Source organism: Ideonella sp. (genome assembly GCF_041287625.1).
GTDB lineage: Bacteria > Pseudomonadota > Gammaproteobacteria > Burkholderiales > Burkholderiaceae_C > Ideonella.
Genome location: NZ_JBGGNH010000058.1, coordinates 112,600 through 158,897, shown reverse-complemented (window position 1 = coordinate 158,897; position 46,298 = coordinate 112,600). Strand labels below are relative to the sequence as shown.

Annotated in this window: 47 protein-coding genes; 22 read left to right on the top strand and 25 right to left on the bottom strand. The window is 67.2% G+C overall.

Translation table 11 applies throughout. From position 1 onward, the window contains the following. Positions 1–963 (bottom strand): IS110 family transposase (locus tag ACAH41_RS21900; RefSeq protein WP_370538463.1); only part of this gene is annotated, 963 nt, incomplete at its 3' end. Between the two features lie 177 nt (positions 964–1,140). Between ACAH41_RS21900 and ACAH41_RS21895 the strand changes: the two genes are divergently transcribed. Both ACAH41_RS21895 and ACAH41_RS21890 read left to right on the top strand, forming a co-directional pair. Then, positions 1,141–1,431, top strand: a complete 291-nt coding sequence (locus ACAH41_RS21895; protein WP_325655801.1) for a DUF1778 domain-containing protein — start codon at positions 1,141–1,143, stop codon at positions 1,429–1,431. Next, the gene (locus ACAH41_RS21890; protein ID WP_325655800.1) at positions 1,428–1,931 is read left to right on the top strand and encodes a GNAT family N-acetyltransferase; all 504 of its coding nucleotides are present in this window, start codon (positions 1,428–1,430) and stop codon (positions 1,929–1,931) included. The genes ACAH41_RS21895 and ACAH41_RS21890 overlap by 4 nt, the downstream gene beginning before the upstream one ends. 319 nt (positions 1,932–2,250) lie before the next feature. Here the strand turns inward: ACAH41_RS21890 and ACAH41_RS21885 are convergent, their stop codons facing one another. Continuing rightward, positions 2,251–2,655 carry a type II toxin-antitoxin system VapC family toxin gene (locus tag ACAH41_RS21885; protein WP_325655799.1) on the bottom strand — a complete coding sequence of 135 codons (405 nt, stop codon included), beginning with the start codon at positions 2,653–2,655 and terminating at the stop codon, positions 2,251–2,253. Beyond that, positions 2,652–2,924, bottom strand: a complete 273-nt coding sequence (locus ACAH41_RS21880; protein WP_325655798.1) for an antitoxin — start codon at positions 2,922–2,924, stop codon at positions 2,652–2,654. The genes ACAH41_RS21885 and ACAH41_RS21880 overlap by 4 nt, the downstream gene beginning before the upstream one ends. A gap of 227 nt (positions 2,925–3,151) precedes the next feature. Here ACAH41_RS21880 and ACAH41_RS21875 point away from each other — a divergent pair, with 227 nt between their 5' ends. Further along, positions 3,152–5,011 (top strand): Wzy polymerase domain-containing protein, encoded by a 1,860-nt coding sequence (locus ACAH41_RS21875; protein ID WP_325655797.1) that lies wholly within the window; start codon positions 3,152–3,154, stop codon positions 5,009–5,011. A 3-nt stretch (positions 5,012–5,014) separates the two neighbouring features. On the opposite strand, the gene moaC is transcribed toward ACAH41_RS21875, so the two are convergent. Then, entirely contained in the window at positions 5,015–5,503 is a 489-nt protein-coding gene (gene moaC / locus ACAH41_RS21870) for a cyclic pyranopterin monophosphate synthase MoaC (protein ID WP_325655796.1), read from the bottom strand. A 170-nt stretch (positions 5,504–5,673) separates the two neighbouring features. Between moaC and ACAH41_RS21865 the strand changes: the two genes are divergently transcribed. Further along, positions 5,674–7,320 (top strand): M48 family metalloprotease, encoded by a 1,647-nt coding sequence (locus ACAH41_RS21865; protein ID WP_370538462.1) that lies wholly within the window; start codon positions 5,674–5,676, stop codon positions 7,318–7,320. Positions 7,321–7,570: 250 nt separating this feature from the next. Here ACAH41_RS21865 and ACAH41_RS21860 read toward each other — a convergent pair whose 3' ends face one another. Further along, the gene (locus tag ACAH41_RS21860) at positions 7,571–7,924 is read right to left on the bottom strand and encodes a phage holin family protein (protein WP_325655794.1); all 354 of its coding nucleotides are present in this window, start codon (positions 7,922–7,924) and stop codon (positions 7,571–7,573) included. 362 nt (positions 7,925–8,286) lie between these two features. On the opposite strand from ACAH41_RS21860, the gene ACAH41_RS21855 reads away from it, so the two are divergent. Continuing rightward, positions 8,287–8,682 carry an SWIB/MDM2 domain-containing protein gene (locus ACAH41_RS21855; protein WP_325655803.1) on the top strand — a complete coding sequence of 132 codons (396 nt, stop codon included), beginning with the start codon at positions 8,287–8,289 and terminating at the stop codon, positions 8,680–8,682. 124 nt (positions 8,683–8,806) lie between these two features. Here ACAH41_RS21855 and uvrA read toward each other — a convergent pair whose 3' ends face one another. Further along, positions 8,807–11,743 (bottom strand): excinuclease ABC subunit UvrA, encoded by a 2,937-nt coding sequence (uvrA, locus tag ACAH41_RS21850; RefSeq protein ID WP_370538461.1) that lies wholly within the window; start codon positions 11,741–11,743, stop codon positions 8,807–8,809. Between the two features lie 285 nt (positions 11,744–12,028). Here uvrA and ACAH41_RS21845 point away from each other — a divergent pair, with 285 nt between their 5' ends. Together ACAH41_RS21845 and ACAH41_RS21840 are read left to right on the top strand one after the other, a co-directional pair. After that, a complete protein-coding gene (locus tag ACAH41_RS21845) occupies positions 12,029–12,196 on the top strand; it encodes a hypothetical protein (protein ID WP_325653760.1) in 168 nt (55 codons plus the stop codon). A gap of 128 nt (positions 12,197–12,324) precedes the next feature. Further along, on the top strand, positions 12,325–13,341 hold the full coding sequence (locus tag ACAH41_RS21840) for a patatin-like phospholipase family protein (protein WP_325653761.1): 1,017 nt from the start codon (positions 12,325–12,327) through the stop codon (positions 13,339–13,341). 12 nt (positions 13,342–13,353) lie between these two features. On the opposite strand, the gene ACAH41_RS21835 is transcribed toward ACAH41_RS21840, so the two are convergent. The 4 genes from ACAH41_RS21835 to ACAH41_RS21820 all read right to left on the bottom strand — a co-directional run bounded on the left by ACAH41_RS21835 (position 13,354) and on the right by ACAH41_RS21820 (position 18,190). Continuing rightward, the gene (locus ACAH41_RS21835) at positions 13,354–14,598 is read right to left on the bottom strand and encodes a glycerophosphodiester phosphodiesterase family protein (RefSeq protein ID WP_325653763.1); all 1,245 of its coding nucleotides are present in this window, start codon (positions 14,596–14,598) and stop codon (positions 13,354–13,356) included. Between the two features lie 150 nt (positions 14,599–14,748). Beyond that, a complete protein-coding gene (recQ, locus tag ACAH41_RS21830) occupies positions 14,749–16,749 on the bottom strand; it encodes a DNA helicase RecQ (protein WP_325653765.1) in 2,001 nt (666 codons plus the stop codon). Positions 16,750–16,857: 108 nt separating this feature from the next. After that, positions 16,858–17,562, bottom strand: a complete 705-nt coding sequence (locus tag ACAH41_RS21825) for an anti-sigma factor domain-containing protein (protein ID WP_325653766.1) — start codon at positions 17,560–17,562, stop codon at positions 16,858–16,860. Between the two features lie 4 nt (positions 17,563–17,566). Then, positions 17,567–18,190: a sigma-70 family RNA polymerase sigma factor gene (locus ACAH41_RS21820; protein WP_325653767.1), complete on the bottom strand. Its 624-nt coding sequence runs from the start codon at positions 18,188–18,190 to the stop codon at positions 17,567–17,569. Between the two features lie 252 nt (positions 18,191–18,442). On the opposite strand from ACAH41_RS21820, the gene ACAH41_RS21815 reads away from it, so the two are divergent. After that, the gene (locus tag ACAH41_RS21815) at positions 18,443–18,937 is read left to right on the top strand and encodes a cupin domain-containing protein (protein WP_325653769.1); all 495 of its coding nucleotides are present in this window, start codon (positions 18,443–18,445) and stop codon (positions 18,935–18,937) included. A gap of 111 nt (positions 18,938–19,048) precedes the next feature. Here the strand turns inward: ACAH41_RS21815 and ACAH41_RS21810 are convergent, their stop codons facing one another. Further along, the gene (locus ACAH41_RS21810) at positions 19,049–19,465 is read right to left on the bottom strand and encodes a hypothetical protein (protein WP_325653770.1); all 417 of its coding nucleotides are present in this window, start codon (positions 19,463–19,465) and stop codon (positions 19,049–19,051) included. Positions 19,466–19,715: 250 nt separating this feature from the next. Between ACAH41_RS21810 and ssb the strand changes: the two genes are divergently transcribed. The 5 genes from ssb to ACAH41_RS21785 all read left to right on the top strand — a co-directional run bounded on the left by ssb (position 19,716) and on the right by ACAH41_RS21785 (position 24,188). Further along, positions 19,716–20,249, top strand: coding sequence for a single-stranded DNA-binding protein (ssb, locus tag ACAH41_RS21805; RefSeq protein WP_325653772.1), 534 nt, complete (start codon positions 19,716–19,718; stop codon positions 20,247–20,249). An 11-nt stretch (positions 20,250–20,260) separates the two neighbouring features. After that, the gene (locus tag ACAH41_RS21800) at positions 20,261–21,832 is read left to right on the top strand and encodes a sulfotransferase (RefSeq protein ID WP_325653774.1); all 1,572 of its coding nucleotides are present in this window, start codon (positions 20,261–20,263) and stop codon (positions 21,830–21,832) included. 24 nt (positions 21,833–21,856) lie between these two features. Continuing rightward, positions 21,857–23,203 (top strand): chromate efflux transporter, encoded by a 1,347-nt coding sequence (gene chrA / locus ACAH41_RS21795; RefSeq protein WP_325653776.1) that lies wholly within the window; start codon positions 21,857–21,859, stop codon positions 23,201–23,203. Positions 23,204–23,377: 174 nt separating this feature from the next. Then, complete coding sequence (locus ACAH41_RS21790) at positions 23,378–23,668, top strand: metal-sensing transcriptional repressor (protein WP_141289977.1); 291 nt, start codon at positions 23,378–23,380, stop codon at positions 23,666–23,668. A 19-nt stretch (positions 23,669–23,687) separates the two neighbouring features. Beyond that, positions 23,688–24,188: an OsmC family protein gene (locus ACAH41_RS21785; RefSeq protein ID WP_325653779.1), complete on the top strand. Its 501-nt coding sequence runs from the start codon at positions 23,688–23,690 to the stop codon at positions 24,186–24,188. Between the two features lie 19 nt (positions 24,189–24,207). Here the strand turns inward: ACAH41_RS21785 and soxB are convergent, their stop codons facing one another. From soxB to ACAH41_RS21755, 6 genes are all read right to left on the bottom strand, one after another. Next, positions 24,208–25,941 carry a thiosulfohydrolase SoxB gene (gene soxB, locus ACAH41_RS21780; RefSeq protein WP_325653781.1) on the bottom strand — a complete coding sequence of 578 codons (1,734 nt, stop codon included), beginning with the start codon at positions 25,939–25,941 and terminating at the stop codon, positions 24,208–24,210. A gap of 16 nt (positions 25,942–25,957) precedes the next feature. Next, positions 25,958–26,611, bottom strand: coding sequence for a sulfur oxidation c-type cytochrome SoxX (gene soxX / locus ACAH41_RS21775; protein WP_325653782.1), 654 nt, complete (start codon positions 26,609–26,611; stop codon positions 25,958–25,960). A 21-nt stretch (positions 26,612–26,632) separates the two neighbouring features. Then, positions 26,633–27,460: a sulfur oxidation c-type cytochrome SoxA gene (gene soxA, locus ACAH41_RS21770; protein WP_370538464.1), complete on the bottom strand. Its 828-nt coding sequence runs from the start codon at positions 27,458–27,460 to the stop codon at positions 26,633–26,635. Positions 27,461–27,516: 56 nt separating this feature from the next. Continuing rightward, on the bottom strand, positions 27,517–27,828 hold the full coding sequence (gene soxZ / locus ACAH41_RS21765; protein WP_325653786.1) for a thiosulfate oxidation carrier complex protein SoxZ: 312 nt from the start codon (positions 27,826–27,828) through the stop codon (positions 27,517–27,519). 18 nt (positions 27,829–27,846) lie between these two features. Continuing rightward, positions 27,847–28,302 carry a thiosulfate oxidation carrier protein SoxY gene (soxY, locus tag ACAH41_RS21760; protein WP_325653788.1) on the bottom strand — a complete coding sequence of 152 codons (456 nt, stop codon included), beginning with the start codon at positions 28,300–28,302 and terminating at the stop codon, positions 27,847–27,849. A 95-nt stretch (positions 28,303–28,397) separates the two neighbouring features. Continuing rightward, entirely contained in the window at positions 28,398–29,045 is a 648-nt protein-coding gene (locus ACAH41_RS21755) for a DUF599 domain-containing protein (protein ID WP_325653789.1), read from the bottom strand. A gap of 206 nt (positions 29,046–29,251) precedes the next feature. On the opposite strand from ACAH41_RS21755, the gene ACAH41_RS21750 reads away from it, so the two are divergent. Then, positions 29,252–30,073, top strand: a complete 822-nt coding sequence (locus ACAH41_RS21750; protein WP_325653790.1) for a sulfite exporter TauE/SafE family protein — start codon at positions 29,252–29,254, stop codon at positions 30,071–30,073. A gap of 68 nt (positions 30,074–30,141) precedes the next feature. After that, positions 30,142–30,537, top strand: a complete 396-nt coding sequence (locus ACAH41_RS21745) for a thioredoxin family protein (protein ID WP_325653792.1) — start codon at positions 30,142–30,144, stop codon at positions 30,535–30,537. Between the two features lie 37 nt (positions 30,538–30,574). On the opposite strand, the gene ACAH41_RS21740 is transcribed toward ACAH41_RS21745, so the two are convergent. From ACAH41_RS21740 to ACAH41_RS21720, 5 genes are all read right to left on the bottom strand, one after another. Next, positions 30,575–33,058, bottom strand: coding sequence for an EAL domain-containing protein (locus tag ACAH41_RS21740; protein WP_325653793.1), 2,484 nt, complete (start codon positions 33,056–33,058; stop codon positions 30,575–30,577). After that, positions 33,055–33,207: a hypothetical protein gene (locus ACAH41_RS21735; RefSeq protein WP_325653794.1), complete on the bottom strand. Its 153-nt coding sequence runs from the start codon at positions 33,205–33,207 to the stop codon at positions 33,055–33,057. Before ACAH41_RS21735 ends, ACAH41_RS21740 begins: the two co-directional genes overlap by 4 nt. A gap of 79 nt (positions 33,208–33,286) precedes the next feature. Further along, complete coding sequence (locus tag ACAH41_RS21730; protein WP_325653795.1) at positions 33,287–35,218, bottom strand: potassium transporter Kup; 1,932 nt, start codon at positions 35,216–35,218, stop codon at positions 33,287–33,289. Between the two features lie 206 nt (positions 35,219–35,424). Further along, a complete protein-coding gene (locus ACAH41_RS21725; RefSeq protein ID WP_325653797.1) occupies positions 35,425–36,138 on the bottom strand; it encodes a LuxR family transcriptional regulator in 714 nt (237 codons plus the stop codon). A 191-nt stretch (positions 36,139–36,329) separates the two neighbouring features. Further along, a complete protein-coding gene (locus ACAH41_RS21720; RefSeq protein ID WP_325653798.1) occupies positions 36,330–36,695 on the bottom strand; it encodes a DUF4902 domain-containing protein in 366 nt (121 codons plus the stop codon). Between the two features lie 81 nt (positions 36,696–36,776). Between ACAH41_RS21720 and ACAH41_RS21715 the strand changes: the two genes are divergently transcribed. From ACAH41_RS21715 to ACAH41_RS21695, 5 genes are all read left to right on the top strand, one after another. Continuing rightward, complete coding sequence (locus tag ACAH41_RS21715) at positions 36,777–37,526, top strand: acyl-homoserine-lactone synthase (RefSeq protein ID WP_325653799.1); 750 nt, start codon at positions 36,777–36,779, stop codon at positions 37,524–37,526. Between the two features lie 314 nt (positions 37,527–37,840). Continuing rightward, positions 37,841–39,100, top strand: a complete 1,260-nt coding sequence (locus ACAH41_RS21710; protein ID WP_325653800.1) for a bacterial transcriptional activator domain-containing protein — start codon at positions 37,841–37,843, stop codon at positions 39,098–39,100. Then, on the top strand, positions 39,097–40,365 hold the full coding sequence (locus ACAH41_RS21705) for a hypothetical protein (RefSeq protein ID WP_325653802.1): 1,269 nt from the start codon (positions 39,097–39,099) through the stop codon (positions 40,363–40,365). The genes ACAH41_RS21710 and ACAH41_RS21705 overlap by 4 nt, the downstream gene beginning before the upstream one ends. A 23-nt stretch (positions 40,366–40,388) precedes the next feature. Then, positions 40,389–41,849 carry an MFS transporter gene (locus tag ACAH41_RS21700; RefSeq protein ID WP_325653803.1) on the top strand — a complete coding sequence of 487 codons (1,461 nt, stop codon included), beginning with the start codon at positions 40,389–40,391 and terminating at the stop codon, positions 41,847–41,849. Position 41,850: 1 nt separating this feature from the next. Further along, the gene (locus ACAH41_RS21695) at positions 41,851–42,357 is read left to right on the top strand and encodes a flavin reductase family protein (protein WP_325653804.1); all 507 of its coding nucleotides are present in this window, start codon (positions 41,851–41,853) and stop codon (positions 42,355–42,357) included. Positions 42,358–42,376: 19 nt separating this feature from the next. Here the strand turns inward: ACAH41_RS21695 and ACAH41_RS21690 are convergent, their stop codons facing one another. The 3 genes from ACAH41_RS21690 to ACAH41_RS21680 all read right to left on the bottom strand — a co-directional run bounded on the left by ACAH41_RS21690 (position 42,377) and on the right by ACAH41_RS21680 (position 45,355). Continuing rightward, positions 42,377–42,556 carry a hypothetical protein gene (locus ACAH41_RS21690; protein WP_325653806.1) on the bottom strand — a complete coding sequence of 60 codons (180 nt, stop codon included), beginning with the start codon at positions 42,554–42,556 and terminating at the stop codon, positions 42,377–42,379. 433 nt (positions 42,557–42,989) lie between these two features. Beyond that, the gene (locus ACAH41_RS21685) at positions 42,990–43,718 is read right to left on the bottom strand and encodes a response regulator (RefSeq protein WP_325653808.1); all 729 of its coding nucleotides are present in this window, start codon (positions 43,716–43,718) and stop codon (positions 42,990–42,992) included. Continuing rightward, the gene (locus ACAH41_RS21680; protein ID WP_325653810.1) at positions 43,715–45,355 is read right to left on the bottom strand and encodes an ATP-binding protein; all 1,641 of its coding nucleotides are present in this window, start codon (positions 45,353–45,355) and stop codon (positions 43,715–43,717) included. The genes ACAH41_RS21685 and ACAH41_RS21680 overlap by 4 nt, the downstream gene beginning before the upstream one ends. Before the next feature lie 206 nt (positions 45,356–45,561). Here ACAH41_RS21680 and ACAH41_RS21675 point away from each other — a divergent pair, with 206 nt between their 5' ends. Together ACAH41_RS21675 and ACAH41_RS21670 are read left to right on the top strand one after the other, a co-directional pair. Further along, positions 45,562–45,849, top strand: a complete 288-nt coding sequence (locus ACAH41_RS21675) for a hypothetical protein (protein ID WP_325653812.1) — start codon at positions 45,562–45,564, stop codon at positions 45,847–45,849. Between the two features lie 54 nt (positions 45,850–45,903). Then, entirely contained in the window at positions 45,904–46,122 is a 219-nt protein-coding gene (locus tag ACAH41_RS21670) for a molybdopterin-binding protein (protein WP_141288364.1), read from the top strand. Positions 46,123–46,298 lie beyond the last annotated feature (176 nt).

Genomic DNA, 46,298 nt, shown 5'->3' with positions numbered 1-46,298 from the left:
GCACGCTCGCGCGAGCTTGTGCGCTACCGCCTTGATGGCGACCACGGCCAGCGCGCTGGCGCACTTCTTCTGATACCAGCGCTTGATCGCCGCGTCGTAACGCACCGCGAAGTGGGCCGCCTCGATGAAGGCCCAGGCCAGGTGCTTGTTGCCGCACTTGGCGTTGCCTTCGCCCTTCTTCTTGCCGTTCGATTCGCGCCGGCTGTCGACCGTGCGCGCGTACGAGGCGAAGTTGCCTGGGCCGTCGAAGCGGCCGACATCACCGGTTTCCAGCGCGATGGTCAGAGCCAGCACCTGGCCGATGCCGCTGACCGTCTTGAGCGCCTGGTAGTCCTCGCGCAGCTTGGCTTTGGCCAGGATGCTGCGCTCGAGCGCATCGACCTGATCGTCCAGGCAGCGCATGACCGCCAGGTTGGCCTTCAAGGCCTGCTTTTGTTCGTCCAGCAGCGGCATCGCGTCAATGTGCTCAGGCGTCCAGCGCTTGATCTCGTTGCCGCCAGCGTGGGTGCCCACGTTGCGTGCGATCAGGTTGCCCATGCTCAGGATCTGCGTGCTGCGCTGGCGAACGAGTTGGCCGCGCTTGCGCAGCAGATCGCGCACGGCGCGCTGCTCTCGTGGATAGATATAGCCAGTGGGCAGGATCCCCAAGCGCATCAGATGCGCCAGGTGACGCGCATCGCTGAAGTCGCCGCTGTGCTTGAGGCCTTCGTACTGCTTGACGGCGGCCGTGTTGACGAGGTGAACCACAAACCCGGCGTCCTGCAGGCCGTCGACCAGCCAGTACCAGTTGTAGGTGGACTCCACCGCCACGCCCACGGGCGTGCTCGGGCACGACCGCAGCGCCGCGATGATCGCCGCCAGCTCGTTGGGCAGGCGCTTGGCAAACACCACGCAGCCCTGCTCGTCGAGCACGTTCACGACGCCGTTGTTGGAGTGCAAGTCAATCCCCGCATACAGTTCCATGTCGGTCTCCTTCGTGGGCTCCATCGGTTGAATCGCAATCCAAACGATAGGCCCGTGAACGGAGGCCGACGCCTCGGGCTAGATGTTTATCAGGTCTTGCGTTCCAACGCTCCGACCGATGTATCGAGTCTGTACGGAACATAGACGTACAATCCTCTCCTACAGCAAAGGATTGCCATGGCCACCGTCGAACCCAGCCGCACCGCCCGCGTCGAGGCCCGCATCGCGCCTGATGTGCTGGCGGTCGTCCGCCGTGCAGCGGAACTCCAGGGGCGCAGCGTGAGTGATTTTCTGGTCGCCGCCGCGCTGAAAGACGCCCAGCGCACGATCGAGGAGGCCCAAATCATCCGCCTGTCGGTGGACGACCAGCAGCGTTTCGCCGATCTGCTGCTCAACCCGGCGCCGCTCGCGCCAGCCATGAAGCGCGCACTCGAGTCCCGCAAACGTCTGATTGCCGGCGCGAAGTGACGGCACCGTTTCGGGTTGAAATTCTCGGGCAGGGGCACGACCGGAATGCGTTCTCTTGCGGCGTTGCGGTCCTGGACCCATACCTGGCCCGCCAAGCCAACCAGGACATTCGGCGCCGCGTCAGCGCCTGCTACGTCGCCATCGAAGCCAGCAGCGGCAGGATCGCCGGTTTCTATACCCTGGCGGCCAGCGGAGTGCCGCTCACCGATTTGCCCGAGGCCCTGTCCACGAGGCTGCCTCGCTATCCGTCCGTTCCGGTGGCACGAATCGGACGCCTGGCGGTCGATCAAGCGTTCCACGGCCAGAAGCTGGGTGGCGCGCTGCTCGCAGACGCTGCGATGCGCGCAGTGCGATCTGAGGTCGCCGTGTTCGCGCTGGTGGTCGATGCCAAAGATGACTCAGCCGAAGCGTTCTACCGACACCACGGTTTCGAGGTTTTTGGCAGCCAGGTCAGGCAATTGATCGTGTCACTGAAGCACTTCGCATTCGAAGCGAAATAGCGAACCGCAGCCAGTGCACCTGGCGCACAGCATGCGAAGCCTGTCCCGGAACAGCTCGCTTTCGCAGGCGCCCTCGCCCGACTGACCTTCTCGCTGACGTCATCCGCCGCCCCTTCGGCGACCGGAAATGCCCAATTTTTGGGTAGCCATGGGTTCAATGGCAGGAATCAATCCCCGACCCTTCGGATGGGTCCAAGCTGGGCAGGTCGTCCCCTGGTTCACGGAGCGAAGCTCGGCGAACGCGGAGCTGCGGAGTCAGGGTCAGAACTGCGGGTTCAGCGCTGCGGCGGCGAGCGGCTTGCGGGCCGGAGCGAAGCGTTCAACGTTCCAGCCAGTTCTCGCACTTCAGGCCGCGGATTCGATTGAATTCGTGCGTGTTGTCGGTCACCAGCGTGCAAGCGAGCGCCTTCGCATGTGCTGCAATCAGGAGATCGTTCATGCCGATGGTCTGGCCTGCGGCCTCCAAGTCGGCGCGGATGGCGCCGTATTGGACATCCGCAGGGATGTCCAAAGGCAGCACCGGTATCGCGGCCAGCAGGCTTTCCACCTTCGCGAGCAGTTTGGGCGAGCCCTTCTTGGCGCAGCCATAGCGCAACTCGGCTGCCACGACGATGCTCGTGAAAATTGCTTTGGCCCCGATGTGCTGAACGCGCTGGGCAGCGGCACCAGCCGGGTTGCGAATCAAGTCGCTGATGATGTTCGTGTCGAGCAGGTAGGTGCTCAAAACACGTCCTCCGGCCGGGCTGGCGCGTCCTTGATGAACGGCAGTTGGTCGTCAGGCCCCAGGGGTTCCTCCAGTCTCCACGCCGCCAGCAAATCGACGAGATTCGAGGGTCCCAGCATGGGCTCGATGATCAGCTTGCTGCCATCGCGGTGGATCAGCACGCGATCCCCCGGCAACTCGAATTCCACAGGAATTCGGATCGCTTGGCTGCGATTGTTGCGGAACAACTTGGCTTCCCTGGCCCGGGATGGGGGAGAGGCAGTCGACATGGTCGCCCTTCAAACAAGCATATGGTCATTGTATATGCCACAGCGACCCGAATCATCGAGACGCGACAGCGCAAATGGGGGAAACAGCCATCTTCGTGACGAGGGACAAGGCCTTTTCGCGTGTGCCGGGTGGACTTGCATTGGACGACTGGACGCAAGCCATCTCTTGACTGCCCCGACACCGCGCGGCCAGTGACAATGCGCCGTACTTGCTTGTCAGCGCACCCATGAATCGCCCGCTCGCGTCATTGCCCCTGGTTCTGGCGGCCCTCTTCGCCCTCGCCGCCCCCTCCCTCCTCTCCTATTCCCTCAGCCCCTCCTCCACGCTGCTGAACCAGTTGCTGGCTGTTGGCGGTTGGGGCGCGGTGTTGTGGCTGCTGGACAGCGGGCCGAGGCGCAGCAGCCTGGGTGCGCTGGGCTTGCCGTTGTGCATGCTGGCCATACTGGCAGCCGGGATCGCGGTTTCCTGGTTCGGCATGCTGCCGGACTCGATGGCGCTTTCGGCGGCGCTGATGCTGGCCTGCGCTGCGGCCGTGATGCTCGCGGCCCAGGCGGACGACGGCACGGTGGACGGGCCGTTGTTGTGGCCGGTGCTGGCTGGCGTGCTGCTGGCAGGTTTGCTGAGCGGCGTGATCGCGCTGATCCAGGTGTTCCTGCCGGGTTGGACGGAGGGCTCGGGCTGGATCGCCAAGTCCGGGCTGGTGGGCCGGGCGGTGGGCAACCTGCGGCAGCCGAATCACTTGAGCACCTTGCTGCTGTGGGGCTTGATTGCGCTGGTGCCGCAGGCGGATGCGGGGCGGGTGCTGGGGTGGCGGCTGTCGGGTACGGTGGCGGCGGCGCTGGGCAACTTGATGGTGTTGGCTGTCGTGCTGACGGCCTCGCGCACGGGGCTGGTCGGCGTGGTGCTGCTGGCGCTGTGGGGCCTGCTGGACCGGCGGCTGCGCAAGCCGTTGCGCTGGGCGCTGATGGCCGCGCCGATGGTCTATTTCCTCTGGTGGCTGTTCATGGCGGGCTGGGCGCACGAGACGGCGCACACCTTCGGCGGCGAAGCCCGGCTGGGCGAGAGTGACCTGTCGGCCTCGCGCTTTGGCATCTGGGGCAACACGCTGAAGCTGATCGCGGCCAATCCGTGGACCGGCGTGGGCTTCGGCCAGTTCAACTTCGCGTGGACGCTGACGCCGTTTCCCGGCCGGCCGGTGGCCTTCTTCGACCACACGCACAACCTGCTGCTGCAATTCGCGGTGGAGTTGGGCATTCCGGCGGCGCTGCTGCTGACCGGACTGCTCGTCTGGACCCTGGTGCAGTGCTTCCAGCGCTGCTGGTCTGCGCAAGGTGCCAGCGGTGCAGGCGCGCGCGCAGCGCTGGTAATGGTGTTGCTGGCGGGTCTGCACAGCATGCTGGAGTACCCGCTCTGGTACGCCTACTTCCTGCTGCCCACGGCCTGGGCGCTGGGCCATGCGCTGCGCCGGCAGACGGTGCCACTGCCGGCGGCAGGCGACAGCGAATACTTCGTCTCGCCCCCTGCTGCCACGCCGGACAGCGTGCAGGCCTCGACCCATGCGCCTTCGTCGCTGTGGGCCGAATCGCGGGCCTTCGCGGCGCCTTCCGCACCGCTGTCCTTCGCCCGGCGCTGGCTGCTGCCGATGATGGGCGCGCTGATGCTGGCGGGCGCGCTGTTCGGGTACTGGGACTATCGCCGCGTCTCGGCGATCTACGCGCCGGGCAGCAGCACGCTGTCGCTGCCGGAGCGCATCTCGATTGGCCAGTCGTCCTGGCTGTTTTCGCACCATGCGGACTATGCCGCCGCGACCACGGCCGAGCCGCCGTCGTCAGCGATGGGCGCGTTTGCCGCGACCACGCATTCGCTGCTGGACACGCGGCTGATGGTGGCCTGGGCCAAAGCGCTGAACGAGTCCGGCCATGGGGACAAGGCGCGTTACCTGGCCGCGCGGCTGCGCGAGTTCCACAACCCGGCCTCGGACGACTTCTTCGCGGCGTGCAATTCAGCGCCGGCAGAAGGCAGCGCACGACCGTTCCAGTGCGAAGCGCCCAGCCAGCCGCTGAGCTGGCGAGACTTCAAGCCCTGAAGCTTAGCCGGCGACCCAGTGGCCGCTCTTGCCGCCCTGCTTTTCCAGCAGCTGGATGCCTTCCATCACCATGCCGCGGTCCGCTGCTTTGCACATGTCGTAAATCGTCAGCAGGCCGACCTGCACGGCGGTCAGCGCTTCCATTTCGACGCCTGTGCGGCCCACGGTTTCGGCGACCACGGTGCAGTGCACGGCGCTGGCCACCTCGTCCAGATCGAAGCTGACGGCCACGCGCGTGAGCGGCAGCGGGTGGCACAGCGGCACCAGTTCGGACGTTCGCTTGGCGCCCTGGATTGCGGCGATGCGGGCAATGCCCAGCACATCGCCCTTCCTGGCCTGGCCGCTGGCGATCAACGCCAGCGTGGCAGGCAGCATGCGGATGCGGCCGGTGGCGCGGGCCACGCGGTGGGTTTCGGGCTTGGCGGCGACGTCGACCATGTGGGCCTGGCCCTGGGCGTCGAAGTGCGTCAGCGGGGAGTCGGTGTCTGGCATCGGGGGCTTTGTGCGGCAATGCCTTGTCAGGCTCGGGGGAAGGCCGCAACAGGCGGGTGACAAGTCGGTGCGATGATAGCGGGCGAACTTTTTCAGGGCGGCGCAGGTCTGCCTCAGACCCCGGCCCGCTGCGAAGGATGGTGTTGTTGCCTTTCCGTCAGATCTTCCGCGTGACTTCTCGTGAGCTCATGCCCGCGCCTGCGCACCCGCTGCGCCGGCCTTCGCTGTCCCCGGCATTCCGGCTGCGCCCGCTGGCGCGCACGCTGGCTCTGGCTGCGCTGTGCTCGCTGCTGTGGACCAGCGGCGGCCCGCAAGGCCAGCCCTTGCAGGCGATGGCGCAAGTCAACCTGCCGGCACTCGGCGATTCCGTCTCCAGCGATTTCGACATCATGGACGAACGCCGGCTGGGCGAGCGCATCATGCGCGAGATCCGCCATGACCCGGAGTACCTGGATGACCCACTGCTCAGCGACTACCTGAATTCGATCTGGCAGCCGCTGCTGAACGCAGCCCGCAACCGCGGCAACATCAGCGCCGAGCAGGACGCCAACTTCCCGTTCGAGACCTTCCAGGTGCTGGACCGCTCGATCAATGCCTTTGCACTGCCCGGCGGCTATGTTGGCGTGCACCTGGGCCTGATCGCGATGACCACCAGCAGCGACGAGCTCGCCTCGGTGCTGGGCCACGAACTGACGCACATCACGCAGCGCCACATCGGCCGCAGCATGGTGAACGCACAGCACCAGAGCATCGCGACCATTGCCGGCCTGGTGCTGGGCATGATTGCCGCCACGCGGGCGCGCAGCGTGGACGCGGCGAACGCCGTGATCATCGGCAGCCAGGCGGCCGCGGCGCAGGGCCAGCTGAACTTCTCGCGCGAAATGGAGCGCGAGGCCGACCGCATCGGCCTGCAACTGATGAGCTCGGCCGGCTTCGCATCGGCCGGCATGGCGGGCATGTTCGAGAAGCTTGAGTCCAGCTCACGGCTGAACGACAGCAACCAGTACCCCTACCTGCGCAGCCATCCGCTGACCATCGAACGCATCAGCGAAGCCCGCCTGCGCATGAACAGCAACCCGTCCACCCGCCCGCCCAGCTTGGCGGTGCACGCGCTGATGCAGGCGCGCGCAAGGGTGTTGATGGACGGCGCAGAGCCCGCGCTTCGCAAGCTGCAGACCGTTGCCGGCCCCGGCTCGCCCGCGGTCGACGAAGCCAGGCTGGGCGCGATCTACGCCGGCGCCATGGCCTCGATGCGGCTGCGCGACTTCCCGCAGGCGCTGCGCCTGGCCGACAGCGGCCTTGAACTGGCCAAGCGGCAATACGCCCGTGAACCGATTGCCGCGCGGGACTTCGCGTTGCTGCGGCTGGAGATCGAAGGCGGTTCGGGCAAGCCTGGCGAGTCGCTGACCGCCGCGCTCGACAGCCTGGGCAACGACAACTCGCGGCCCAACCTGCTGGCACGCGCCCAGGCCGCCCAGGCCTGGCAGCGCGCAGGCGACGCAGCGGCGCCTGCAGCCCTGCGCAACAGCATGGAAGCGCTGCAGACCTGGGTCACCGAGCACAAGCAGGACGCGCTGGCCTGGCTGGCACTGTCTCAATGCGCGAATGCGCAGGGGCAGCGCCTGCGCGCGCTGCGCGCGGACGCAGAGGCGGCGGCGGCGGTGGGCGACGTGCTGGGCGCCGTGGACCGCTTCCGGGTGGCCCAGCGCATCGCCAAGGAAGACCCCGGCTCCGATTACGTCGAAAGCTCCATCATCCAGTCGCGCCTGCGGGACCTGGAAGCCGAGCGTCGGCGGATGTTGCTCGAACGGGATTAGATGAAGCACCCGGTCTCGCGAGTACGCAAGACCACCCTCCAAGAGGGTTGCGGGGCCGCTTGGGAGCGGCCCGGCGCTGGCCCCGCTGGCATGGCGCACCCGGCCTCGCTCGCATGGCACACCCGGCCTCGCTGGCATGGGGCACCCGGCTTCGCGGATACGCGAAGCCACCCTCCGAGAGGGTGGCCGGTCGCCTTGGGAGCGGCCCGGCGGCGACCGGCTGAAGGCCCGCGAAGCGACCCGCCCCCCTTCAATCCCGGCTGAAGAGGGCCTCGACCGCGACGTCGATCACCATGCCGCACAGGCTGTAGAGCAGCGAGCCGATCAGCGCGGCGCTGAAACCGGCGACGTTGAAGCCCTGCAGCAGCGACGCGGCCCAATAGAACATCAGCGCGTTGATGACAAACAGGAACAGGCCCAGCGTCAACAGCGTGACCGGCAAGGTCAGCAGCACCAGCAGCGGACGCACCAGCGTATTGAACAGACCCAGCACCAGCGCGGCAATCATCGCGCTGCCAAAACTCGCCACGCTGACGCCGCCGTAAAGGTTGGCAACCAGCAGCAAGGCAGCGGCCAGCAGCAGCCAGCGGACCAAGAGCTTCATGACATGTGCCCCATGTGCTGTCGAGAGGTGGCCATTGTGAGGTCAAGCTGAGGCCAACTCACTTGTCTAGTCAACAGCAATCGCGCCCGAATGGCATGCCGATCAGCAAGAAATGGTGTTTCCCCCGAGAAAATACCTGTGACGGTATATGTTTTGCGGGGAGAAAGCCGCTCGAACGTTGCGGGGCGGCAAAAAAGGCGATTTACCTGGGGGGAAAGCAATGTTTACGAGGGAAAACGGCTTCTCAGCCCCCCGTGCAGGCATTACCATTCCGACCGCTGTGGCACTGCAGAGAATCGAAGGCTCATGCGGCTTTCGCCCAGGCCCGGCACATCAACTTTTTTTTGATGGAGAGAATCCAAATGGCAACTGCGAAGAAGGCCGCTCCGGCCAAGAAGGCCGCCGCTCCCGCGAAGGCTGCTCCTGCGAAGAAGGCAGCGCCCGTCAAGGCCGCCGCTCCGGCAAAGGCAGCGCCGGCCAAGAAGGCCGCTGCTGCTCCCGCCAAGAAGCGCACCCCGAATGCAGCCTTCATGAAGGCCATGACGCCCAGCGCCACGCTGGCCGCCGTGATCGGCGACAAGCCGATGCCGCGCACCGAGGTGACCAAGAAGGTCTGGGAGTACATCAAGAAGAACAACCTGCAAGACCCGTCGGCAAAGACCATGATCAATGCCGATGCCAAGCTGAAGGAAATCTTCAAGAAGCCGCAGGTCTCGATGTTCGAGATGACCAAGCTGATCAACGGTCACCTGAGCTGAAGACTGGCCCGGGCCTCACGGCCTGAAGCCATCTGAAAGCCGGCCTCGCGCCGGCTTTTTCGTTTCCGAACGCGGTGGCCCTGCGGCTGCTCCTGCGCGGGCCCCGCACCGGCCACCGAGCATGTCAGCCCGCTTCTTCGAGCAGCGGCTTCAGGAAGCGGCCGGTGTGGCTGCCAACGCAGGCGGCAATCGTCTCGGGCGGACCTTCGGACAGCACCTGCCCGCCACCCGAGCCGCCTTCGGGTCCCATGTCGATCAGCCAGTCCGCCGTCTTGATGACGTCCAGGTTGTGCTCGATGACGACGATGGTGTTGCCGGCGTCGCGCAACTGGTGCAGCACCTTCAGCAGCAGCTGGATGTCGTGGAAGTGCAGGCCGGTGGTCGGCTCGTCGAGGATGTAGAGCGTGCGGCCGGTGTCGCGCTTGCTCAGCTCCAGGGCCAGCTTCACACGTTGGGCTTCACCGCCGGACAGCGTGGTCGCGCTCTGTCCCAGCGTGATGTAGCCCAGGCCCACGTCCAGCAGGGTCTGCAGCTTGCGCGCCAGCGTGGGCACGGCGCTGAAGAAGGCGTGTGCGTCCTCCACCGTCATGTCCAGCACCGCGGCGATGTTCTTGCCCTTGTAGAGCACTTCCAGCGTCTCGCGGTTGTAGCGCCGGCCGTGGCAGACGTCGCAAGGCACGTACACGTCCGGCAGGAAGTGCATCTCGACCTTGATCACGCCGTCGCCCTGGCAGGCCTCGCAGCGGCCACCGGAGACGTTGAAGCTGAAGCGCCCGGCGCCGTAGCCGCGTTCGCGCGCGGCCGGCACTTCGGCGAACAGCTCGCGGATGGCGGTGAACAGCCCCGTGTAGGTGGCCGGGTTCGAGCGCGGCGTGCGGCCGATCGGGCTCTGGTCGACGTTGATGACCTTGTCGAAGGCCTCCAGGCCTTCGATCGCGTCGTGCGCCTCCGGCTCGGCGTGGCTGTTGTAGAGCTTGCGGGCGACGGCGGTGTAGAGCGTGTCGTTGACCAGCGTGCTCTTGCCTGAGCCTGAGACGCCGGTGACGCAAGTGAACAGGCCCACCGGCAGCTCGACCGTGACGCCCTTCAGGTTGTTGCCGCGCGCATTGACGATGCGCAGCACCTGCGCCGGATCGGGCGCGCGGCGCTGCTGGGGCACGGCAATGCGCAGCACCCGGCCCAGGTACTGGCCAGTCAATGAATCGGGATGCGCCGCAACCTCCGCCGGCGTGCCTGCGGCAATCACATGCCCGCCGTGCTTGCCAGCGCCCGGGCCCATGTCCACGCAATAGTCGGCCGCGCGGATCATGTCCTCGTCGTGCTCGACGACCAGCACGCTGTTGCCCAGGTCGCGCAAATGCTGCAGCGTGCCGATCAGGCGCTCGTTGTCGCGCTGGTGCAGGCCGATGCTGGGCTCGTCCAGCACGTACATCACGCCGGTCAGCCCCGAGCCGATCTGGCTGGCCAGGCGGATGCGTTGCGACTCCCCGCCGGACAGCGTGTCGGCGCTGCGGTCCAGGCTGAGGTAGTTCAGGCCCACGTCATTGAGGAACTTCAAGCGCGAGCGGATCTCGCGCACCACCTTGTCAGCGATCTCGCCCTTGGCACCCGTGAGCGACAGGCCGCTGAACCAGGCCAGCGCCTCGGCCAGCGTCAGGTGCTCGGCCTGGTAGATGGGCAAGCCCTTGTTGCCCGGCTGGCCGGGAATGAAGACATTGCGCGCCTCGCGCCGCAGGCGGGCGCCGCCGCAGTGAGCGCAGGGCTTGGCGCTCTGGTAGCGCGCCAGGTCCTCGCGCACCGCGACCGAATCGGTCTCCTGGTAGCGCCGCTCGAAGTTCGGGATCACACCTTCGAACGGGTGCGAGCGCTTGACGCTGCGCATCTTGCCGCCCTTGCCTTCGGCCTCGTAGACGAACTCGATCTCGTCTTCGCCGGAGCCGTACAGCACCGTCTTGCGGAAGCTTTCGGGCAAGGACTCGAAGGGTTCGTCCAGCTCCACCTTGTAGTGCTTGGCCAGGCTTTCCAGCATCGAGAAGGTGTAGGCATTGCGCCGGTCCCAGCCCTTGATCGCACCGGAGCCGAGCGACAGCGACGGGAAGGCGACCACCCGCTCCGGGTCGAACACCGTCTGCACGCCCAGGCCGTCGCAATGCGGGCAGGCACCCATCGGCGCGTTGAACGAGAACAGGCGAGGCTCCAGCTCGGGCAGCGAGTAGCTGCAGATCGGGCAGGCAAACTTGGCCGAGAACAGGTGTTCCTTGCCGCTGTCCATCTCGAAGGCCAGCGCGCGGCCTTCGGCGCTGCGCAGCGCCGCTTCGAAGCTCTCGGCCAGGCGCTGCTTCATGCCGTCCTGGGTCTTGAGCCGGTCGATCACGACGTCGATGTCGTGCTTCTCGGCCTTCTTCAGCGCTGGCAGGTCACTGGCTTCGACGATCTGGCCGTCGACGCGGAAGCGCACATAACCCTGCGCCTGCATGTCGGCAAACAGCTCGACGAACTCGCCCTTGCGGTCCCGCACCACCGGCGCGAGGATCATCAGCTTGGTGCCTTCGGGCAGCGCCAGCACGGCATCCACCATCTGGCCCACGCTTTGCGCCTGCAGCGGCAGGTCATGGTCGGGGCAATACGGCGTGCCGGCGCGGGCGTAGAGCAGGCGCAGGTAGTCGTGGATCTCGGTCACCGTGCCGACGGTGGAGCGCGGGTTGTGGCTGGTGGCCTTCTGCTCGATGGAGATCGCGGGCGACAGGCCCTCGATGACGTCCACGTCCGGCTTGTCCATCAACTGCAGGAACTGGCGCGCATAGGCGCTCAGGCTTTCGACGTAGCGCCGCTGGCCTTCGGCATACAGCGTGTCGAAGGCCAGGCTGGACTTGCCCGAGCCCGACAGGCCGGTGATGACCACCAGCGCATGTTTCGGCAGGTCCAGGTCGATGTTCTTCAGGTTGTGCGTGCGCGCACCGCGCACCGAAATCTTGGTGGCAAAGGCCACGGCAGGATTGACCGGCTTGGCGGAAGGAAACGGAGGAACGGACGGGGACGAAGCGGGAGTCGACAAGGGCATGCGCGGCAACTGGCGCCCGGCGGGAATCGCAAGGCAACCGGGCATGATACAGAGCGAGGCCTTGCCTTGCAGGTCCCGGCCTGACCACCCGGGGCGGGAGCCCGACGAAAACTCCGGGTTTGCGCCAATGACTTGGTACTTGTTCGCGCGAAGATCCGGATTCGTGAAAAAAGTTGCAGGGGAGTACGCATTGGCTGTCATCCAGCTGTCGGCGGCTCACGTTGAGCCAGCCAGACAGCGGAGGGGCCACAGAGCCCGCCAGAAGTAGTTCGAGGACCCATCACCATGCAAAAGTCAGCTCAACCCCAAAAAAAGTCCAACCGCAGCGACCGCCAACGCATGGAGCCGCTGCAGGAAGACAAAGGCCAGAAGTTCGAACCCTTCTGGTCCGCCGCCTTTGGCAGCGATCGCCGCAGCCAGGCCCGGATGCTGAAGTCCGACCAGAAGCGTTGACCGCGCGCCGCTCAGCCCGGCGCTCAACAATTCCCCCTCGACGGGCCGCCATGTGCGGCCCGTTGGCATTTCTGCCCGACGATGAACCTTTGCCGGCGGCCGTCACGCAAGTGACGTAAGGTGCGCCGATGCCAAGCGCCAAACCCTTGCTGATCAACCTGGCCCTGCAAGGCGGCGGCGCCCATGGCGCGCTGAGCTGGGGCGCGCTGGACCGGTTGCTGGAAGGCGGCCGCCTCGCGCCGGCCGCGCTCAGTGGCACCAGCGCAGGCGCGATGAACGCCGTGGCACTGGCCCAGGGCTGGCTGGATGGCGGCCCGGAAGGCGCCCGTGCAGCCCTCTCACGCTTCTGGCAGGCCGTGGCCGCCAGCGTGCCGGCCGAGGCCAGCCTGATTGCGGCGGACGGCCTGGCCGCGCGGCTCTCGCCGATGGTCAAGCTGCTGCTGCACTGGACCCAATACCTGTCACCCGAGCTCAGCAACCCGCTGGACCTGAACCCGCTGCGCGACATCGTGACGGCCCAGTTCGACTTCGAGCGCCTGCGCGCCAGCCCAGGCCCGGCCCTGTTCATTGCCACCACGCGGGCGCAGAGCGGCCAGCTGCGGCTGTTCGACCGCAAGAACCTGAGCGCCGACGCCTTGCTCGCCTCGGCCTGCCTGCCAACCGTGTTCCGCGCGGTGGAGATCGACGGCGAACCGCACTGGGACGGCGGCTACAGCGCCAACCCTCCCGTGCTGCCGCTGCTGCAGGCCGGCCGCGCGCGCGACACCTTGCTGCTGCTGCTCAACCCGCTGCAGCATGCCGGCCCGCTGCGCAGCGCCGCGCAGATCCAGCACCGCGCGCTGGACATGAGCTTCCACGGCGCCTTCCTGCGCGAGATGAGCCTGCTGGCCGCCTGGCAGCAGCAAGCCCGCCAGCACTGGCTGCCGCTGGACCGCTGGACGCGCCAGTTGGCAAGCGCCCGCTTCCACCTGATCGACGGCGGCACGCTGCTGGCCGGCCTGCCGCAGGACAGCCGCCTGGTCGTGCACCCGGCCTATTTCCAGGCTTTGCGCGAACAGGGCCGGGCGCTGGCGGGCGACTGGCTGGAGCGCCACGGCAGCCAGTTGGGCCGCCGCGGCACTGTCGAGCTGTCCGAACGCTTTTAGCGCCGGTCTGCGTCAGCGACCTGTGCAGTTCGCGTAGTACGTGACCGTGGCCGGCCAGTCCGAGAACATGCCGATGATGCCGACGTCGTTGGCCAGCACGTCCAGCGCGGTGTAGTAGTCACCCGGGCCCTTGACGGCGGGGGTGACGCTCTGGAAGTAATAGCCACCGCCGTCAGTCAGCGGGCCGGAGCGTTCGAGGGACCAGCTGATGATCTTCATGCCGGCGTTGCGCGCCGCGTAGGCATAGTCGGAGCCGACCATCTTGCCCTTCTTGTCCAGCGACAGCAGGGCCCAGATCGGCGGAGCGACGATCTTCACGCCCTTGGCGGCCATTTCAGGCAGCAAGGCCTTGGCGGCCGGCACCTGGTCCGGCGTGTCGACCGGAATCAGCGCAACCGACTGCTTGCCGAACTCCGGCTCGTGCTGGAGCCAGTAGTAGTTGTCATTGATGTTGAAGGACTGCGCCCAGACCCGCTTGGCCGGCACGCCGGCGTTCTTGAACGCATCGATCATCGCCTGCGCGTACTTCTCCTGCGTGTAGTCGCCCTGGTAAGGCATGGGCACGCTGGCGGCCTTCAGCTCAGGCGTCATGTCCACCTTGAGCTGCTTGAACAGCTCGATGGCCTCGGCCAGCGTCATCAGCGTGCCGGTGGCCGCGTAGGCGTCGGTGCGCCAGTCGGGCGTGCCCTTCATGTACTCGGCCACGCTGGTGGCGTTCGGGTTCGCGCCTTCCATCTTGCCCATCAGGCGCTTGAACTCGCTGACCGTCAGGTCACTGGTGCAGCAGGTCGCCGTGGCCTGTTTGCCGGTGGCCGGGTCGGCCGGGCTGAACGGCACGCTGCACTTGGCGGCCAGGTCCGGAATGGACAGGATGTTGGTGGTCTGCGCCAGGTCGCACTGCGAATGGCGGCAGACCAGCTCACGGTCCTTGGTGAAGGTCACGTCGCACTCGATCACGCCCGCGCCCTGGCGCGCCGCGGCCATGTAGCCTTCCTTGGTGTGCTCGGGAAACTGCATCGCGGCGCCGCGGTGGCTGATGGAGAACTGGCTCTTGGTCGCCGGAATGTTCTCGCAGGCCTTCAGGCGCTGCTTCAGGTCCTTGTCCGGCACCTGGTCGACCAGGTACATCGGCCGCACGCCAAGCTGGTAGTTGCTGACTGGCTGTACCTTGCCGGCATGGGCGGCCGGCAGATGGGCAAGGCTCAGCGCCAGGCTGCCGGCCAGCAGCATCGCGGCTTGTCTCAGGACATGGGTCATGGCGGTCTCCAGTTTGATCGAGGTGGGTGACCTCGCAGTGTGGAAACCGCACATGACCTGGGCGTGACCGATCCGCCGCGGGCCGGCACCATCGGGTCACAAGCTGTAAGACGGGCCGAGCCGGGCCGGCAGGCGGGGGCCGCTTCGGGTTCAGCGCCCGTCGAAGTCCTCGAAACCACCGGGATCGTCCGGGTCGCCCATGGCGCCGGCATCGTCCGAATCCCCGGCGACGCTGCCGCCCGAGCCACCCATGTCATCCAGCACGCGCAGGATCTGCTTGCCGTAGGCTTCGAGCTTCTTCGCGCCCACGCCGCTGATGCCGGCCAGCGCGTCCAGCGTGGCCGGGGCTTCGGCGGCCATCTGGGCCAGCGTCGCGTCGTTGAAGACGATGTAGGCCGGCAGGTTGTGTTCCTTGGCCACGCCGGCGCGCCAGCCCTTCAGCGCGGTGAAACGGGCCTGCGCACCAGCGTCCAGCGTGGCGGCGGCGCGGGGCACGCGGCTGCCGCCGCCGGTGCTGCCGGCCTTGCTGCGTGAGCGGCTGCGTGGCGTGGGCTCGCGCGGTTCGCGCAGCTCGATCTGCACCTGGCCCTTGAGCACGGCGCGCGCGCTGTCGGTCAGCGCCAGCGTGCTGTATTCGCCTTCGCTGGCCACGTGGCCGAGCGCGATCAGCTGGCGCATCACGCCGCGCCACTGCGCCTCGGAAAGGTCCGCGCCAATGCCGAAGGTGGACAGGCTTTCATGGCCACGCGCACGGGTTTTTTCGGTGGACTTGCCGCGCAGCACGTCGATCAGGTGCACGGTGCCAAAACCGAAGCCCGAATGCTGGTGGCAGCGGTAGATGCAGGACAGCGCCTTGCGCGCCGCCTCGGTCGCGTCCCAGCGCGCGGGCGGCTGGAGGCAGTTGTCGCAGTTGCCGCAACGCCAACCGGCTGGCCGGTCTTCGCCGAAGTAGGCCAGCAGCCGCACGCGCCGGCAGTCCAGGCTTTCACACATGGCCAGCAGCGCTTCCAGCTTGCCGACCTGCAGGCGCTTGAACTCGTCGCCCGCGGTGCTCTCGTCGATCATGCGGCGCTGGTTCACCACGTCGGCCAGGCCATAGCTCATCCAGGCATCCGCCGCTTCGCCGTCCCGCCCGCCGCGGCCGGTTTCCTGGTAGTAGCCTTCGATGTTCTTGGGCAGGTCCAGGTGGGCGACAAAGCGCACGTCCGGCTTGTCGATGCCCATGCCGAAGGCGACGGTCGCGACCATCACCAGCCCTTCCTCGCGCAGGAAGCGGTCCTGATGGCGGCGACGCACATCCTGGTCCAGCCCGGCGTGGTACGGCAGCGCGCTGATGCCTTCGGCGCTCAGCCACTCGGCCGTTTCCTCGACCTTCTTGCGGCTCTGGCAGTAGACGATGCCGGCGTCGCCCACGTGTTCGTCGAGCAGGAAACGCAGCAACTGGGCCTTGGCGTTGTCCTTCTCGACGATGGTGTAGCGGATGTTGGGCCGGTCGAAGCTGCTGATGAAGGTGCGCGCCTCGGCCAGCATCAGCCGGTCGATGATGTCGGCGCGGGTGTGCTCGTCGGCCGTGGCCGTCAGCGCAATGCGCGGCACGCCGCCAAAACGCGTGGCCAGCAGGTCCAGCTGCAAATAGTCTTCGCGGAAATCGTGGCCCCACTGGCTCACGCAGTGCGCTTCGTCGATGGCAAACAGGCTGAGCTGGCCGCGCTGGTGCAGCGAGTCCAGCATCGCCAGGAAACGCGGGTTGGTGATGCGCTCGGGCGCCGCGTAAAGCATCACCAAGCGGCCGGCCATCAGTTCGCGCTCGACATGCTGCGCACCGGCGCTGTCCAGCGAGGAATTCAGGAAGGCGGCGTGCACGCCGGCTTCTTCCAGCGCACCGACCTGGTCGTGCATCAGCGCGATCAGCGGGCTGACGACCACCGTCACGCCCTGGCCGGCCCGGTGCCGGGCAATCGCCGGGATCTGGTAGCACAGGCTCTTGCCGCCGCCGGTGGGCATCAGCACCAGCGCGTCGCCGCCGCCAATCACCTGGTCGACGATGGCCGCCTGGTGGCCGCGGAACGCGGTGTAGCCAAAGACCTGGTGCAGGATGTCGGCCGGCGCGGCGCTGGCATCGAAATCGGGAGCGGAAACAGAAGCGGACATTGGCCTCTATCCTAACTTGTGCCCCGTAAATGGCGCACCCGGACCGGCGCTTGCGCCGGCCACCCGCCGGGCGGGTTGGGCGGGCCTGCGGTCTCGGCCCCGAAGGTTTCAGCTGCTCAGCGCGCCCAGCGAAATCACGGGCCCGGTGGGCGCACCGGTGGGCGAGCCGCCGCTGGGCTCCAGGCTGATCGCAAAGGCCGCCGTGTCCTGCAGCAGCTTGGTGCGCCGAACCTGGCTGCCACCGCTCGCAGAAATCAGCCCCAGCGAGCGGGGTGCGCCCTTGGCAGGCACGGCCCACAGCTCAAGCGCGCGGCCGGCGGCCACGCTCAGCGGTTCCAGCGGGCGCAGCACCAGCGCACGCCCGTCGGCACTGATGCTGGCAACAAACTTGGCGCGCGACAGCAGCGCGGCATCGGCCTGGGCCGCCGGGTTGGGCGACAGCAGTACCAGCACCGGCGCCTGCGGCGGCACCGGCCGGGCCAGCATCACGGCCAGCACCAGCGCGGCAAATGCCGCGGCCCCGCTGCCCAGTTGCCACACCAGCAGCCGCTGCCACCAGGCCTGCGGCGCGCCGGCCGCGGCGCTGCGGAACAGCCGCGCCTCGATGCCGGCCCAGACGCTGGCCGACGGCGCGACCGGCGGCACGCTGGCCGTCAGCGGCAGCAGCCGGCCCTCCCAGCCGGCCACCGCGCGGCGCAACGTGGGGTGGGCCGGCAGCAGCGCCTCGAAGCGGCTGCGCGCGGCACCGCGCAAGGTTCCCAGCACGTATTCCGAGGCCAGGCGCTCGGCCCGTTCGGGGCGCGAGTAATCCATGTCGTCAGCTCCTTGTGGACAGCTCGCCAATCGCCAGGCACTTCTGCAGCGCCAGCAGGCCGCGCCGCAACCAGCTCTTCACCGTGCCCAGCGGCTGCCCCAGGTGCTGGGCCACTTCGGCATGCGTGAGCCCGTCGTAAAAAGCCAGCGCCAGGCTTTGCCGCTGGTCGTTCTGCAGCCTGCCCATGCAGCCCCGCACTGCGCGCGCCTGCAAGGCCTGCTCCATCAGGTCCACCGGACCCGGCCCATCACCCGCCACCTGCTCCAGCGGATCGCTGTCGTCCCCATCGCCCAGCGCGCTGGCAGGTGGCGACATGGTACGCACCGGATCGGCCTTCTGGCGGCGCAAGCTGTCGATGGCCGCATGCCTCGCCAGGCTGTGCAGCCAGGTCATGGCCTGCGCCCGCTCGGCGTCAAAACTGCTGGCGGCGGCCCAGACTTTCACGAACACCTCCTGCAGCACTTCCTCGGCCCGGCCACGCTCGGGCTGGATGCGCAGGACCACGCCCAGCAGATGCGCGGCGGTCGCGTCGTACAAGGCCCTGAAGGCCGCCCGGTCGCCCAAGGCGACGCGGGCCATCAAAGCCGCCAGCTCGGCGGCAGAGGAAGAAGCGGTGGCGACAGGCATCGGGCGACGATACAGGCGGTGTGTTCAGTTGACCATCGGCAATGCGCGCCAGCCTCGGCCTTGGTGCGGGGAGTGAGGGTGGAGGTCGCCCCTCGGCAGCGCCTTCACCAGTCCTTGTACGCAGCGGTTGCCGATTTGGATGCAGCGCGCCATGACGCCCGCCGCAAGATTTCCCCACCCAGGCCGGCACAAGTGCACACCGCTTATGCTGGACACCACCGCCTGCCACCGCCAGCAAACCGAAGGAAAGCCATGGACGCCACGGAATTGCGCCAGCGATTGATCCGCAACATCGATGAGCAGCTGACTGGCCCCGAGGCCGAGCGGCAGATGCGTCCGCCGCGCTACGAAAGCCTGTTCGCCAGCCTGTCAGGCGGCACGGTGGCCAGGCAACTGGGTGCCGGCGTGGACATGGTGCCGCCCGGCAAGCGGAGCTGTCCGTACCACCTGCACCACTCGCAGGAGGAGATGTTCGTGATCATCGAGGGCCGCGGCACGCTGCGCGTGGCCGGCGAGTTGCTGCCGGTGCGTACCGGCGACGTGATCTTCATCCCGGCCGGCCCCGAGTACCCGCACCAGTTGATCAACACCTCGGACGCGATGCTGAAGTACATGTCGATCAGCACCCAGCAGAAGCCGGAGATCTGCGAATACCCGGATTCGGGCAAGGTGCAGGCCTGGGCGCAGGGCGTCAAGGTGGTGCAGCGCCCGGCTGATGCCTTGGACTACTGGGACGGCGAGCCTTAGGAGGAATGGCACACCCGGTTCTGCGAGTACGCAGACCCACCCGCCGAGCGGGTTGCGCAGCCGCCTTGGGGCGGCCCGGCGCCGGCTGCGTCCCGAGCACCTGGCCACCGATCACTGTGCTTTGGGCCCTTGCGGCCGCACGGCCGCCGGAGGATTCAGCACGCAGCGGTAGGTGGCCGCGTCGCAGCGGGCCCCCGGATCGGTGACCATGATGCAGATCGAAACCTCGCCGCTGCGCTGCTGCGCGGCCTTGCGTTCTGCCGAGTAGCTGTCGGCGGCGCGCCGCACCTGGGCCTCGTTGGCGGTCAAGGTGGACCACGGGGCGTAGGCCTCCGGGCCGCCGCAGGCACGGTGGCCGATCGCCACCGTATGGCACTGGGCGTCCTGCGAGCAGCGTGGCTCGCCGACGGCGGCGTCCACCATCGCGCGGCCGTTGTCCGGTGTGGCGGCAGCAGGCGCACGGCAGGCACTGCCCAGCACGGCGGTCATCAGCAAAGCCAGCCAGGCTGACGATTTGAGGCATTTCATGCCCGGGATCATCCCCAGCCCGGGACCGAATGCCGTATCGGGTTGTTACCAATCGGCCAAAAGCCACCCACACCCCTAGACTGCAGCCCGCTGCCGGCACCCGCTCGGACCGCGTTGGGAACCGGGACACGAGTGGGCCGGCAGCATCCCCTGCCCTCAGCTGGCGAGCCCGCCGGTTCAGCCTTGCGGCACAATCCATGCTTGGATTCCAGCGGCTCCCCGCCCGCTTTTCTCTTGCTCTGGAGCGCCCATGGCCTCGATCAACAAAGTCATCATCATCGGCAATCTGGGCCGCGATCCCGAGGTGCGCTACACCCCCAACGGGGCAGCAGTGTGCAACCTGCGCATTGCCACCACCCGCAACTGGAAGCACCGCGAAAGCGGCGAACGCCAGGAAGAAACCGAATGGCACTCGGTCGTGCTGTACGACCGCCAAGCCGAGGTTGCCGGCGAATACCTGAAGAAGGGCCGCCCGGTCTACATCGAGGGCCGCCTGAAGACCCGCAAGTGGCAGGACAAGGAAGGCCAGGACCGCTACACCACCGAAATCGTCGCCGAGACCATGCAACTGCTGGGTGGCCGCGACAGTGCGGGCGGTGGCGGTGGCGAGGATGAAGGCGGCGGCTACAGCGGCGGCAGCGCTGGTGCCGGTGGTGGCTACAACCGCGAACCGTCGGCTGCACCGGCCCCGCGCAGCGCGCCCGCCCCGCGCGCCCCGGCCCCGCGCCCGGCGCCGAAGTCGTCGACCGGCTTCGACGACATGGACGACGACATTCCGTTTTGAGCCGGAGTCCAATGCTCACGGACGACGCATTGCGAGAACAGGCCGAGCTGCACGCCACGCAAGGCGAATGGCCGCAAGCCATCGCCGGTTTCGAAACACTGCTGGCGCGGCATCCGGGCGATGCCGACATACTGCTGCAACTGTCGTACGTGAGCTCGCTGGCCGGGCACTACCGCCAGGCCCATGCGCATGCGATGGCCGCCGCCGAGGCGGCGCCGACCGACGCTGACCTGGTGCAACAGCTGATCGCCCGGCTGCGCACCTTCAACGAGGTGCCCGCGCTGCAGGCCTGCCTCGAACGCCTCAAGCCACTGGCGCGCATGCCGGTGCCGCTGCTGATCGCCTTCGCCAGCCAGCTGACCAACCTCAATGAGATGGCCGCCGCGCTGCCGCTGCTGGACGAGGCCAAGCGCCGCGACCCTGGCTACCCGCCAACGCTGGTGGCGCGCGGGCAGGTGCTGCTCTACCTCGGCCGCTTCGACGAAGCCAGGGCCGACCTGCTGGCCTGCGGTCGCCGCGCCCCGCAAATTACCCGCACCTGGGGCCTGCTGGCGGAGCTGGACCGCCAGACAGCGGGCAGCAACCACTTGATCGAGATCCGCTCCGAACTGGCCAGGCCCAACCGCCGGCCGGAAGACATTGCCGAGCTGGCCTGCGCGCTGCACAAGACGCTGGACGACATGGGCGAGCAAGAGGCGGCCTGGTCTGCACTGGAACGCGCCTGCCGCGCCAGGCGCGCGACACTGGACTATCGCACCCAGGACAGCGTGGACCTGGTGGACGCGTTGATCGCGATGCCGAATGCCGCGTCGCCTGCGGTGGACACGCTGCCGCCCACCGCGGCGGGCAAGCTGCCGCTGTTCATCGTCGGCATGCACCGCTCCGGCACCACGCTGCTGGAGCAGCTGCTGGACGGCCACAGCGACGTGCGCACTTTGGGCGAGCTGTACGACTTCACCGCGCAGATGCGCCACGCCACCGACCACCACTGCCGCGGCGTGATCGACCTGGCGCTGGTGCGGCGCTCGCGCGGCGCCAACTACGCGGCAGTCGGCCGCCGCTACCTCGACGGCCTGGCCTGGCGGCTGGGCAGCGAGCGGTTTTTCACCGACAAGCTGCCCTCCAACTTCCTCAACATCGGCTTCATCTGCCGCGCGCTGCCGGAAGCCCGCATCCTGCACCTGAGGCGTGACGCGATGGAGGTCTGTTTCTCCAACCTGCGTGAGCTGTTCGCCGACGCCAACCCGTACAGCTACGACCAGCGCGAGCTGGCGGCCTTCCACGGCCAGTACGAGCGCCTGATGGCGCACTGGCACGCGCTGTACCCGGGCCGCATCCTGGACGTTTCGTATGCCGACCTGGTGGCCAGCCCCGAGGCCACGCTGCGCACCGTGACGCAGTTCTGCGGCCTGCCGTTCGAAGCCGGGATGCTGAACCTGGGCCAACGCACACGCGGCGTCTCCACCGCCAGCGCCGTCGCGGTGCGCCAGGGCATCGTGACCCGCGAAACGCCGAAGTGGCTGCCGTACGCGGACAAGCTGCGGCCGCTGGCCGCGGCGCTGGCCCAGGTCAGGGCCCGATAGCCGAAGTCCGGCCGAGGATCGCCGATGACCCCCTTGGCCCCGGACGCTGCACCGCTCGCCCCCGTCAGCTTCGCCGAAGCCTTCTGGTTCTGGCTGAAGCTGGGCTTCATCAGCTTTGGCGGGCCGGCCGGGCAGATTGCGATCATGCACGAGGAGCTGGTCGAGCGGCGGCGCTGGATCTCCGAGGGCCGCTTCCTGCACGCGCTGAACTACTGCATGGTGCTGCCCGGCCCCGAGGCCCAGCAGCTGGCGACCTACATCGGCTGGCTGATGCACCGCAGCTGGGGCGGGCTGGTGGCGGGTGGGCTGTTCGTGCTGCCCTCGCTGTTCATCCTGATCGCGCTGTCCTGGGTCTACATGGCGTTTGGCAACGTGCCGGTGATCGCCGGCCTGTTCTACGGCATCAAGCCGGCCGTCACCGCGCTGGTGGTGCACGCGGCCTGGCGCGTGGGCTCGCGGGCCCTCAAGAACAGCTGGTTGTGGGGCATTGCCGTGGCCGCCTTCGTCGCGATCTTCGCGCTGCAGCTGCCGTTCCCGCTGATCGTGCTGGCCGCCGGCGCCGTCGGCTACGCTGGCGGGCGCTGGGCGCCGGACAAGTTCAAGGCCGGCGGCGGCCACGGCAAGGCAACCAAGCCGGCCGGACCGGCGCTGATCGACGACCACACGCCCACGCCCGGGCACGCGCTGTTCAGCTGGCGCCACTTCCGTGCGGTGCTGGGCATCGGCCTGGGGCTGTGGGGCCTCGCCATCGGCGTCTTGTGTGCGCTGTACGGCTGGCAGGGCACGCTGACGCAGATGGCCTGGTTCTTCACCAAGGCTGCGCTGCTGACCTTTGGCGGCGCCTATGCCGTGCTGCCTTACGTCTACCAGGGCGCCGTGGACCACTTCCACTGGCTGACGGCGCCGCAGATGATGGACGGCCTGGCGCTGGGCGAGACCACGCCGGGGCCGCTGATCATGGTGGTGGCCTTCGCCGGCTTTGTCGGTGGCTGGGGCCGGGCCTTGTTCGGGCCGGACGCCTTGCCGCTGGCCGGTGCGGCGGCCGCCAGCGTGGTCACCTTCTTCACCTTCCTGCCGTCCTTCGTGTTCATCTTCCTCGGCGGGCCCTTCATCGAATCGACCCACGGCAAGCTGAAGTTCACGGCGCCGCTGACCGGCATCACCGCGGCGGTGGTCGGCGTGATCGCCAACCTGGCAGTCTTCTTCGCCTGGCACGTGCTGTGGCCGCAAGGCTGGGCCGGGCGCTTTGACTTGTTCTCGGCGCTGATCGGCCTCGGCGCGGGGCTGGCGCTGTTCCGCTTCAAGCTCGGCGTGATCCCGGTGGTCGTGGCCTCGGCGCTGGCTGGCCTGGCCTTGAGCTACCTGCATTGAGCTGCCCGATTCGGCCGCACCCTTCGCGAAACCCCCACCCGTGCCGGTAGCGGGACGCCGCTGGCGTGAAAAAGGCGTCGACACATGGTGTCGTCCCCTATACAGATGACCGCCTTTCCTGGACGGAAAGCCGCACAATCTGTTGGCCCCCATCTCTTGCGACGGAGCCCGGCGATGGCAATGCTGACCGACGAAAAGAGCCGAACCGACCTGATGAACCGCCTGAAGCGCGCCGAAGGGCAGCTCAGGGGCATCCAGCGCATGCTGGACGAAGGCCAGAGCACCCAGGACATTGCCAGCCAGATGTCGGCGGTGCGCAAGGCGCTGGACAGCACCTATGTCCGCATGACGGTTTGCTTCATGGAACAGGAGCTGGGCGCGCGGGTGGGCGATACCCCGCGTGGCCGCAAGCAGCTCGGCGAAGTACTGGAGGAAGTGCAGGGCCTGCTCGGCAAGATCAGGTGAGCGTCTGTAGGATGCGCCGATGAGCGACACCACCTCAACTTCATCCGTCCTGCCCACCCTGGTCACCACCGTCACGCTGCGCCAGTTGCAGGACTACCGCTTCGAAATCGGCTTCGGCGACGAAGTGCCCGCCATCATTGGCGACGAACCGCCGCCGCTGGGCAGTTCGACCGGACCGTCCCCGGTCCAGTTGCTGGCAGCCGCGGTGGGCAACTGCCTGTCGGACTCGCTGCTGTTTGCGCTGCGCAAGTTCAAGCAGTCGCCCGAACCGCTGAGCTGCGAGCTGCAGGCCCACGTGGGCCGCAATGCCCAGGGCCGCAACCGCGTGATGCGCATGCAGGCCACGCTGACGCTGGGCGTGCCGGCCGCGTCGCTGGAACACCTGGACCGCGTGCTGGCCACGTTCGAGCAGTTCTGCACCGTGACCCAGAGCGTGGCACCGGCGATCCCGGTGCAACTGATCGTGCGCGATTCGACCGGCGCCGAACTGCTGAACCACCTCAGCCTCGCGAGCACCTGAGGGGGGCTGACAAGCCGCCTCAGGCGCTCGGCGAATACCCCGGGTCGTCGGCCACGCCGACCAGCGCCGGCGCATCCGGCACGCGCTGCGCCACGCGGCCGCCGGGCTGGCGCTTGAGCCAGCGCTCCACCAGCGTCCACACCGGGGGCCCGCCGGCCTGCTTCACCTCTTCCGAGACGGATGCCCAGCCGGCTACCGCGTAGCGCTTGTCCGCCTGCAGCGGCTGGCCATGGACGCGCAGCTCGTCGATGCGGCGGCCCATCGCCGCGGCCGGCGTGCAGCGCCAGCTCAGGCCGCCGGTGCGCACCATGTCGCCGCCCTGCTGGTAATACGGGTCGGGGTTGAACAGGTTGTCGGCCACGTCTTCCAGCACGGTCTTGATCTGCTCGCCGCTCATCAGCGTGCGCGTGGCTGTCGGGTAGGTGATGGCCAACTGGTCCATCAGCCGCTCGCGCGTGATGGCCTGGCCGGGCAGCAGGCTGCCGCCCCAGCGGAAGCCGGGCGAAAACGCCAACTCGGCGTCCTGCTCGGCGCGCAGCGCGTCGCAGATCAGCTGGTCCCAGCTGCCGTTGAAATTGCCGCGCCGCCAGAGCAGGCCGTCGGTCACGGCCAGGGTTTCGTTCAGCTGCTTTTCGTAGGGCGCACGCAGCTTGGCGATGAGTGCGGCCATCGCCGGGTCCGGCGCGAGCTGGCGCGAGAAGATGGGCAGCAGGCGGTAGCGGAAATCGCGCACGCGGCCGTCTTTCACGTCGAAGTCCATCAGGCCGAGGAACTTGCCGTGCGAGCCGGCATTGGTGACCAGCGTCGTGCCGCCGGCGTTGCGCACCGGCACGGCCAATGGCACCGCGTCGTGCGTGTGGCCGCCGAAGATCGCGTCCAGCCCGCGCACGCGGCTGGCCAGCTTCAGGTCCACGTCCATGCCGTTGTGCGACAGCAGCACCACCACCGCAACACCCTTGGCGCGCAGCGCGTCGACCTGCTGCTGCAACTGCGCCTCCTGGATGCCGAAGGTCCAGTCCGGCACGAAGTAGCGCGGGTTGGCAACCGGCGTGTACGGGAACGCCTGGCCGATGACCGCGCAGGTGACGCCGTTCTGCTGGCGCAGCGTGTACGGCGCAAACACCGGATCACCAAAGTCGGCGCTGGCGATGTTCTGGGCCACGAAGTCGATCTGGCCCTTGAAGTCCTTCGCGACGACCTCCTGCACCCGCGCCGCGCCCAGCGTGAATTCCCAGTGCCCCGTCATCACGTCCACACCCAGCAGCTTGCAGGCGTCGACCATGTCCTGGCCATTCGTCCACAGCGCGGTGGCCGAGCCTTGCCAGCTGTCGCCACCGTCCAGCAGCAAGGCGCCAGGCCGGCTGGCGCGCAGCTGGCGCACCAGCGTGGCCAGGTGGGCGAAGCCGCCGATCTCGCCATGGCGCTGGGCCTGGGCGCTGAAGTCCAGGCAGCTCAACGCATGCGCCATCGCGCTGCCGGGCGCCACGCCCGCTGCCTTCAGCACCGCCTCGCCGGCAAGGTGCGGCCACTGCCCCTTGGCCGCGCCCACGCCCAGGTTCACGCTGGGCTCGCGGTAGTGCAGCGGCAGCAACTGCGCATGGCAGTCGGTCATGTGCAGGAACGAGACGTTGCCGAAACGCGGCAGCTCGTAGAACCCACCAGGTTCGGCTGCCCAAGCAGCGCTGTTCAGGTTCAGTCCTGACAAGGCCGCGGCGCCCAACGCCTGCAGCCACTCGCGCCGATCCAGATTCATCTCGGATCGACCAAGTTCACTTCGCGTTGACCGGCGACTGCGGGTCCAGCAGCAGGGCCATCACGTTTTTCAGCTGGCCTTCGTCCAGCAGGTTCTTGTGGCCGAAGCGCGGCATGTTGGAGCAGGCGTTGTAGGCCCAGGCGTTGTAGAGCTTGGCCCAGGTGTATTGCACGATGGGCGCCGAGGCTGGGTCCTTCGGGTCGCTCACGCCGCGCAGCTTGCCGTAGTGGTACAGGCTGGGGCCGATGCTGCCGAACGAGATTTCGCCCGGGCCGATCTGGTGGCAGTTGTAGCAGCTGGCGCCATTGGCGCTGGTGGCCGTGCTCTTGTCGCTCCAGGTCATGCCGCGGCCGTTTTGCGCCAGCTTCTCGCCTTCGCGCCAGTCGCCCAGGTACTGGCCATCGGCCGGCGGCTTGACGGTGGCCAGCGCCTGGGCCTCGAGCTCGGCATGCAGCGTCGGGTCCGGCGGCGTGCGGCTGGAGCAGGCAGCCTGTTCGGGTGTCTGCTGCAGGCGGTCCAGCCCGGCAATGCCTTCCTCGCGGAAGGACGATTTCAGCATCGCCTGGAATTCGGCTTCGGAAGCCTCGTTGCCGGTGCCGGGCGACTGGCAGCCGGTCAGCAGCAGCGCCCCAATCAGCAGGCTGCCACCGGTGGCGAACATCGATTTCATGCGGTTTCCCATGTCAGCCCCTCAGCGCTTGAGCGACGGCGCGGCAGCCGCGGCACCGTTGGCGTTCACGCCCATGTAGACCCCCAGCGCCACCGTGATCTCGGAGCCAAAGCCGGGGTACGGGAAACGCTGCTGGCGGAAGCAGTCATTGAGCCGGCGCTGCATGGTCCACAGCTCACCGCTGGACAGCCGGTAGGCCGGCCAGGCGGCGAAGCCGACGCCGTCGCCCGGGTTGCTGCGCAGGTCCGGCAGGTCCTGCAGGCGGATGCGCTTGCCGGCTTCGCCGTGGCAGGTGGCGCAGGCAAAGTCCATTGGCCCACCGCGGAAGTAGAAGGCGCGCTGGCCCAGCGCGTAGAGCCGCTTTTCTTCCGGGTGGCGCTGCGGCAGGCTGATCTTCATGCCGCTGGATTCGGACGAGATGTAGGCCGCCAGCGCCTCGACGCTGGCCTGCTCGCCCTTGCCAAACGGCGTCCTGGCGATCTCGACGGCATTGAAGCCCTGCAGCGTCTCCATGCAGCTCAACAGGCGGGACTCCAGGTCCTGCACGCGACCGGTGTCGGCGAACCAGCGCGGCAACTGTGCCCATGCGCCCTTGACCACGCCAGCGCCCAGGCCCAGGTCGCATTGGCTGAGCGAGGCCTTCTTCGGCCCGCGCGGCTCGGTCCACAGCGCCTCGCCCTTGGCGATGAACAGCTCGGCCGGATTGCCATCGGCCAGCATCGCGCGGTATTCGGCAATGCCGTCGGCCGCGGACTTCTGCTGCGCCAGCGCAGCGCCGCCGGCCAGGGCCAATCCGAGCGTCAGTGCCGGCGTCAGGACAGCGGCCAGCCTGGGCCTCCTGCGCGGCATCGGGTTCTCAAGGTTCACGGGGCTCCTCCTGTGTTGTCTGTGGGCTTGGTCGGCGCTCAGGCCACCGTGGCTTCGTCGCTTCGCTTGTCGCCGTGGTTGTCGGTCCACGAGACGCTGACCTTGTCTCCCGCCTTCGCGCCCTTGATGTTGAACTGCAGGAACGGGTTCTTGGCGACCGAAGGGCCCCATTGCGCGGTCAGCACCGGCTTGCCGTTCAGCGAGGCGCTGACTTCCTGGATGAACCAGGCCGGGATCGGCTTGCCAGCGGCGTCCTTGCGCTGGCCGGTCTCCATCTCGTGACTCATCAGGACTTTGACGACGGCCTTGTCGCCAGCAGCCTGGGCGCGAATGCGCATCGGATCGGACATGTCTTGCTCCTTGAACGTTCAGCCGCCGCAACCGCCAAGGGTCACTTTGATTTCTTTTTGGGCAAACAGCACCTTGTTGTCCGCGGTGATCGCCACCGCATAGACGTTGCAGGTCTGCGCCATCTTCACGCGCAGCGAGAAGTTGGGTTCGATCGCGTCGCTGACGTCGAACGAAGCCGCCAGCGTCGACGGGTTCTTCTCGATCAGCACCAAGAGGCGCTTGACGCCCGGCAGCGAGGTCGACAGCGCCAGCGGCACGACGGCGCCGTTCTCGGCGATCTCCGGGCCGGTCAGCGTGACGTCCTTGCTCTCCACCGGTGCCGACACGCCCAGCGCCTTCACCACCTCGGCCACGCTCTTGGCCTCGAAGGCCGCCGTGTTCCAGGCGGCATGGGCCGCCCCCGGCAACACGCCCAGGCCGGCCAGCAGGCCTGCCACGCTGGCACTGCGGGCCAGCAATTCACGACGATGCATCTTCAAATTCTCCTTGCGGTATGGACTCAATGCTAACCACGGGGCCGTGACTTGCCGATGGTTTCACGTACTCGCGGGACCGGGTGCACCATTTCCTAGTCGGTGATGGCACCGGGCTTGTCGAACTGCCACAGCACCCAGACCAGACACGCGCAAGCGGGAGGCAGCAGCACCGGGTTGACGATGCCCACCACCAGCGGCGCGACGCTGAGGAAACTGCGCAGGCTCCAGCCGTACAGGTAGCCAGCGCGCTCGATGTAGTCCACCGCCAGCGCGACCACAGCCTGGCGCTGCGGCGAGCCGGCCGGCAGCGACATCGCGAAGCCCACGTGGTTGTAGTAGCGCATCGACAGCGTGGAGCACACGAAGGACGCGAACAGCGTGGCCATCAGCAGCAGTTGCAGCAGTTCCAGCGGCAACAGGTCATGCGGCGCGTGCACGCCTGCCAAACCCGCGGCGAGCCGGCTGCCACCCAGTGTCACCGCGCCCATCAGGCACAGCGCAGCGGTGGACGCGGTGATGGTGGCCGACATCAGCGAGTTGCGCAGCGTCTGCACCGCAACGATCTCGAAGCCTGGCTTCTCGGCCAGCGCGCGCACCCAGTCGGCCCGCATCTGCGCGTGCACGTCGCGCGCCACACGGTGCGGCGCACGCCGGCCGATCCAGATCACCCGGCCCTCGTAGACGATGACGATCAGCAAGCCCACGGCCAGCGCCAGCCAGGGGCTGATCCAGCCGGTCATGCCCGGGGCTCCAACATCGGCTGGTGCGGCTGGCCGCAGCACAGCAACGCAGGAGAAAAAATCCGCATGGCGCGATTGTGTGCGCAAGCGAGGGTCGCTTGCATCCAGGCCAGCCCGCGCCTGCCTGGCAATTTAGCGCCCGGGCCGTCCGCCGGGGACCCGATCCGCTGCGACACTTTGCGCATGAGTAAATCTGTTTTCCGAGCATGGACCTGAGCTGGGGCCTGGGCGCCATCGTCGGGCTGATCCTGGCGCTGACCGGCGCCGGTGGCGGCGTGCTGGCCGTGCCGCTGCTGGTCTTCGGGCTTCACTTGACGGTGCAGCAGGCGGCGCCTGTCGCGCTGCTGGCGGTCGGCGCCTCTGCCGGCCTGGGCGCGGTGCTGGGCCTGCGCGACGGCATCGTTCGCTACCGCGCGGCCAGCCTGATCGGCGGCCTGGCCATGCTCACCGCGCCGCTGGGCGTGGCATTGGCCCAGCACCTGCCCCCGCGGCCGCTGACCGGCCTGTTTGCCATGGTGCTGGGCTGGACGGCCTGGCGCATGTGGCAGCAAAGCCGGCCCGCCGCCGCCCAGTCTGCTGCCAGCCCGGCCGCGCCGCGCCAATTGCCGCCCTGCGTGGTCGACGCGGCCGACGGCCGGCTGCGCTGGACGGCGCCCTGCGCCTGGGTGCTGGCCGCCACCGGCGCGGCGTCCGGCCTGCTGACCGGCCTGCTGGGCGTGGGCGGCGGCTTTGTCATCGTGCCCTCGCTGACCCACTGGACTGACCTGGACGCGCGCAGCATCGCCGCGACCTCGCTGGCGGTCATCGCATTGGCCACGCTGAGCGGCCTGGTCGCCGCCACCGGCCATGGCCACCTGGACGCCGGCCTGGCGCTGAGCTTCGGCGGCGCAGCGGTGGTCGCGCTGCTGATCGGCCGCGTCCTCGCCAAGCGGCTGCCCGCCGCCATGCTCAAGCGGGTGTTCGCGGTGGTCAGCGCGCTGGTGGCGGTGATGATGTTGCTGCGCGCGCTGAATCCCACAGCGGCTTGAGCTTGCGCGGCTGAACGTCAGAATCCGGGGCCGCACGATGCGGGTCACCCTCCGGACACGCCTGACAGATGAAGCCCCTCGCGAACCCCGACACCCACCCGCCCCTCGCCCTCTGCCTCTGCGCCGCCTGGTGCCGCACCTGCGACGCCTACCTGCCGGTGATGCAGGCCATGGCCGCGCAGCATCCTGGCTGGCAGTTTGGCTGGCTGGACGTGGAGGACCATGCGGACGTGCTGGCGACCGGCGGGGCCGAGTCGGCGCTGGACATCGAAACCTTTCCGACGCTGTTGCTGGTGTGGCAGGGCCAGGCGCGGTTTCTCGGTCCACTGGCGCCGCAGCCAGGCGTGCTGGAGCGGCTGCTGCTGCAGGCCGGCGAGTTGCCGCCATTGGCAGACGCAGCGGTGCAGGCGCTGGCGCGCAACAGCGCGGTCATGGCTGCGCAAGGGCTGGCAGCGCTGCCCTGATGCGTCGCCCGCTCAAGGGGCGGTGCGCTGTGCTGCGTCAGGCCGGCGTTGGCGTGTCGTTGGCGCTGTTGCGCCAGGTTTCGTGCAGCGCGGGGCTTGCATCCAGGTCCCGCCCTGCGGCGATGCCGGCCGGCGCTGTGGCCGGGGGCGTCACCCGGTCTGGCCAGCGGCCGCGCACCCATTCCACCAGTTCGCCCGACGGCAGCGGCTTGCTGATGTGGTAACCCTGGGCTTCGTCGCAGCCCAGGGCGCCGAGCTGGGCCAGGATGGCCGGGTTCTCGACGCCTTCTGCGACCACGGTGAGGCGGCGGTCGTGCGCCAGGCCGATGATGAAACGCACCATCGCGGCCTTGTCGGCGTTGGTGTCCATCGTGCGCACGAACAGCATGTCGATCTTCAGCTCGTTGACCGGCAGGTCGACCAGCTGGCCCAGCGAGGTGTAGCCGGCACCGAAGTCGTCGATGGACAGCTTGTAGCCGCTGGTCTTGAGCGCGTGCAGCGTCTGCAGCGCGCGCTGCGGATCGGAAGCGATCGCGCTTTCGGTGATCTCCAGGCACAGCGCCGAAGGTGGCACGTCGTGGTGGCGCAGCCGGGCGTCGATGCGGGCCACCAGGTCGGCCTTCATCAGGTCGTGCGCCGAGAGGTTGACCGACAGGCGCAGCGCCAGGCCCTGCGCGCGGTGCTGGGCCCAGACGCGTGCAGCCTCGTCGACGACCCACAGCGTGAGCTCATGGATGAAGCCGGTTTCCTCGGCAAACGGGATGAACTGGTTCGGCGGCACCAGGCCGCGCGTGGGGTGCTGCCAGCGCACCAGGGCCTCGGCCCCGATCAGGCTGCCGTCGGCCAGCCGCAGCTTGGGCTGCAGGAACAGGCGCAGCTCGCCGTGGCGCAGCGCATGGCGCAGCTCGCCCAGCAGCGACAGCGTCTGCGCGCTGCCAGCGTCGATGGAAGGGTCGTACACCAGGCAGCCGGCCATGCGGCGCTTGGCTTCCGTCATCGCCAGCAGCGCGCGGCCCATCAGCTGGTCGGCCTGCTCGGCGTGTTCGGGGAAGCAGGCGATGCCGATGCCCGCCGAGAGGTCGACCACGCTGTCGTCCAGCTGCACCGGCCGCTCGAAACTGCGTACCAAGCTTTGCGCCACCCATTGGGCGCGGGCCGGGCTGGCACCGGGCAGCAGCAGCGCAAATTCGTCGCCCGCCAGGCGTGCCACGAAGCCGTCGATCGAGGCCGGCAGCTCGCTCAGGCGCCGCGCCACGCCGCGCAGCCGCTCGGCAGCGGTCTGCAGCAGCCGGTCGCCACGGGCCCGGCCCAGCACCTGGTTGACCTGCTCCAGCCGGTCCAGGTTCAGCATCAGCAGCGCCACCGGGCGGCCGGGCTGCAGCTCGCGCCGCAGCAGGTCTTCAAACTGGGCGCGGTTGGGCAGGCCGGTCAGCCGGTCCCAATACGCCAGCACGCGGATCTCCTCGGTGCGGGTGGCCAGGCCGGTGCGCATGCCGTCGAAGGCCTGGGCCAGCTCGCCCAGTTCGTCGTCGCGGCCGGTCTGCGGCACGGGAGTCTGGAAGTCGCCCTGGCCCAGGCGTTCGCTGGCGCGCAGCAGCTGGTGCACCGGCTGCGTCACGCGGCGCGCCGTCAGCACGCTGACCACGCCGAAGATGGAGACGGCCAGCACGGTGATCAGGGCCATCGAGGCCTGCAGCCGCCGGAAAGGCGCCACGGCCTCGTCGATCGAGCGGAACAGCACCGCATGCAGGCTGCCGCGCGCGCCGCCTGGCGCGCCGGCCGGCAGCAGGTCCACCCGCAGCCGCAGCACCGAGATGCCGTCCAGTTCGCCTTCGGACATGCCGGGCCCGTCGTCGACCATGGCCGCCACGCGGCCAACCGCGGTGGTGCCCAGGGCCAGGTGCGGCGCCTGGCCAGCGGTCTGGCTGAACAGCACCATGTCCAGGCCGGACAGCGCGTGCAGGTCTTGCGCCAGCGCGTTCTGCAGCGGAAAGCCCATCACCACCCAGCCGATCAGCAGCGGCGCCTTCATCGGCACCACGACGAATTGCATGGCCTGGCCCTGCACCAGGCGCAGCGGCGCCTGCTCGGCGCCGGCTTGCTGGCGCTCGGCCGCCAGCTCGACAAGCACCGGGCGCAGGCCAGCCTCGTCGGACGAGTTGACGGCCAGCAGGTCGCCCTTCACATCCAGCAGCGCCGAGACGCTGGCGCCAATGCGTGCGGCCTGGCTTTCCAGCGCCAAGCGCACCGTCTCCGCGTCACCGGACTGGACCGCGGCGCGAAAGCCGAAATCGGCCGCCAGCAATGTGGCGCCCTGGCGCAAGCCCTGGGCGTTCTGGTCCAGCAGCCGGTTCAGCACCCGCGCGCCGAGCTGCAGCTGGTCGCCCAGCAACGTGCGGGCGTTGTGGTCGATGCTTTCGCGAATCGTCATGAAAGCCGCCAGCTGCACCACCAGCAACAAGCCGAGGAACAGCGTGACGATGCGGCCCGCCAGGCTGTTGAAGAGATTGCGGCGTTTCACTTCGGCCCCGCATCCAGGTGCACGGCGGGCGCCAGCAGGCCGGTGCCCACGGCCAAAACCGGCCACAGCACCATTTCCATCGACCAGCCCAGCCCGCGCACCGACATGCCACCCACCCCATCGCCCAACAGCGTTCTTCGGGCCCCCACGCGCCACAGTGGGCGAGCCGGGGCATCACATCCCGATTTCGGCCGAGCTGAAGCGGAACTTGAGCGGGTCGGCAAGTCCCTAGATCTGGACGCGGGTGCCCAACTCCACGACGGCGTTGTCCGGCAACCGGAAAAACGCCACCACGCCGGTCGCATTGCGGTTCATCGCCGCGAACAGGCGGCGACGCCAGCCGCGCAGGCCCAGGCCGGGCGCGGTCACCACAGTCTCCCGGCTGAGGAAGAAGCTGGTCTCGAAGACGGGAATGCGCAGGCCCTGGGCGTCGCACAGCGCCAATGCTTTTGGCACGTCCGGCGCGTCCAGGAAGCCGAAGTTCAGCGTCACACGCCAGAAACCGGGTGCCAGTTCGGCCACGTGCACCCGCTCGCTGTCCGGCAGCGCCGGCACTTCGTGGAACACCACCGTCAGGATCACGTTGCGCTCATGCAGCACCTGGTTGTGCTTGAGGTTGTGCAGCAAGGCCTGCGGCACGGTGTCGGGGTTGGCCACCGGGTAGATCGCGGTGCGCGAGACCCGCGTGATGCCCGGGTCCTGCAGCGACTCGATGAAAGGCTGCAGCGCCAGGCCTTCGTCGCGGATGTTGTCCAGCAGCAGCGCGCGGCCGCGGGCCCAGGTGCTCATCACGACGAACAGCAGCCCGCCCAGCGCCAGCGGGAACCAGCCGCCGTCGAACAGCTTGACCGCGCAACCGGCGACCAGCGCCGCGTCCAGCAGCAGGAAAAACGCCGTGGCGCCCAGCGCCAGCCAGCGCGGCAGGCGCCAGCCGTCGCAGACCACGAAGTAGGTCAGTACAGTGGTGATCATCATCGTCAGCGTGACCGCCATGCCATAGGCACCGGCGAGCGCCGAAGAGCTGCCGAACCACAGCACCGCCGCGAAGACCGCCGCCAGCAGCGCCCAGTTGACCGCCGGCAGGTAGATCTGCCCGGCCTCGCTGGCGGAGGTGTTGCGCACCACCATGCGCGGCAGGAAGCCGAGCTGGATGGCCTGCTTGGTCATCGAGAACGCGCCGGAGATCACCGCCTGCGAGGCGATGATGGCGGCCAGCGTGGCCAGCAACACCGCAGGGGCGATCCAGGTCGCCGGAAACAGGCGGAAGAACGGGTTGTCGATGGCTTCGGGCTGGCGCATCAGCAGCGCGCCCTGGCCCAGGTAGTTCAGCGCCAGTGACGGCATCACCAGCAGCGACCAGGCGAGCTGGATCGGCTTGCGCCCGAAGTGGCCCATGTCGGCATACAGCGCCTCGGCGCCGGTCAGCGCCAGCACGATCGCGCCCAGCGCAGCCAGCACATGCCAGCCACGCCCCGCGAGAAAATGCCACGCATGGCGCGGGTCCAGTGCGGCCAGGATTTCAGGCTGCTGCGCAATCTGCTGCACGCCGGTCCAGCCCAGCACCAGGAACCAGACCACGATGATCGGCCCGAACACCCGGCCCACCTGCTGCGTGCCAAAGCGCTGCACCAGGAACAGCGCCGCCAGCACCGCCAGCGAAACCGGCAGCACATACGGCTTCAGCAGCGGCGTGGCCACCTCCAGCCCTTCCACCGCGCCCAGCACCGAGATCGCCGGCGTGATCACGCTGTCGCCATAAAACAGCGTGGCGCCGAACACGCCCAGCAAAAGCAGCCCCCGCCGCAGCGCCGGCCTTTGCGCCACCGCCCGCCCGGCCAGCGCCGTCAGCGCCAGCCCGCCGCCTTCGCCGCGGTTGTCGGCCCGCAGGATCAGCACCACGTACTTCAGCGTCACCACCAGCATCAGCGCCCACAGGATGGCCGACACCGCACCCACCAGGTTCGCCGAAGTCAGCGGCACGCCACCCGCGCCAAAGACTTCCTTGACGGTGTACAGCGGGCTGGTGCCGATGTCCCCATAGACGACACCGATGGCCGCCAGCGTGAGCCCCGCCAGCGCGCGCCCGCGCGGCTGGCCCTGGGGCAGCGCAAAGGCAGAAGTTGCGGCGGAAGAAGAACGAGGTAAAGCGGCAGCGGTCATCAGACGGCCCTGAAACAGGATGCCGCGATGGTCGTGGGCTTTACATCAGGAACACATAAGGACGCGTCAAAGCGCCCACAGCGCCGCTGCACTCACGCCGACCGCCGCCGGGTAGGCAACTTAAAAGACCGGCTACGGTGGTCCTCAAAAGGCCGAAAACTTATACAAATACTTGCACAGGCCGGTAAATCGGAAACGTGGCCGCCTCACCAAAGCAGCCCCATCACCGCCGCCCGAACCGCAGCCGCAGTGCGGTTGCCTGCACCCAGCTTGGCGCAGGCTGAGCGTGCGTGGTAGTTCACCGTCGCTTCTGCAATACCGATGATTTGCGCAATGTCGAGTGCGGTCTTGCCTTCGCATGACCATCGCAAGACGTCGAGCTCGCGCGCGCTCAAACTGCCATCGACGCTGTCCTGCAGCACGTGCCCCCAGATTCGGCACATGCCTTCATGACAGACATGCGACAGCCATTGCATGCGGTCGGCTTTCTGCTCTAGCTCCGCGCTCTCAATCGGTGGATCACTACGGCATAGCGTTAGCAGGCTAACCATGCCGCGGGCGTCTCGCCGTGGCTGCGCCCAGCCGTGGTTTAAGCCGAACGAGCGAGCGTTTTCCAGCAGTTCCGGACAAGCAGCAAAGAGTGCATCGCTCCAGCACACCGACTCGTCGCTCGTGATCGCGTGCGCAACTGTTGGGTCGCGGCGTATGTAGCCACGTTTGTTATAAAGCTGCTCCCAATCGGGCGGATAGTTACTGCACCAGGCAACTCGCGGCGCCACGATTGGTACAGGTGACTTGAGGCCAAACGAGGCGTATTGAAAGCCTAGCCGGTTTGCCTCTGCGACCACGGCAGCGAAGGTGTCAGTCGGACTAACGGCCGCGCTAACAACCCGCAGTTGCTCAAGTTGCCAACACGTCACGATCGCGCTCCCTGTTTGGCGCGCTCGGGGCCAGCGCAGGCCGGGGACTGGTCATAGCCAAACCCCCCGATGCGAATCATAGCAAGGGAGCATCGCCATGATTGACTCACAGCCGCAATGCCCATCGGGGCAACTTTACGCAATTGGTTACCGCGGTGCATTCCAAAGACGTGGCGCGCCTCGGAACAGATTCAGCGAGCGGCGAGGCAAGCCGTGATTTCAGGCATCCAAGGCAGCGTATCGATGCGTTGTCGTACAGCATCGAGCGTGCGCGAAAGGCCTAGGTCGATGCCACGCTCGTCGACCAACATCACATTCGAGCGCAGCGAATAGGGTACGACCTCAGGTGCGTCGTTACCCGCGCGCCACCGCCAATCCCAGCCGATCGACACCCGTGGCTCGCTCTCGCTTGCCCACTCGGCATAGCCTGCAAATGTGTGGAATTGTGCAGATGTCTCGCACGCACTGTGCAGGTGTATCAGCGCCACTGCGAACAGCGCCTCTTCGTGCAGGCGGACGTACGAATCGCTGAAGCTGGAGCGCAGTTCCGTTTCCATGGTTCCAAGACTGTAGACAGCAACTGCGCGACCGGTGACTAACAAATCTGTGCATTGCGGAAGGATCGAGTCGGGCTTTCAATGACTTCCATCGTCTTCGTCGTCATGGCCTTTATGGAGGTTCCGATGCACGTTGTCTGTTATCGCGACAGTGACCTGAGTTCGACGCAACGCCAGCGTATTGCACGCTACCGTCATCGAGTATTCGTGGAGATGCTAGGTTGGCCGCTACCGGCCAATCGTGAAGGCAGCGAGCAAGATGAATTCGACACTGCCCCGTCCCTTCACGTCATCGCCACCGACGACGACGCACGCATCGTGGGCTACGCAAGGCTGCGCCCGACGACTGAACCGTACCTGCTGGCTGTGCACTTCGCCAGTCTGCTTAACGGCCACTCCGCACCGTGCGACCCACACACCTGGGAGATTTCGCGCTACGCCGCGATAAACCTGGTTGACCCCGCTTCTGGCTGCCATACAGACGTCGGCAAGGCGGTGCTGAGAGCCGCAATCGTACAAGCCCGAGCACGCGGTGCAGAGCGACTTGTCTGCTGCACCTCGGTGGCCATTGAACGCGTCGCGCTGCGCTGGGGATTCCGCATGCAGCGCCTAGGCCCACCAGCACGCCATGCCGCCGACCTCATCGTTGCCGCCGGCATCGAGTTCGACGCCCGCACGCTGGAAGCACTCGCACCTAAGACCAAAGCGTTCCTCGACCCCTTTCACTCGGAAGCGGTGCCGACCGCATCGGCAGCCCAGCCCGCCGAGGAATTGGCCGTGCGCCGCTTACCGCAGCGCCAGGCCGCTGCCACCTTTCCGATTACCGCATGAGGCGCCGCTAACAAGACGCCACATGCCGTTGCTGAACTGCCTGTCAGGCAGTCTGCCGCCCGCCGAGCGGGGGGCAGTTGTGTGTCTCCACTGAACCTTCGAAAGGAAATTTGCCATGCAAACCACGACCACCGCCTTGGCCTATGTCCGCTTCTCGTCGCTCAGCAATCGCCGCGACCTGATCACGCTGTTCTCGGAGCCCTGAGCCAGAGGCGCACTGCTGCGCCGCTGGCCCGCCGCAGTCGGTGCCACGCGCCATCGTGACACCGACTGCGGCAACTCGTCTCAAATCCAAAACCCTGTCGAGGACTGCCATGTTCTGCAGCTTGATCAAACTGATATTGCACCAGCCATTGCTGGACCTGGTTGAGCGGCCACAGGCCGAATTCTTTGCAAACGCAGCCGCTCGTGCAACAACGGCCTTGCTCGACGATCTGTCATCCGCGTATCCACTTTGGATACAACGGCGCGGTACGCCAGGTTTGCGTGACATGCTGCTGCGCGAGACACGTCCAGTTGCTGTCGCCCTGGACTACACGCGCTGGGAGGCAATCCAAACTCTCACCAATCGCTGGCAAGCCCTCGATATCGATGCACGTGTCAAGCTCGCACGCGTACTACTTCAAGTCGGTGCATACGACCGCCTCGGAGCACTGTTCGACAGCGATGTTGATATGGCAACCGAACCACGGCTCGCGATGCTCAACGTCTCGGTACGTGTCGGCATGTACCGCGCAGGCTGTGCAGAGCTGCCAGTCATCAAGCCGCTGCAGGAGGCCTGCGAACGCGCCCTTGACGCCTCGCCAAGCGAGGAAATCGAGGTTGCAGCCGCGCTGCGCTCGTTCTTGCTCGCGCTGACATATGGCGGTGACGCCGATGTCGCACGGGCTCGCTACGAGCGCGCCGTCTCCATTGCCAAACGCCTTGAAATCGCAACGCCGACGTTCCGGCGTGTGCTCATGACATCGTGCCTCTGGCGAGCAACCGCGATGTGGCCGCACGCACGAGGTGATCTGGATCAAATGACAGCCGAGATGACGCGCTGCGAGGCGTTGGCAAACGCTGCCACGCCAACCGATGCGACTGAAGCTTTCCTTGCCCATGAGAACCTGTTCTCGGTACATGAAAGCCGAACAAAAGAACGGTTGGCCTGTCGAGATATCGACGGCGCTGTGCACCATGCAGCGCGCTTGGTCGCGTTATTCCCGTTCGATGCCACCGCCCACATCGAGCTTGGCGAGGTGCTGCTACGCGCCGGCCGGCCGGCCGAAGCAGCAGTGCACTACGAACTCGCTGCCGAGTATGGGCCGCCTGGAAGTGCAATTGCGTGGTTCATGGCTGGCGAAGCTCATGCTGCTTGCGCCGCTGGCGCCTCGCGCGAAGCGCGTGCGCTTACCGCGTACCTAGCCTCACAGCGGATCGACCCCCTTGCGGTTTCGGCGGTGCAACGCGCCGCTGACAGTAGCAGACGCGGCATCGTAGATGTCGAGCACGCCAGTATCGGTAACTGGTGTGCCGACTGGCTTGACGAGGCTCAGGCAATGACAGCCAACCTCGAAGGAGCTTCCGTATGAACACACGTAGCTTCATGGAACAAGCACTCGGTCCGTATGTGCGGCTTGCGCCGCCATCGCCCAATGGCCCAATACACGCCTGGCGACCTTGGCTAGCGTGGCAACGCTGCCTCACCGACAGCAGCGAGCGTCAGAGCAACCTGCAACGCGTCCTGCCACCGGGCTTTCGCGACTCGCTTGCTGCTGAGCTTTGCAGCTATGGTCAGTATGCAGTCGAGGCACCAGAGGAACTCTCACCGGAGCTACGAACTGATGCATGGCTTGCCATGCTTGAGTTGCTGCACGCCTTTGACTCGCTAGCAGCGCCAAGGCGTGCTGCGGTCGCTGGCCTGTTGCTCTCACTCGGGTTCTATGAATTACTAGCACGCATCTCGGAAATCCCATCAGAAGATGCCATTGCCGCCGATCCATGGGAAGCAAGCGTCGCACTCACGACAGCGTCCGCATGCACAGTGCTGGGCTCGATCGGTCGCCGGCCGTACACGCTTGTGCCACTCGCGACCATCGCCGAGAACGCAGCTCGCGATAGCGACGTGCGCTTCAATGCTTGCATAGACCTCATTGTTCAGCATGCAAAATATACCGGTGACGTTGAGGCAGCGACGCACTGGCGTGAGTGTGCATGGCAATCTCTGCAGACACTAACCTCCAAATATGGAGCCGAAAGTTTTCGCGCCCATCTGCTGACGAGTCGCTTTTACCGCAGCGCTTCTTATGTGCCGTTTATGCGTCGAGAGCGGGATATCGTAGTTGCCGAAATGGCGCTTTGTGAGGCGCATGCGATGGCGATGACGCCACGCAGCGAGAGCGAGGCTCTGCTCGCAAGAGAAAACTGCATGCCTATGCTGCAGAGCCGGGCGAAGGAAGCACGCTGGATTGGCGACCTTGCACTTGCAAAGGAACGGCTTGAGCGAGCACGCGACATAGATCCGATGGACTCAGCACGCTGGGTTGAGTTGGGCGAGATCCATCTAGATCTCGGTGAGCCCGAGCCGGCACTCACTTGCTACGTTACAGCCGCGCGACTTGCACCTCCCGGTGGCGCGCTGGCGTGGTTCATGGCGGGCGAAGCAGCGCGCCTCGCTGGCGACAACGAAACCGCATGCACGCACTACCTTCATGCGTTGGCAATCGATGGCCTATGCGTCGCTGCTTTGGACCAACTGAGCAGCATTGCCTCTGAACAAGAGAGCACACGACACCTGGGTGCACTTGCTGCTGCCGTGCAACACCACCAGCGTCACACTGCCGCAGCGATGGCCTGAAGCCGCTTCAATAGGAGAACGCCGTGACGATTCCTCAACAATCTGCTGCGCCGCCTTCGCACCCGTCCGCTCGTCCATTTCGCCAGCCTTGGCATATGCAGATGATGCCCTGGCGCACGTTGCCAAGCACGCTGCTGAGGAATGCTGCAGCGGTATTGGCATCACGCCTGCTCGTCTCTGCGGCTGCAATGATGGTGACACCGTTCCTCGTTGTTCATCTGACGCGCGAGCTCGGCCTAGCACCCTTCGTCGCGGTGCTGTTGGCGAGTGCAGTGGTCATTGGCGGAAGACTGTTCGCGCGGCCACTCGGTGTACTTGTGGATCGAAGGCCCGGTATAGGCCCTGCGTTCGCAAGCCTGCTCTGCTGCGCGATGGCGACAACGCTCTTACTCGGTCTAGATAGCGCGGTCGGTACATGGCTCGCGGCCACCGCCTGCATTTGCCTGAGCGTCGCGTCGACCACGTTCACCCTCGCCGTAAGGACCCACGTCGCGCGATCCTTCGACTTGCGTCACCTGCCAATGGTCTACGCGACATCGAGCGTCGCGTTCAATCTCGGCATGTTTGTCGGATCTGCGCTCGCGGGCTGGTTGCTACATCGAGAACTCGGTGCATGGGCAATCGGTTGCGCAGTCGGGGCCTATTTGCTCGGAGCTTGCGCGCTGCTCGTTTTGCGATCGCCTCGGTCCGACAGTAGTACCGGCCCATCGAAAACAAGTACCTCTGAAAAGAGTTCGTCGTCGAGGCGAAGCGAGGCGAAATCTGACACGGCATCCACATTGCCTCCGATCGTGCTTGGCCCGTTCGCATGGACCTATACCGCGATTGGCTACCTGACCAATACCGTGACGCTATTGCTCGCTGCATATTGCGCAACAGTGTTCGGCTCGGCAGCACTGGCATCAGTTTTCTACTCATCGCAGTCGCTGGCGTTGGTGGCGGTGCTACCGCTGATGGGCTGGCTGTTACGTCGACCAACGTTGGGCATCCTGGCAACACTCTACTTTGGTGGTCAATTGCTTGCAGCACTCGGATTCGTTGTCTTTGGCGCAATAGGAACAGCCGGGCCAGCAATCGGCGTGCTCTCAGTGGCTTTCTGCCTCAGCCAGGCGCTTTCTGTGCCTACCGCGGATCCACTGCTGGCCAAACTCGTCGGGAGAGGCAGTGTTGGCCAGGTTTTCGGTACCACGATGAGCGCAAACGCCCGCGGCGCTCTCGCGGCGTGCGTAGTGAATGCGGCAGCACTTCAATGGCTGCCGCACGAACGGCTTGGCCTGGCATGGGTGGTGCCGGGAGGCGTCGCACTGGTGGTCGTAGCAGTCGCAGCAGCATGCCGCCCCTGGCGTGCACAAGCAGCCAAGGAAACCAAAGCATCAACCGTCGAAGCAGACGTTCTTCAACAACCTAGCGCCGAACGGAGCAACGTTGGCAACACAATTGAAGCCGCAGCATTGCCACGCAACGCTGCTATCGCAGCAAGGTGACATGAAGATGGCCGCTCAAGACAATGACGAGGGTCGCGCCTACCGCCGCGCGATGGGGCAATTTGCCACCGGAGTCTGCCTGCTATCGACTGCGACCCCGGCCGGGCCGCGCGCCATCACCGTCAACTCCGTGACGTCAGCAAGCCTAAGGCCACCGGTGCTTTCCGTTTGCATCCGGCGTGAGAGCGCAATGACCGGGTTGATTACGACCGCTGGCGCCTTCGGTATCAGTGTGCTAGCCGCAACGCATGAAGGCATCTCGCGTCAATATGCGGGGCGCGCCGAGCGAGGCGAAGACACGCTGGCACGCTGGAAGTGGCGCGACGGCGTACCGTGCGTCGACGGCGCGCTTGCAGTGTTCGCTTCCACGGTCATCCAAATGGCTGAGATAGGCGACCATGTTGTGCTGTTCGGCACCGTCACCGCGTTCGACCTCTCTTCGACGCGTGAGGACGCACTTGTCTTTTATGCTGGCTCCTACGCCCGACTCGCAGCAATGCCAATATGACGAGGAGCAACCCGAAGTGCTAAGCCGGATCGTCTTGCTGTGCAATAGCTTGCACGAGCATCAGCGCACTTGCCTTGGCGAGCGCCAAATCGCGAGGTGACGCCGATAGGTCCTTCTCGAAGCGCACACAGAGCTCTCGGTACTTCACCATGAGCACCAAGACTTCCTCGTTCCGGAGTGCTGCCAGTTTGAGCTCCATTCGCTCAACTGTTTGCGCTAGCTCCGTCTCACTGGGTGCTTCATGATTCGTCACACGTTCAAGATTACCGCATTGACGTCCTGCACCCAATTGACGGCCGGGCCTTAGAAAGTATCGTGAGTCGGAGCTACACCGTTGACATAGAGAACCGGCCAAGGAAAGCCCTGATGTCGAATCCACGGTGCGTTCCATCGGCAGCCCTCAGTGCGCATCGCTCTTCGAGCGATGCGAGTTCTCCCGACAGAAAGGAAGCTGCGAGGCGCCAAAGTTTCATGTTCAGTGAAACGAATTCGGGAAAGTTCGATGTTCAGTGAGAAGGCAGTTCAGAGTGTCGTGAGACATGCGCTGCAAAATCTTTGAACGACCGACCCGCCGGTTTCGCCTTGGGTGCAAACCAACAGCCAAGGCGTGCCGGCGCCGCTCGCCGTGTGTTTCAACCCTCCGCCTCCGGTTCCACCAACCGATACCCCACCCCCGGCTCGGTCAGCAGCCAGCGCGGATTCGCCGGCTGGCTCTCCAGCTTGGCGCGGAGTTGGGCCATGTAGAGGCGCAGGTAGTGGGTTTGTTCGGTCTGGTCGGGGCCCCAGACGTCGCTGAGCAGCTGGCGGTGGGTGACGACTTGGCCGGCGCTGCGGACCAGGCGGGCTAGCAGCTTGAATTCGGTGGGGGTGAGGTGGCAGGCTTCGCTGCGCACCTTGACGCTGCGGGTGCCGAGGTCGATCTCCAGGCCCATCGGGCCGCCGCTGCGGTAGTGGGTCAAAGCGGCGTCGATGCGCGTGCCGCGGTGGCGCAGCGTGACGCGCATGCGCGCCAGCAGTTCGCCGACCGCAAACGGCTTGACGAGGTAGTCGTCGGCCCCGGCGTCCAGCAGGCGGATTTTCTGGCCATCGTCTTGCGCGGCAGAGATCACCAGCACCGGAAGGCTGTGCTTGCGGCGCAAGGTGCCGAGCAGTTGCTGGCCTTCGCCGTCGGGCAGGCCCAGGTCCAGCAGCACCAGGTCGAAACCGGCCGGGCGCAGCGCGTCGGCCAGGTGGGTGGTCAGCGCCTGGGCTTCGGCCAGGCTGGCGGCGGTGAAGACTTCGTAGCCTTCGATGTCCAGCGCGCTGCGCAGCGTCGCCCGCAGCTCCCTGTCGTCTTCGACCAGCAAAACGCGCAAGGTCATGCAGCCTCCTCTGCCGGCGCAGGCGCGGCTTCGCCCAGCGGCAGCCAGCATTCGAAGCTGCTGCCGCCGTGGCCGCGGGCGCGCAGGCGCAGCGTGCCGCCGTGGGCCTCGGCGATGGCACGGCAGACGGCCAGGCCGACGCCGGCGCCGCTGCGGTCACCACGCTCGGCGGCAGCCAGGTCGACCGGGCCGCGCTGAAACACGTCGAAGATGCGCTGGCGCCATTCGGGCGGCACGCCGGGGCCTCGGTCGCGCACGGCCAGCACCCAGTGGCCGGGCTGGGCGCGGGCCAGCAGTTCGACCGGGCTGTCACCGCCGTACTTCAGCGCGTTGGCGATCAGGTTGTCCAGCAGCTGGGCCAACAGCAGTGCGTCGCAGCGCAGCAGCGGCAGCCCCGGCTCGACGCGGGCGCGCAGTGCGCCCTGCGGGTGGCGCCGGCCGGCACGGCGCATCGCGGCGCCAACGATGTCTTCGGCCGATTCCCAGTCCAGCCGCAGCTGCACGCCGGGCGAACTGAGGCGGGCCAGCTGCAAGGTGTTGTCGGTCAGCTCGCCGAGCCGGCCGATCTCGTCGACCACGGTGGCGAGCAGCGTGCGGCGCTGCGCGGCGGAGAGGCGGTCGCCCTGGTCCTGCAGCGACGAGGCCGCCCCCAGCATGGTGGCCAGCGGCGTGCGGTAGTCGTGCGAGATGGCCGCCAGCAGCGCGTTGCGGGTGGCGTGTTCCTGGGCCAGCTGGCGAGCCTGCGTGGTCAAGCGCGCGGCCTGGGCGTGTTCGAGCGCGGCGCCCATCTGGTCGCACAAGGCCTGCGCATGGGCGCGCATGGCCTCGGGCAGGGCCGGGCTGTCGCCGGTGCCAACGGCCTGGGCCAGCGCATTGAGCCAGGTCTCGTCCAGCGGCAGCGAGACCGCCCCGCGCGCGCCATGCCGGCCGCGCAGCGGCAGCAGCCACTGGCGCAGCTCTTCATGCCGGCCGGTGCCTGGCCCCATCGCCCGCGACTGGCGCAGGCACAGCCACAGGCCGACACGGGTGTCCTCGTCGGGCTCGCCGAACCAGCGCACGGCCTCCGGCAGATCGGTCGCCGGCAGCTTGGGCTGTTGCAGCAGCATCAGCACCGGTGCGCCCTGGAACTCGCGCGCCAGGTGGCTGAACAGCAGGCCGGCGTGTTCGAGCGGGTCGTCCACCGCGCGCAACGCCTCGCCAAGCTCGCGCAGCTGGTGTGCATGGCGCGCTTGGCGGGCCAGCTGCGCAGCCAGCCGGCGCTGCGCGACCATCAGCCAGGTGACGATCCAGTTGACCAGCAGCATCGCGCCGAGCAGCAGCGCGTGGTGGCGCAGGTCGACCTGGAAGCTGCCGCGCGGCGGCACGAACCACCAGTTGAAGGCCAGCACCGCCAGCGCGCTGAGCGCCAGCGACACGCCCAGCGGCAGGCACAGCGCGGCCAGCGTCGCCGCCAGCACCGGCAGCATGGCCAGCCCGGCAAGGTCGACATGGCCGTCCAGCCAGGCCATCAGGCCCGCCGCCAGGCCCCAGATCAGCAAGCCCCAGGCCGGGTGCGGCCGCATCAACAGCCGCAGGCCATGCGGCTGCGCGGCGGCGGGCTGCACGGAGGCTTCAGAAGGCACGCGGGCCATGTTCATGCGGCGGACGCTAGCACGCCCGCCGCGCGCATCGCATCAGCAGCTGCCTGCTGGCGGGCCCAGCCGGGATACGCGTTGAAACACGCTGAACGTGTTTGCAGCCGGTCTGTTATGCGGCGGCGGGCTATGGATAGCTGAAAGCCTTCGTTCACGCAAGACAGGGGGGCGCCCATGATCAAGGCATTCCATCACGCAGGAGACCTGCCATGACAAGCCACATCGCCAACGCTTCGGTCGAGCTGCCCGTCACCGGCCAGGCCCTGCGCCAGGCGCTGGAAGCGCGCGACGTGTCCGCGCTGCTGGCCTGTACCCAGCAGCTGCGCGTGGCGGGCTACCGGGTCGAGCCGGGCCGCCTGGCAGCCGAACTGCTGGCCAACGGCTGCACCTGGGTCGAAGACGCCTTCGGCCATCGCGTGGCGCTGCAGGTGCACGTGCCCAAGGCCGTGGCGCAGCTGCAGCTCGACGAAGCCTGCAGCTTCCGCATTGCGGCCTGACGGTCTCCTGCATTTCCATCCGAACTCAACGCTGTCATCAGAAAAGGCAATCACATGAGCATCCTCGCCGTCAACGCGCGCAACCAGTTCCGTGGCCGGGTCAAGGAAATCATCGAGGGCCCGGTGGTCTCGGAGGTCGACGTCGAAATGCCGTCCGGCCTGGTCGTGACCTCGGTCATCACCACCCGCTCGGTGCACGAGCTGGGCCTGCGTGTGGGCCGCGACGTGGTCGCGCTGGTCAAGTCGACCGAGGTCTCGATCGCGACCCTCTGACTCACATGGGCCCCGGGCGCGCCGACCCGGCGCGGCCCGATGCCACACCTGACGGGCGGCCATGAGCCGCCCGTTTTCCATTGGCCAGGGCCGCTCGCACCGCACAAATCGAATAAGAAAGCTCGTTTTGATTCGTTCCTCGTTCGATGGGCGATTTTTAGCATCGGGCTTCAGAT

Coding starts and splice junctions, on each gene's coding strand:
- ACAH41_RS21895 (WP_325655801.1), top strand. CDS start 1,141: ATGGCCACCGTCGAACCCAGCCGCACCGCCCGCGTCGAGGCCCGCATC.
- ACAH41_RS21880 (WP_325655798.1), bottom strand. CDS start 2,924: ATGTCGACTGCCTCTCCCCCATCCCGGGCCAGGGAAGCCAAGTTGTTC.
- ACAH41_RS21875 (WP_325655797.1), top strand. CDS start 3,152: ATGAATCGCCCGCTCGCGTCATTGCCCCTGGTTCTGGCGGCCCTCTTC.
- moaC (WP_325655796.1), bottom strand. CDS start 5,503: ATGCCAGACACCGACTCCCCGCTGACGCACTTCGACGCCCAGGGCCAG.
- ACAH41_RS21860 (WP_325655794.1), bottom strand. CDS start 7,924: ATGAAGCTCTTGGTCCGCTGGCTGCTGCTGGCCGCTGCCTTGCTGCTG.
- ACAH41_RS21855 (WP_325655803.1), top strand. CDS start 8,287: ATGGCAACTGCGAAGAAGGCCGCTCCGGCCAAGAAGGCCGCCGCTCCC.
- uvrA (WP_370538461.1), bottom strand. CDS start 11,743: ATGCCCTTGTCGACTCCCGCTTCGTCCCCGTCCGTTCCTCCGTTTCCT.
- ACAH41_RS21845 (WP_325653760.1), top strand. CDS start 12,029: ATGCAAAAGTCAGCTCAACCCCAAAAAAAGTCCAACCGCAGCGACCGC.
- ACAH41_RS21840 (WP_325653761.1), top strand. CDS start 12,325: ATGCCAAGCGCCAAACCCTTGCTGATCAACCTGGCCCTGCAAGGCGGC.
- ACAH41_RS21835 (WP_325653763.1), bottom strand. CDS start 14,598: ATGACCCATGTCCTGAGACAAGCCGCGATGCTGCTGGCCGGCAGCCTG.
- recQ (WP_325653765.1), bottom strand. CDS start 16,749: ATGTCCGCTTCTGTTTCCGCTCCCGATTTCGATGCCAGCGCCGCGCCG.
- ACAH41_RS21825 (WP_325653766.1), bottom strand. CDS start 17,562: ATGGATTACTCGCGCCCCGAACGGGCCGAGCGCCTGGCCTCGGAATAC.
- ACAH41_RS21820 (WP_325653767.1), bottom strand. CDS start 18,190: ATGCCTGTCGCCACCGCTTCTTCCTCTGCCGCCGAGCTGGCGGCTTTG.
- ACAH41_RS21815 (WP_325653769.1), top strand. CDS start 18,443: ATGGACGCCACGGAATTGCGCCAGCGATTGATCCGCAACATCGATGAG.
- ACAH41_RS21810 (WP_325653770.1), bottom strand. CDS start 19,465: ATGAAATGCCTCAAATCGTCAGCCTGGCTGGCTTTGCTGATGACCGCC.
- ssb (WP_325653772.1), top strand. CDS start 19,716: ATGGCCTCGATCAACAAAGTCATCATCATCGGCAATCTGGGCCGCGAT.
- ACAH41_RS21800 (WP_325653774.1), top strand. CDS start 20,261: ATGCTCACGGACGACGCATTGCGAGAACAGGCCGAGCTGCACGCCACG.
- chrA (WP_325653776.1), top strand. CDS start 21,857: ATGACCCCCTTGGCCCCGGACGCTGCACCGCTCGCCCCCGTCAGCTTC.
- ACAH41_RS21790 (WP_141289977.1), top strand. CDS start 23,378: ATGGCAATGCTGACCGACGAAAAGAGCCGAACCGACCTGATGAACCGC.
- ACAH41_RS21785 (WP_325653779.1), top strand. CDS start 23,688: ATGAGCGACACCACCTCAACTTCATCCGTCCTGCCCACCCTGGTCACC.
- soxB (WP_325653781.1), bottom strand. CDS start 25,941: ATGAATCTGGATCGGCGCGAGTGGCTGCAGGCGTTGGGCGCCGCGGCC.
- soxX (WP_325653782.1), bottom strand. CDS start 26,611: ATGAAATCGATGTTCGCCACCGGTGGCAGCCTGCTGATTGGGGCGCTG.
- soxA (WP_370538464.1), bottom strand. CDS start 27,460: ATGCCGCGCAGGAGGCCCAGGCTGGCCGCTGTCCTGACGCCGGCACTG.
- soxZ (WP_325653786.1), bottom strand. CDS start 27,828: ATGTCCGATCCGATGCGCATTCGCGCCCAGGCTGCTGGCGACAAGGCC.
- soxY (WP_325653788.1), bottom strand. CDS start 28,302: ATGCATCGTCGTGAATTGCTGGCCCGCAGTGCCAGCGTGGCAGGCCTG.
- ACAH41_RS21755 (WP_325653789.1), bottom strand. CDS start 29,045: ATGACCGGCTGGATCAGCCCCTGGCTGGCGCTGGCCGTGGGCTTGCTG.
- ACAH41_RS21750 (WP_325653790.1), top strand. CDS start 29,252: ATGGACCTGAGCTGGGGCCTGGGCGCCATCGTCGGGCTGATCCTGGCG.
- ACAH41_RS21745 (WP_325653792.1), top strand. CDS start 30,142: ATGAAGCCCCTCGCGAACCCCGACACCCACCCGCCCCTCGCCCTCTGC.
- ACAH41_RS21730 (WP_325653795.1), bottom strand. CDS start 35,218: ATGACCGCTGCCGCTTTACCTCGTTCTTCTTCCGCCGCAACTTCTGCC.
- ACAH41_RS21720 (WP_325653798.1), bottom strand. CDS start 36,695: ATGGAAACGGAACTGCGCTCCAGCTTCAGCGATTCGTACGTCCGCCTG.
- ACAH41_RS21715 (WP_325653799.1), top strand. CDS start 36,777: ATGACTTCCATCGTCTTCGTCGTCATGGCCTTTATGGAGGTTCCGATG.
- ACAH41_RS21710 (WP_325653800.1), top strand. CDS start 37,841: ATGTTCTGCAGCTTGATCAAACTGATATTGCACCAGCCATTGCTGGAC.
- ACAH41_RS21705 (WP_325653802.1), top strand. CDS start 39,097: ATGAACACACGTAGCTTCATGGAACAAGCACTCGGTCCGTATGTGCGG.
- ACAH41_RS21695 (WP_325653804.1), top strand. CDS start 41,851: ATGAAGATGGCCGCTCAAGACAATGACGAGGGTCGCGCCTACCGCCGC.
- ACAH41_RS21690 (WP_325653806.1), bottom strand. CDS start 42,556: ATGGAGCTCAAACTGGCAGCACTCCGGAACGAGGAAGTCTTGGTGCTC.
- ACAH41_RS21685 (WP_325653808.1), bottom strand. CDS start 43,718: ATGACCTTGCGCGTTTTGCTGGTCGAAGACGACAGGGAGCTGCGGGCG.
- ACAH41_RS21680 (WP_325653810.1), bottom strand. CDS start 45,355: ATGAACATGGCCCGCGTGCCTTCTGAAGCCTCCGTGCAGCCCGCCGCC.
- ACAH41_RS21675 (WP_325653812.1), top strand. CDS start 45,562: ATGACAAGCCACATCGCCAACGCTTCGGTCGAGCTGCCCGTCACCGGC.
- ACAH41_RS21670 (WP_141288364.1), top strand. CDS start 45,904: ATGAGCATCCTCGCCGTCAACGCGCGCAACCAGTTCCGTGGCCGGGTC.